Source organism: Streptococcus sp. HMSC076H09 (assembly GCF_001811765.1).
GTDB classification, from domain to species: Bacteria; Bacillota; Bacilli; order Lactobacillales; family Streptococcaceae; genus Streptococcus; species Streptococcus agalactiae.
This window is the reverse complement of the sequence record NZ_KV806594.1, coordinates 1-57,671: the sequence shown is the minus strand read 5'-3', so window position 1 is coordinate 57,671 and position 57,671 is coordinate 1. Positions and strand designations below refer to the sequence as shown.

Genomic DNA, 57,671 nt, shown 5'->3' with positions numbered 1-57,671 from the left:
TACTACAATATTTTCGTCACGTCTTAGACTATCAAAGAATGTTGCATTTCTTACCACTTCAGAATAGAGCCCTTCAGTTGGTAAGAACATGATACCAAAATTTGTCGTTTCAGGAGGATTTAAGTACTTATTGTTTATATCTTTTGCAAATTTACGAATACTTGCCAGTAAAGATTTACGATAGAGTTCTATTTGAACCTTGTCACCCAATTCATAAGCATCTTCCAATCGGTAATAATCTTCTAGAGGAAACTTAGAGTCAATAGGCAAATAGATATAATCTCCCTGACCATTTCCAGGTAATTTAATAGCATATTCAACACGCTCAGAAGAGCCAGACACCGTAGGAAATTCTCTCTCATATTGACTAACTGTCATAATATCTTCTATAATTTGGCCGAGTTGTAACTCCCCTAATATTCCCCTTGTCTTAGTATTTGACAAGACTTTGTTCAGCGTACCAACATCTTGGGCAACAGTTTTCATCTCCCCAAGACCTTGATTGACACTCTCTAGTTGACGCGATACAGTTTCAAAAGAAGTTTGCAAACGCGTTTGTAGCGTTTTTTCTAGCTTTTCCTCAACAGTTTGGCGCATTTGATCCAAGCGTTTTTCATTGGAATCTTGCATTTTCTGAACTGACTGAGATAAATTGGAGTTAATCAATTCCAAGCGTTTGTCTGATCGATCTCGACTCTCCGTTAAATGCTGATTTAATTCTGTACGCATATCGGTAAGCAACTGATAAATTTCCTGTTGCATACGGTTTAGCTGATTAGTCAACGTTAGAATTTGATCTTTTTGCGCCGCTTCTATCTGATATGTCAGTTGGTCTGATAGATTATCAGCATTATCTTCAAGTTGTTTTTCAACGGACTTTGTTAATTCCGTCATTTTTTGGTAAGAAATTATCGTCACTGTCAGACTAGCTAGTACAATGATCAAAATGATGACAAGCATATTAACCTCTATCCTTACTATAAATAATGATTAAGTAACCATCTTTGAGCTCTACTTCAATTGGCGAAGTCATAAATTCATTACTGGAATACATTTTTTTCTTAAAATAATTACTTTTGTTCAATTCATATTTAGCCCCAGAAATCTGCAAAGTAGACTCACTCTCAGGCATGAACGAGACATAGGACATCCCTTCAATCCTTGAGACTTGATTTTTCCCGGATGGTAGGTAAGTCACTATGTTTTGTTCATCTTTGAGTCTGATTTGTGACATAAATGGTTCTAGATCTGTGTCACTTGGTAAAAAGATATTAGACATCATATGGTCAATCCTGCCACCAAATGCTCCAAATACGGTCACCTGAGCTTCTGGAAATTCTTTGAAAATAGTTTTTAAAGCTAATTCTGTATCTGTATCATTTTTTTCTGCACTAGCAGAAACGATATTGCTACAATAGTGTTTGATATAAAGCAGTTCATCTTCTGTTATAGAATCAAAATCACCCACTGCCATGTCCAAAGAAAGCCCATTTTTTAATAAAAATAGGCTTCCACGGTCAATTCCGACAAAATAGTCAAAATCATATTCAAAATAAGTTAAGTCACCGCCAGCAAATAAAGCAATTTTAGTCATCGAGCGCCACCCTTAAGGTTTCTACTTGTGCAGGTAAATCACTTGCTTTAAAGAGATAAGAGCCTGCAACAAAGACATTTGCACCAGCCTCTGCTGCTGCCTTAATTGTAGTATTATCTATACCGCCATCAACTTCAATATCATAATGATGACCGTACTCTTTGCGCCATGCTGCAACTGTCTTTACTTTTGACATCATTTCTGGAATAAAGGCTTGTCCACCAAATCCAGGATTAACAGTCATAATTAAAATCTGGTCAACCAAATCTAAGATAGGAATAAGAGATTCTACGGGTGTTCCTGGGTTAATAACCACACCTGCTTTCATTCCTGCCTCTTTTATCTTTTGAAGCGCACCATGTATGTGTTTCGTTGCTTCAACATGAATGGTCATGATATCAGCACCAGCTTGAGCAAAATCCTCAATATAACGTTCTGGATCAACAACCATCAGATGACAATCAAAAACAAGTTTACTGTGTTTACGCATGCTGGATACAACATCCGCACCAAAACTAATATTAGGGACAAATTGACCATCCATGATATCAATATGAACGTATTCTGCTGTTGTCTCTTCAATACGTTTCAATTCGTTAGCAAAATTAGCATAGTCTGCTGCTAATATCGATGGGGCAATTTTATTGGTTGACATAGAAACCTACTTTCTTTTAATAACTTTCTTATATGTTTCACGACGGTTCTCAATTTCACTTAAAAATTGGAGGTAGTTATCATAGCGGACTTGCCATAACTGACCTTGAGTCAAGGCTTCTTTTACAGCACATTTAGGCTCATGTGTATGCGTACACGAGCGGAATTTACAAAAATGACTAAGTCTACGGAGCTCTGGAAAGGATTCGTTTAAGTCCTCTGCATTGTCCACTTCATAGTCCAAAGAAGAAAAACCAGGAGTGTCTGCAATTTTTCCTTTATGAACATTATAGAAACTAACTGCTCTTGTGGTGTGTCGGCCACGGCCTAAACTATCCGAAATTTCACCAGTTTCAAGTTTCAACTCAGGAGCAATTTTGTTGAGAAGCGTTGATTTTCCGACACCTGTCTGCCCCATAAAAACAGTCACTTTATCTGCTAACAGAGGCAAGAGTTCCTCTTGAGAATAACAGAAAACGTAGCCTATATTCTGATAATGTTCGCGAATATCATCAATAACAACCAAATCGTCTAACAAATCCAACTTGGAAATATAAATGATAGGCTGAATCATCTTATATTCTAGAAGTACTAAGAACCGGTCTAATAAGTTAGCGTTAAAATCAGGTTCTTTAGCAGACATGATAACGACAGCTTGGTCAATATTAACAATAGGTGGTCGTACGAGGCTATTTTTACGCTCTTCAATTGATAGAATATATCCTTCTGATTGATCTTGCGAAGAAAATTCCACCCAATCCCCAACGTAGGGAATTTGACCTTTTTTTCTAAAATTTCCACGCGCACGTGTCTGATAAACAACACCGTCAGATTCCACATAATAAAAACCTGCTAGCGACTTGACAATTCTACCTTGCAATTGTTCTCCTTAATTGTTTAGAATACCACTATTATATCATAAAATGAGAAATAAGCTCTACTCTCAGAGATAAGCTAAATAGAAACTATTTGCAGGTGTTCGATTTCTCTCAAATAACCTCAATTTTATGAATTCCCAACATAAAAGCAGTGATCTTATTTAGATACACTGCGCTTTTTTCCAATTACTATTAAGGCACCTACTGTAATTTCTGATATACTCGCCCAATCAATAGTCGTTTTATCTACGCTGAATAACAACGGTGTCATATCAATAAAAGCTTGACGTTCTTGTTGAGAACAGTTATAACTTTGAACAACTTTCTGCTCAGAAATAATTTCAAAATTTTCTCTAAAGTAATCTAGAATTTTTTGATTAGAGTAATCTTTCTGTTTCAAGTATTGACTAGCTTTTTCTCGCAATTCTTGGACATGTTCAGCTACAGGAACAACCTTTACAAGGATACCATCATCACTCAGTACCCGCCTAAATTCTTTATAATTTGCAGGAGAAAAAATGTCTAAAATGATATCAATTGATGAGTCTTGAATAGGAAGGTTAGCTAAATCAGAAACAAACCATTTCACAAGCCTAGATTGATCACTTTTAGCAGCTAATTGAATCGAATCTTTAGAAATATCAAAAGCCAAGAAAGTCTTCTCATACTTGTTAACTAATTGACGAGAATAAAAGCCCTCTCCACAACCAATATCTAAAACCGAATGAAACTGAGAATTATTTTCCAAAACCTTTGAAATAGCTTCTAAAATATGATTATAATACCCGTTTTCTAAGACAAGCTGCCGATTTTCAAATGATTTTTTATCATAATGTTCATCTATCTTCTTTCCTCCAAGAAGATTAACATATCCAAATTTGGATAAATCAAAACAATGATTATCAGAGCATTTGAGGCTGTTACTTTCTTTTATCAAGGGATTTTGACATTTAGGACAAGCGAAATAACTTGCACTATCTTCAAAACGCCACTTCTTGTCAACCAACATAGTTTATATCCCAACCTCTTTCAAGGCATCTGCTAAACTTGCAAAATCAGGGATAGATAAGGCTTCTCCGCGAATAGATGGCTTAATTTTTGCTATTTCTAATGCTTTTTCCAATTTTGCTTTAGTATCTTCTGATTTTCCAAAATGACTCGTTAGATTATTCCAAAGTGTTTTACGACGATGTACGAAGGCTACTTTTGACACTCTGAAAAAGAAATCCTCATCTTGAACACTCACTACTGGTTGATCTCTACGGACCATTTTCAAAATAGCTGAATCTACATTTGGAGCAGGAACAAAAACAGTTCTCGGAACGATAAATGATACTTTGGCAGTCATATAATACTGCACTGCGATTGACAAAGAACCGTATGCTTTAGTATTTGGCATAGCTGAAATACGATCTGCCACTTCTCTTTGCATCATGACTACAAACTCCGCAAAAGGAATCTTGCCCTCAATCAAGTGCATGAGGATTGGTGTTGTGATGTAGTAAGGTAAGTTTGCTACTACCTTGATAGGCAGGTCAGGATTCTTGAAAGCCTGAATCTGGGTCTGCAAATCAGCCTTGAGGATGTCCTGATTGACCACTTGGACATTGTCAAAACGCGCAAGCGTATCAGCAAGGATAGGAATGAGACGATCATCAATCTCAAAAGCCATCACCTCAGCTGCATTCTCAGCCAAAAACTCTGTCAAAGCCCCGATACCAGGACCAATCTCAATCACGTTGACACCCTTGTCAATCTCTGCCGTGTCAACAATCTTCTGTAAAATATTAGTATCAGTCAAAAAGTTCTGACCGAATGATTTCTTAAATGTAAACCCATGACGCTCCAAAATAGCGCGGGTAACGGTTTTATCTGCGATTCTCATTTGTTTCTTTCCTTATTGTCTCAAGTCTATCCTAAGACATCTAACAATTTCTCTTTTAATTTTTCTATTTCTGCACCAGTTGCTCTGACACTATCTGCATACATCTTCTCAAAAGGATACCACCAAACTGGACCTTTTCCATTATGCCCATAGTTCCTTAAATCACCTGTTTTTCTTGGAAAAAGATGAAAATGTAGATGAGCGTCTCCATTTCCCAAACTCTCAATATTCATCTTATCTGCTCTAAAAGCCTTAGCAACTATTTCAGAAGCATCTGCCATTTCGGAAAGATACTGATTTCGCCAATCTCTAGGCAATTCATGTAACTCTGTTACGTGTTTTTTAGAGAGAAAAAGGCAATAATCTTGAAAATATTGATGGTCTCCCAGAACAAGATAACCCGTTTCATATTCTTTCACAAAATAAGGATTCTCATTTCGTTCAATCATTTCAATACGTTGACAAATAAGACACATATTTTATCCCTCGTATTTCTCCATACACTCTTCAACTTCTGCCTTGGTCACTCCGAAGAGTCTGAGGCGTTTGAGGAGTTGTTTACCATTTGAGTAGCCGATGCGAAGTTGGCTACCCAGATACTCACGACGTTTGCGGCTATCACTAGCGGTAATGAACCCCCAGCGAATGAGGTCGGCTTGGGTGATGTCGAAATGATCTTCATCATCGAAATGCTGAGTCACTTTTGAGAGTGCCTTCTGCAAATCCTCAAAGCTGGCATGCTCGACACCCAGAGATCGTCCCTTGGTCTTTGAAACTGGCTTTGCCTCGTCTCGATTGAGGAAGGCATGGCGGACTGTCGGAATGGCCTTCATGATGATTTTACGGATACGTTCGCCATTGTAATCTGGGTCGGTAAAGATGATAACTCCCCGCAAATTGTGCAAACGTTCGATACGCTCTAAATCATCTTCATCAATTGCTGAACCTCTAGTTTCATAGGTATCAACATTGTAAAAGCGTCGCAGATTAGCAGTATCATCTTTCCCTTCGACAACAATCACTTCTTGAATATCAATTTTTTTCATCAAGTCTAAATATCCTTACTGCATTTTGGTATGTAGCCTCCGCTACCTCTTCCACAGTTATGCCTCGTAGCTCTGCTATTTTTTCAACGACATATCTCGTATAAGCAGTTTTGTTTTCTCGACCTCTTTTAGGTACAGGAGCCAAATAAGGAGCATCTGTTTCCACTAATATCTTATCTAATGGCAACTCTCGTGCAGCTTCTTGTACATCTAATGCCTTCTTAAAGGTCACAACACCAGAAAAGGAAATCATCATCCCTAAATCAATAAATTTCTGAGCCATTTCCAAAGAACCAGAAAAAGAGTGCATTATACCACCAAAAGGCCCAACTCCAGATTCCTTAATGACTTCATAAGTGTCTTCTAACGCATCACGTGTATGAACGACAAAAGGAAGGTTATACTCTTTTGAAAGTTCAATTTGACGCTTAAACACCTCGATCTGAATATCTTTGGGATCCTCCATCCAATAATAATCCAGACCAATTTCACCAAGTGCAATAACCTTGGGATTTTCTAAATGGCTGATAATCATTGACTCAATATTATCATCATAAGAACCAGCTTCAGTTGGATGCCATCCTATTGTGCTATATACCTGTGCATATTGGGAAGATAATTCCAAAGATTTTGAAATGGTATCTTGGTCAAAGCCGACAACATTCATTTTTGTAACACCGAGTTCGCTAGCTAAATTAATTTCCTCGTCTATCTTTCCTTCAAAATTTTCCACGTTAAGGTGGGTATGGGTATCAAATATTTTTATCATATCATTGTTCTTTCTTTGCTTATCGTAGCTACAAGCATTAATCTTTATTATTATAACATAAGACTGAAGCATTCTGATCAGAAAGAGTAAATCAAAAAAGTCAAAACATTTTTGCTCTGACTTTTGAATACTTGCTGTAAAAATCCTCTACAAGTGTCTAGCTAATGGTAGAGAAACTAGACTATAAATGATTATATTTTTGCTGATTGCTTTCAATAGACTCCTCAACCTTTGAACGAAATTCTCCTTTTATTGCCTCGTCCAATTGATTAGCAACTTTATGAATAGCTGTCTTTGTGTTGATGGCTACTTCGTCTATTTCTTTATGATGCGACGTAATAATATCGTGAAACTTAGATCTCTTGCGTGGCGCGTACACGCTATGTATCAGTTCTTTATCCAATTGTTTTTTTAAAGTCCTTACTGACTCCTTACCAGTCAGGACATCCCACATTAAACTCAATAATTTCTCCTACTTCATTAATTCTCTTTTCTTTTCCCTTTGCAACTCTTCAAAGGTTAGTTCATGTTCTGAACGTTGCCGAATATAGTTAGCTCTATATTCTTCTTCTTGAGCGGACAAGGCATAGTACTCTTTATGGTAAGCTTGCTCTAAGTCGTCATGATAAGAATCTAAAATACGATTGAGCGTCATCATATCTGAGCTATCATTACTATATCTCAAATCATATTCAACAGCGTCGTAAGTTTCTTGAAGCATATTAGTAATCTTATTTTTTCTTACTGAGAGATCGTCTAATTTTTCTTCAAACTGGCAACAACTATGGTGATAGGCATCATCTAAATCTGATATTTTTCTCTGAGTATCAGCTAATTGTTTTTCAATGATATCAATCAGTGCCATTGTTTAAACTCCCCTGACAAGTTACTATCTTGTTGCAACATAGCTTCAACCCCTTTATTAATTTGGTTTTCTAATTCAACGTAAGCGTGAGAAATGCTTTCTGCCGCTTGAATTTTATTTGAGAAAAAGGTTTGAGCTTCTCCGACAATGCTCGCATAGCTAACACCTGACTGAGCATACGCTTCTTCCAATTCTTGAGGACTTAGTTCAGTAACTCCTGTAGGAGCTACTTTTAAAGATTGATAAAGCTCTTCTGCTTTAGCAACTGCTTTTTGCTCAACTTTTTTAACTTCTTCAACTGCTTCTTTTGATATCGTTACCAAACCACTAGAAATCACTTTTGCTTGTTGACTATCTAGGAAAATAGCTTGATTCTTACTAACTTCTTTTCCCGTACTTTTAAAGCTACTAAGTTTCGCTTTAATAGCATGCATTCTTTGATTCACATTCGTATGAACTACTGAATAGTTTTCTTTGTAAGCAAATTTATCTTCTGCTAATTTTAAAGAACCATCTTGATTGTACTGGTAGCCTCCCCAAATGTGCTGATTGGTAAAATTAGCAACCCAGCTACCTCCTGAAACAGCTTTACTGTCAACTATTTTAACAATTCCGACAGCATTATCGCTTCCTTCTTTAGGATAACCTATTCCAATTTTATCCTTGGAATCAACGTAATTATTGACTACCCCTTTTATTTTATCAACCTGTTCTTTTTGTTTATCTGTCAAAATACTATAAAGGTTTGGACCGTTATATATCCAAGCTCCTTGAACTCGGTAAATTTGATTATCATCCAATTCTGCAATAGCATACTGTGCATTCATTGACCCTAACGAGTGTCCGTAGACCGAAATTTTTGCATTAGGATATTTATTCATAACTTCTTTTAGCAGATGAGCTGATTGTTCTAACTGCTTTGTACCTTGTTTATGAGATACACTTTGTGAACCAAATTTCTTTAATAATAGTTTACTAGCTATTGGAATATCATTTTTAAACCAGTCTGTTTTCCAATCATCTCCTCCAAACGGTGCTGTTGACCCCTTAAATAAAACCGTAACTTCCTTAACATCCTCTGGCTTGTCTAAAGTTCCATTTGGAGTGATGGTATAAATTTGTTCCCCAGTTTCTTTGCCTCCATCTTGAACGTGAGCAACTTTACCGATGGGAAGTACCTTATCTTGGCTCATTATTTTGACTAGTGTATCAAGTTGGCTACCTAATTCATACTCTTGCTTCGCTATATTTACCCTATCTAAATCAGTCAAGACTTTTTCCATTAATGACCTCTACTTTCCAATAAATGAGTTAACTGGGGAGATTGATGGCTACTTTGACTGACCAAACGCCCTTGATTATCCTTATCCAAATTACAAGTAATATATAAGTTAGGATCTTTATTAATGATTAACCTTACCGAAATCCCTCCCATAGGATTTTTTTTGATACTTTCTTTGTCAATATCATACGACTTAATAACAGCATTCTCTTTGAAAGCGTCTTTATCTTCTGCATAAATCCACTTTTGATAAGCATTTTTAGCGTCTTTGCTATTAGCTATTTCCCATAATTCTTGTTGTTTATTGTTTTCAGTCACTTTTAAACCTCCTACAGTGAAACCAAGCCCTAAAAGGATTATTACAATAAAACTAAGTAATTTTATTGACTTCATCTCTCCTCCTTTTATCATATAACACTCATTTGATATCTAGTTTATCATAAATTTATTCTCATTATAAACGAAAAACTATAAAACATGGATTAGTTATCTTAGGATTACCAAATACAAAGATATTAAAAAAGATGATTAATAGCTCTAATGCTATAAATCATCTGACTCTACTATTTACTTGTAATCACTTGGACGTCCTGTATATTTTGCCCAAGATCTCTTCAAAAATTTATTATTAATGTGATAATTTGGCTTGCTGTTTTCCTCTGTTAAAAATGGATTGATATGCTTATCTAGCTCTAACCAACCATTCCAACCTAAATGGATTGTATCTTGCATAAAGTATGGCTTACCTCCATCTCGAGAAAGGTCAGAGATATGATTGAAACCTTGACTTTGAAGTTGGTGTTTTATTTTTTCTACAGATTTTTGATACATTTTTTGATCAAGCCCTGTGTAGTCTGTCCACTTTTTATTTACTGGTGGTATGACAAAAAGGACATCTGTATTTTGTTTTGAGAATTCATTAAGAACCAACTGTAAATCATTAAATTCTGGTGACTTAGTATAATTGAAATGTCGTTGTGACCCTTTCAATTTTTTTAAGTGCTTTTTAATTCTTGTTTGGTAAAAGCGATCATCAATACCAAATTGATTTGATCTCGTTGCTACTTTAGCATCTTGTGATGCAATACGCGATAAATGATTATATGAGAATGCTTTCGGTAATTTACCAACATGAGGCATTATTACCTGATTATAAGTTTTTCCTAGTGGTAGATAGCTAAAAATAGCATCTGTCTTCTCAAATACCCAATCATTAAACTTTAGTCTTTGTTTGTCTTTATTTGATAGTTTTTGGCCATCTGCAACTTTTTCTATCAAATCTGACATAGAAGCTTCAGGATATAATTTTAACAATCGACGAGCAGCATACCTATCGTAGGTTGTCCCTGTTTGATTTTGCAAAAATCGAATGGTTTGATCGTTGCTGAAATAGTTTTGAAAAGCACCTTTGTTGGCTCCCTTGCGAACAAACCATTGCGGAGAAATAACATAGATAGCTTTTTTATTTTTGATTTGTCCTTTAATCTGTTGAATGCCATAGTATTGTGTCAGAGAAGCCGCCCCTTTTTGACCTAAAAGATATGGGATATAAGGCCTTTTGTAAGCCTCTGCTAAAACTGATGGATGCATTGCATCAAATCTTAACCACTCACTTGAACCAAAGAAAGGGACAAAATTGGCTTTAGGATCACTGAAAGCTCTAACTTTTTGAACTCTGCTTTTAAAACCTGCCTTTGTCAACGCTACTGCACTGTTTTTTTCCTTACCTAAATGATGAGGCTGAGAAACAGGAAAAACAAGATATAATCCTACCAACAATAGTAAAGCACAAACTAGAGGTCCAAATACTTTACCTAGACGTTTAAGCATTGCAGAGCTCCGTTACTCCAGCAACAATTTTATTAGCTGTGTTCCAGTCATTACGACCAAATTCCGCAATCGGAATATCAATATTAAAGTGGCTTTCCAACTCAACAATTAGTTCAACAGTACCCATGCTGTCTAGAACTCCTGCGTCAAATAAGTCTTCATCCATCATAGAAGAAACATCCTCCATAAATAGGTCATCAATAATTGCTAATACTTCTGATTTAATATCCATTATAATACTCCTTATTATTTGTTATGCGGTTGTGGGAACCACAAAAGATCTAAAAATCCTGAAAAAATCAAGAAAGAAAACATAACTACATTAAAGGTGATGAAGACACCCAAAGCATAAGTCCATTTGTTTTCTGGTAAAAGTGGTTTTTTAGCCAATCTTCTTTCTTTATTAATATTTTTCTTCTTACGTACCCAAGCGTCATTAATAACTAGGCCAATCCCATGAAAGAGACCATAGGCTATATAGTACCAAGTTAACCCATGCCAGAATCCCATAAGAAGCATATTGATAATATAAGCTACACTTGAAGTAACATTACGGTTTTTAAAAACTTTATTTTTAACTAAAAGCTTAACAAGCCTCATGAAAACAAAGTCTCTAAACCAGAAAGAAAGGCTCATATGCCATCTATTCCAAAATTCTTTTAGGTCGCGTGATTTGAAAGGTTTGTCAAAGTTAATCGGAGACTTAATCCCCATTAGGTTAGAAATAGCCAACGCAAACATTGTGTAACCTGCAAAATCAAAGAACAAATCAAAACCAAAGGCATACATAACCCCAAGTGTTGGCCAATTAAACACACCACCCTGTTCTAGTGCTAATTCTTTTAGAGGAGGCATAATCAGACTTCCAAAAATATAGGCTAAAATAAACTTATAGAGAAAACCTAACATCAAATAATGAATCGCTTGACCTAACATATCTAGGAGTTCATTTCGATCTGGGATATTAATGTAATCCTCATTGAATCGTTTAAAACGATCAATTGGTCCACTTGAGAAAGTTGGAAAGAAGAGTAAAAATCTTAAGAATTCCCATAAAGTAAATTCTTTCAAGACACCGTCTCTCATTTCAATAATCATAGCAACAGCTCTAAAAGTAAGGTAAGAAATTCCTAGAAACCCAAAAAGTGACTGATGCCCATCCTCAGATATAGCTGGAATTAATTTTACCAAAAATAGCGGAAAAATAGATAAACAAACCGTTACATAAAAGACCAAAGTATGATTAAATCGTTTCCGGTAAGCTTTATAGATAAAAACTAGCAGAGATTGTCCGACAACGTATGCCAATAGTGACTTCAATTGATTAAAAGTACTACCAGTCAACATCATTACAATAAAACTTAGACTAAAAATAATCTCATATAAGGCAAAACGCTTCTTAAAGAATAAGCCGATGTAAATTGGTAGAACAGCTAAGATAAGGTAGAAGAAATATTGTGGATTCCCATAAACATCCAAGTGAGGAAGTTTTTCTAAAAATGCCTGTATCACTTGTTTACCTCGCTCATAAGACCTTTGATATCAATTTTTCCATTTGGTGTCAAAGGTAAATCTTCTCGATAGATAAATTTAGATGGCATCATGTAATCCATCATAATGTCCTTTAAGTCTTCCTTAATTGCTTTTGTCAAATCCAAATCACGTTCAAAATCATCTCTTACACCTTCTTTTAAGACAATATAGGCTAATAAATTTTGAACTTTATGATCCTTGTTATAACGTGGCACTGCTACTGCTGATTTTACATACTGCGATTTATTTAAGTTTTGAGAAACATCTTCTAATTCAATACGATAGCCGTTAAATTTAATTTGGAAATCCATACGCCCACCGTAAAGCAGAAGACCTTCATCGGTCATACTTCCTAAGTCACCGGTATGGTAAGCAGGTAGACCTTCGAATTGGAAAAATGCCTCAGCTGTCTTTTCTGGATTGTTAAGATAGCCTTTTGATACTGCTGGTCCAGCAATAATGATTTCACCTTGCTCTCCGTTTGGTAATTTATGACCTTCTTCATCAATCACATACGTTGGTGAGTCATCTTTAGTGTAACCAATTGGAAGGCGTTTGCATGTTTCTAACATTTCATCAGTAATTGCTACTGCGGATAGAGCAACTGTTGCTTCTGTTGGCCCATATGCATTAACGATACGAGCTTTTGGAAAACGTTGACGAAGTTTTTGTGCAGTCTTGACAGTTAACTCTTCCCCATCAAAATAAAAATGTGTTAATTGTGGCAAGGTCTCTGAATTGAAATCGTTAGATAGTAGCGCCATATCAGCAAATGATGGTGTCGAAGTCCAAACCTGTATTGGCAATTCATTAATGGTAGCGAATAGTTTTTTGAAATCATTAACCACTGTTTTTGGTAGGGCGAACAGGGTGCCTCCCATAGCTAGTGTTGGTGCCCAATACATAACTGATAAGTCAAATGAATATGGCGGTTGAGCCAACATTTGCGGTCTTTCAGGAACTGAAAACTCATCATCAGAAATCATCCAATTTGTAAAGCTCAATAAATTGTCATGTGAAATTTGCACACCTTTTGGTAAACCAGTAGTCCCTGAAGTGAAAATAATATAGTAATTATCATCACCTTTAACAGAATGTGTTACCTCATAAGGAGTCTTTTCTTCAAAAATAGCTGAAACTTGAGAAACGTCTAGGATTGGGACATTATCAACTTCAAGAGGAAATTCACCAATTGAAATGATAAGGCTTGGTTGAGCAACTGTCATAATAGCCTGTATTCTATCCAAAGCAGAGTGTTGGTCAACCGGTATATAAGCATGCCCTGACTTTGTTAAAGCAACAAATGTCGCCAACATTTCATATTCTTGACCACCGAATACTAAGACAGGTGATTTTTCAACAAGACCTAGGCTATCAATATGAGCAGCTAGAGAGTCAGAGTCTACTTTAAGTTGTCCATAAGTATGGACTTCCCCTAAAATATCATACACTGGAAAATCAGCTTGTGTCTCAGCAAAATGCTCAATTGTTTTAATCATATCATGTATCATTTGTACCATCTCCTAGAATTCATTATAAATAAAACTGCCTTGTCCGCGACCAAGGTATGCAAAAAAGTAAATTAGTAACAATAAAATACCGAAGTATAATAACGTTCTACCAATAAAAGATAAATATGGTTTCATCATTCTTCCTTTAATTAATCATGGTATTGGTCCAAAATCCATCAATTGGTAACTGGACTTCAAGACGTAATTGGTCTTTTTCTTGATATGCTCTAATTCTCCCCTTATGGCGTTCCACGATTGCCTTAGCAATAGATAAGCCTAGACCAAAACTGAGAGAATCTGCATGATCATCTTTAGCTTGATAAAAACGCTCAAAGAGATTATCCATAACCTCTTTGGAATAGATAGCACTTGGATTTGATATTGTCAGAATAGCTTTTCTTCGAGCCTGTTTAAGACTAAACTGGATTTCTGATTTTGACAAAGAATGCCTAATAGCATTATCCAAAAGAATTATTAAAATTTGCTTAATCTGACTCTCTTCTCCAACAATCCAGACATCATCTTCAATCGTATCATTTAAACACTTTTCTTCTTCATATGCCAAACTTTCATATGTCAGAAGTACTTCTTGACATAAGACAGATAAGTTTAACTTTTTGAAATTTACCTTGGAGCGTTTTTCATCAAGTCTAGACAAATTAAGCAAATCTTCAATTAAAAACTCCATTCGCTTAGTCTCCGAAACAACATGATCCAGATAACGATTTCCTGGAATTTGCTGTTCCAGAACCTGAACGTTGGCTCGTATAGCTGCAATAGGGGTCTTCAGCTCATGACTCGCATCTGAAACGAACTGTTTTTCGCGAGTCATTTCTGTCTCTACAGGCCCTACGATAAATCGAGAAAGATAAAGACTTACAGCTGCTAATAAACAAAATCCAAAAATAGTAAAAACAAGAATTAGAAAACGCCTTGCATAAGGGACTTCATAACTAGCCAAATCCATAATAGCTATGGTGTAGGTTTTATCTTTATATTCTTTTATGGAATATATAAAAGACTTCCATTTTCGTGACTTCTTTCCTTGCTCAAGGAGCTTCAAACTAGATTTTTCGATAACATCATTTGTCAAATCAGTATTATTGCTTTGAATCTTAACCATCTTTTGGTTATCTATAGTCACCAAAGCAATCGGTTCATCGCCTGGTATTCCTAAATAATCATTTTTGGCAACTAATTTAACAATCCTATATGCATCATATTCATCCCAATATTGATTGTAGCGATTACTCACTGCAAAGAGAAAGAGAACAACGACAATAAGGATTGACATGGTCAAAAAGACAAATTTTTTGCGTAAATCACTAAACATTATGTCCTCTCCTCCAAGGAATATCCAAAGCCCTTAGTGGTTATTATTTCAATGTCTGCTTTTAAAAAGCGCAATTTTTTTCGCAAAAAAGAAATAAATACTTCTAACTGGTTATATTCTGAATTGTCTGAAGGTCCCCAAACCTTAGAAATCAACTGATTTTTAGGAATAATCTGCTTTGCATTTCGCATAAAAACTTCCATCAAGAGAAATTCTTTATTGGATAATTTTACACTACTTTCTTTAGATTCTAGCTCATGTGAATCTGTGTTAAGCCTTATATTTCCAAGCCGCAATTGATTTGCTCTGATTAGAGAAGATTGTCTGGTTCTCAGCCTAATTCTAGCTAGCAATTCATCTGCTTCAAAGGGTTTTGTGATATAATCATCTGCCCCTAAATCTAAACCATTAACTTTATCATAAGTCTGTGATTTTGCAGTTAAAAAGATTATTGGGGTTTCTAAACCAGCTTCCCTCACTCTTTTTAAAACAGATAATCCTGAGCGTTTGGGTAACATAATATCCAACAGGACTAAATCATAGAGACCTGTCAAAATGTATTCTAACCCATCATCTCCATCAAATGCTAAATCAACAGAATAACCTTTATCTGCCAATAAAGCCTGAATAGCCTCTGCTATACTTTTTTCATCCTCAACTACAAGAAGTCTCATTTTCTAGTCACCTTACCTTATATATTATAGTATAAACTAGCAAAATTGAAATAACCTTGAAAAAACGATATTAATAAAAGTATTTCCTAAGTCACTAAACTACTTCAATAATACAAGCGTCTAAAAAATAAAATATCACTCGCTATAAAGATATTTCTCAATAAGAAATCTCCTCATATTTTAACAAAAATAGGGGCTATTTGTCTACGAATTTCCGCATTATAAACTCACTTTTCATTAACTTTATCTATAATATACTCAAACTACTCTCACAAAAACCTTTATCGTTATGAAGGTACCAAAAAAGCCACCAGACTCGAGTACCTGTTGGCTTGATATTATTTTGCTATCTATATTAAGCTGATAACACTTTACGTCCTTTACGACGGCGGCTAGCAAGCACGCGACGTCCGTTTTTAGTTGACATACGGTGACGGAATCCGTGTTTACGTTGGCGACGGATTTTACTTGGTTGATAAGTACGTTTCACGTTGAATACCTCCTGATAGATTTTCGTATTCGTTTAGCCGGCTATTTTGATCAGTTACTAAACATACCATACTATTTTATAACAATTTTAGGCCTCTTGTCAAGAAATACTTTCAAGTTCATTTGTCTTTTTTCAGTAAATAGTTTCATTTGTTAGCAAGAAATGCTTCTCTATTTTCTCCAACTAAAAGAAAAGATGTGCCATCAAAACAATAATAGGTAATGAAATAATTGTTCTCTCTATAAAAATGATAAATAATTCTAGAATGTTGATAGGGATCTTGGAACCTAATATCACCGCACCAGTCTCAGACATATAAATTAATTGCACAATAGAAACTGTTGCGACAATAAACCTTGTCATCTCACTGTGAATTTCAGCCGCCATTATCGAAGGAACAACCATATCTGAAAAACCAACAATCATGGTTTGACTCGCAATATCTGCTTCTGGAATCCCTAAAAGTTCAAGGAATGGAAGGAATGGTGTACCTAAAATTTTAAAAATAGGTGTTGATACTGAAATAATCAAAGCTATTGTTCCGACAGTCATAATTGTTGGCATAACGCCAAACCATAAACTAAGTACTGTCTTAGAGGCATTATTGACAAAAGTCTTCATGTTTCCATTTGCTTTTGATTTATCGATGGCAAGCTTAAGTCCCCACTCTATCTTGTTATAACCATCCGGAATTACCTCAGATGTTTCTTTCTTTGGTTTAGTGTAATAACTATTTGATTGACGAGATAAGGGAGGGATATAAGGGATAATGGATGCACAGACAACACTGCTAATGATGACTGTTAGATAAAAATGGCCAAAATAATCAGTTAAGCCAACATTCTGCAAAACAACAAGACAAAAAGTGATTGATACTGCTGAAAAAGTAGTGGAAATCGTTGCAGCTTCTCTACTGGTATAATAACCCTCAACATACTGCTTATCGGTCAAAGCAATTCCAATAGTACCATCACCTACAAATGAGGCTACACAATTAACTGCTGACCGACCAGGTAGCTGAAAGAATGGACGCATAATGGGGGTTAAGAAGACACCAACAAACTCCAGTAGACCAAATTCTGTCAAAAATGGAAGAATAAAACCCGCAGCAAGGAAAATGGTAAACAAACCACCAATCAAATCAAAAAGGATAAGGCCGCCTGTCTCTTTCCCCCATACCATTTCAGGACCAATATGTAAAACCGTCATCAGACCAAGTGCCAAACCGATCAAACGAATAATCAGCCAGAAAATGGTAATGTCAGAAATTTCTTTTAGCAAGTCATTTTTTTCAATAAAGCTAGGTCTAAACAGACGATAACAAAGTGCTAACACACATGAAATAAAAATGATTAGTAAAATAATATAATGTATAGGAAAAACAGCGTTAATCCATTGATTAATTGTCTTAGAGATTACAGAGACAGCTACTGTTGTCATACCATTATATTTAAATGGAGTCATTAATAATAATACTCCAAATAACGACGGAATAATAAACCACAAGATATCTTTAATAGATATACTTTCTTTTTTCATACAATCCTCCTGGATAATATGGAATTGTTTCTAAATATACTCATAACTTCCATTGTAAAATTTTATAATAAAAAAAACAACCTTGAATTAAAGAAAATTTTACTTAGTAATACTTTATAACCTGCTATTTCTTCCATTCTCTCACTTTTGATGTATTAAAATAATATAAAACTTATATTAAATAGCTAAAACGACTTAAGTCACATTAAAAAACACGCTCTAAAAGAGACGTGTTTTTTTCTATACTATTTAGTCCACTCTGAAACTTCTTTTTTGTGGTTTTTAATCCATTTTTGAGCTGCTTTAGCAGGCTCCATACCTTTATCCATATCTAACATGATAGATTCCATATCTTCTTTAGTCCACTTGAACTTATCGATAATTTTATATACTTTTGGCATATCTTTTTTCAAATTCTTGCGTGCTATTGTATTGATATGTTCTTCACCACCAAATGATTTCTTAGGATCTTTAAGGTATTTTAAATCATACTTAGCAAACATCCAGTGAGGTGACCAACCTGTAATGACTACTTGATCTTTGTTTTTGATAGCCTTCCCTAAGGTTGTTGTCATAGCTCCTGTTGATGCTGATAACAACTTCCAACTTGAAAGGTTTGGATAATCTTTAAGGGATTGTTTAGCAGACTTCATAATACCTGCACCTGGTTCGATACCTGTAATTTGTTTATCTGCTTGATTTGATAATTCTTCAATACTATTTACGTTCATGTATTTAGGAACAACTAAACCTATTTTGACGTTCTCAACGTGAGGACCTAAGTCATCTAAACTATTTTTGTATTTATTAAAATATTGCCCGTGGGTCTTTGGCAACCAAGCACTTGTTGTAAAATCAGCATTCCCATTGGCGACTGTTTGCCACATGACCGCATTATCAAGTGGTGTCAATTCAACATCATATCCTTTAGATTTTAAAACTTCAGCAATAACGTTGGTTGAAGCAACTTCTGAATCCCATTGGACATAAGCTATTTTCACTTTTTGACCTTTGGCTTCATTTCCTGAAGTCATATTGACAACAATGCGACCAAGAGCTGCTAGAATGAAGAGAACCAAGGCCCCTAAACCTACCCATTTTTTAACTTTTGATGTTTTAGCTTGCTTCTCACCCGGTTTGGAATTAAAGAATTGACTAACACGGTCTAACACGATTGCTAAAATAACTAGCGATAGACCACTAACAAATCCTGTACCAATATCAGCATGTTGAAGCGCCGATAACACCTCACGACCAAGTCCAGGTGCACCGATCATAGATCCTGTAACCACCATAGAAAGAGCCAACATCATAGTTTGATTGATTCCTGCCATAATAGTGTTCTTAGCAAGTGGTAGTTCAACTTTGAATAATTTTTGCTTAGCTGTTGAACCAAATGAATCAGATGCTTCTATTAATTCAAGTGGGATTTCACGAATAGCCAAGTTAGTAAAGCGCACTGTTGGAGGCAAAGCAAATACAACAGAGGCAAAGACACCTGGTACCATACCGATACCAAAGAAGGCTACTGCAGGAATAAGGTAAACGAATGCTGGCATAGTTTGCATAAAGTCAAGAATTGGATTAACAACTTGTTTAACTTTATCACTTTTTGCCATCCAAATACCTAGTGGTACACCAATAATAATAGAAATTAAACTTGCTACTAAAACCAAGTTAAAAGTATTAATCAACTGCTCCCACAGCCCTTGGTTATAGATAAATAGCAAACCAATGAAAGTAAATGTCGGTAATTGCCATTTTTTCTTAGCTAAGAAAAATACAGCAACTGTAATTAGTACAATAAAAAGTAAAGGATTAATGAATAGTAATGTTTTTGTCATCCAATCCATCAATGCATTACCGATTGTCTGGATAAAGTCAAATAAACCAGAAAAAGTTTTCGTAATCCAATTGGTCGTTGACTCTACAAATGGTGCGACCGGTAACTTATGTTGTAATAAATTTTCCAAAATGATTTGTCCTCTCTATTAAGCTTCTACCGTTTCTTTTGGCGATTCTACTACTGTTTCATCTTGAACGTTAGCAAGTGCTTCGATCACACGTCCTCTAATGATAACCCCTAGGAGTCTATCATTATCATCAGTAACGGCTATCGGAGCAGATGAATCATAAATTAAAGGCATGATATCTGTAATAACTGTATCTTTTGAGACCGTTACAACATCTTTATCAATCACTTCAGAAAGCGGCAAACCTTTCTTACGAGCTTCAATTGCAGCATCTGCAGTTAGGGATCCCAGAAGTTGGCGACGACGATTCGTTGCCATTAACATTGAGACTTCCTCGCGATGCATTCTTGTTAAAGCAACTTGTGGGCCATCAATTTCTAAAACAGTTGTTAAAGGTTTTATCATAATATTTTGAGCAGTTAACACTTTTGAGCGATCAACGTCTTCAACAAACTCACGAACAAAATCATTAGCCGGATTAGTCAAAATCTCTTCTCCTGTACCAATCTGCATGATTTCCCCATCTTTCATCAGAGCAATACGATCACCAATACGTAACGCTTCATTCAAATCATGGCTGATAAAAATAATAGTTTGTTTATTCGTGTCTTGAAGATCAAGAAGCTCATCTTGCATTTCACGACGAATTAATGGGTCTAAAGCTGAGAAGGCCTCATCCATCAGAAGGATTTTAGGGCTGTTAGCAAGGGCACGTGCTAAACCAACACGCTGTTGCATTCCTCCTGATAATTGACTGGGGTATTGATCTTTAAACGGTAATAGACCTGCATTGTCCAAAGCTTTTTCAGCTAACATTGTACGTTCTTCCTTAGAAACACCACGCATCTCTAACCCAAACTCTGTATTTTCTAAAATTGTACGATGTGGGAAAAGACCAAAATTTTGGAAAACCATGTTGATATCGTGACGACGAATGTTACGTAAATCTTCTACATTCATCTTTGCAATATCTTTACCATCTAAATAGATATTTCCCGATGATGGGTCAATCAAACGGTTTAACATCCGAACTAAAGTTGATTTTCCTGAACCAGAAAGTCCCATGATAACGAAAATTTCGCCTTCTTTTATTTCAAAACTCGCATCATAGACACCTACAGTCGCTCCTGTTTTTTCAAGAATTTCTGTCTTACTTTTTCCTTGCTTAACCATTTCAAGAGCAGCTTTTTGCTTTTTCCCAAAAATTTTGGTTAAATTCTTCACTTCTAAAATATTTGTCATTCTTATCTCCTACTAAAAATTTCGTATCTTATTTTTAAGGTTATGTGTCTTATCTATAAAGTGACGTTAAAGTATCGTAAAAGGGTAGTCACTTTTTTACTCAAAAAAATAAACTGCCGAAACAGAACATAACTATAATATCATGTATGGTCTCTTTATGTCAACACCTTTGCTTAGAGATATTTTAATTAGCCCACACCATTATTGTTATGGCATTATTGAATTATTTAAAGACTTATTAGTATTAATATTACAACTTTAAAAGTGACCACTTAACGCTTTTGAAAAAGCGGTCATTCTTCTATAAAATAACAAAACACCCTTAGAAAAAATCTAAAAGTGTTTTTGTTTGTAAGTATAGGCCTGAAAAAAGTGACTACTTGATATTTTCCCATTTCCAATTTTGCACTTCTGGAATATCGTCTCCGTGTTCACGAATATAGTCTTTGTGATAAGCAACCATTTGATTCATTTCATCACTGAAGGCTTGTGCTTCATTTCCTAAAGAAGCAAGAGCTGCATCCTGTGCCAGATGGAATCGGTCCAATTCTGACATCACGCGCATATCAAATGGTGTTGTGATATCACCATTTTCACGGTAACCATGCGTATGCAAATTATGATTGTGACGACTAAAGAAAATATCTCGAATCATATCTTCATAACTATGGAAAGCAAAAATAACAGGTTTATCTGTGGTAAAGACTTTGTCAAACTCTTCATCTGATAAACCGCGAGCATCTTGTGAAGGATGACGAAGTTTTAGGATGTCTAATACATTAACAAATCTAATCTTAAGTTCTGGGAAAGCCTTATGAAGAATACTAATAGCTGCCAAAGCTTCTAAGTTAGGTTCTGTTCCCGCCGCAGCAAAGACAACATCTGGCTCTTGATTAAGCGACACATTTGAAGCCCAGTCAATCACCTTATATCCTTCTGCCACTAACTCTTCTGCTTCAGCAATAGAGTAAAATTGTGGACGAGGGTGCTTAGATGTCACAATTAAATTAATTTTATCTTCAGCTTTAAACGCTTTATCCATAACAGCTAGAAGTGAGTTAGTATCTGCTGGTAAATATTCACGAATGTATTCAGGTGTTTTTTCAGCTAAGTGAGTTAAGATACCTGGATCTTGGTGAGTGTAACCATTATGATCTTGTTGGAAAACAGTTGAAGCTGCAATTAAGTTAAGCGCTGGATAATTTTTACGCCATGTTGTGTGTGTTTTTGATTTACGTAACCATTTGAAATGTTGTGTTACCATTGAATCTACAACGCGAAGGAATGATTCGTATGAAGCAAAGAAGCCGTGACGACCAGTTAAAACATAACCTTCTAAGAAACCTTCTGCTTGATGTTCAGACAATTGGGAATCAATAACACGTCCAGCTGGACTTAAAGCTTCGTCATAATCTGGTTTACGACGACCAAGCCATTGACGGCTAGTACGTGTAAACACTTCTTGAAGACGATTTGATTTCGTTTCATCTGGACCAAAAATACGGAAATTATCTGGATTAGCATCTACCAAATCTGCTGCATATTTTCCAAATTCAATCATATCTTGTGCCATAATTTGACCTGGAACATTAATATCAAGAGCAAATTTCTTCCAATCTGCTGTATCCATTGCTTTAACAATACCAGCATTGGTTATTGGATTCATGGACATGCGACGATCACCTTTTGGTGAAATAGCAGCAATCTCATCAACGATTTTACCACTTTCATCAAATAATTCTTCTGGACGGTATGATTGAAGCCATGACAAAAGAGAATCGACATGTTCCATATGGTGGGCATCTACTGGAATTGGTACTTGGTGAGCGCGGAAGCCACCTTCAATTGGTGTTCCTTCCCAAGCTTTTGGACCAGTCCACCCCTTAGGAATACGTGCAACCAAGACAGGGAATTTTGCTTGGATAGCTTCTTCTGCTGGTTTTTGTCGTGCTTCTGATTGAATGGTTTTAATCTCTTGAATAGCTTGATCTAATTTTTCTGCAAACAAAGCATGAGCAGCCGCATGATCCTCAGAGAGTTCAACAACATCTGCAAAAATAGGTTTCCAACCTAATCCTTCAAAAAACTGAGATAATTCTTCATCTGTCTTACGTTCAAAGATAGTTGGGTTATGGATTTTACCACCATTTAAATAGAAGATTGGTAGAACAGCACCATCATTTACTGGATTGATAAAGGTATTAGATAGCCAACCAGCCATAAGTGGTCCTGTTTCACCTTCACCATCACCAATAACAGTCGCAGCAATAACATCTGGATTGTCTAGGATGGCACCTGTCGCATGAGAAAGTGCGTAACCAAGTTCACCACCTTCATGAATTGACCCTGGTGTTTCTGGTGCTGCATGGGATGCAATTCCACCTGGGAAAGAGAAGATTTTACATAACTGCTTAAAGCCATCCTCTGTTTGCTCAATATTTGGGTTTAATTCAGTATATGAACCATCTAAATATGAATTAGATACCATAACTTGACCACCATGACCTGGACCTTCAATATAGAACATGTCTAAATCGTATTTATTAATAGCGCGATTTAAGTGAGCATAGATAAAGTTTTGTCCAGGTACAGTGCCCCAGTGACCAATTGGATGAACCTTTAAGTCGTTTTCAACTAGCTCTCGTCTCAAGAGAGGATTATCCTTTAGATACATTTGTGCTGCAGAAATATAATTAGCTGCTCTCCACCATGCATCAAGTTTTTCTAAATATGATTTTGTATCAAATTCTGACATTATTTCTCCTAATCTTAATTGTGATTTTAGTAACATATTTTAAAATTGAAAAACTGCATATCATGCGACATACAGTCTCTCATTAGCCATTATAGAAGTGCTTTAAATTGAATATTTGATTCTTGTTCGAAGCAATCATCAAAACCACGTGGGTGATGGTATTCAATTCTATCTTTATCTTGTGGATAAGTGTATTTACCTCCAACTTCCCAAATAAATGGATGGAAGTCATATTGAAGGCGTTCTTTACGCATTTTCCACAATTGTAAGATTTCGTCTGTAGAAGCCATGAAGTTAGACCAGATATCGTAGTGTACAGGAATAATGACTTTGGCACGGAGATTTTCTGCCATACGAAGAAGATCGATTGAAGTCATTTTATCCTGAATACCAACTGGGTTATCACCATAGTTGTTAATAGCTACGTCAATCTTGTAGTCTTTACCATGTTTAGCAAAATAATTTGAAAAATGTGAGTCAGCTCCATGGTAGATTGTTCCACCTGGTGTTTCAAAAATATAGTTAACTGCTTTACGAGCCATTTCTTCATCAGTCACGGCTAAACCAGCAAGTTCTCCATCATGTTCTTCTGCACCATCTACTGGAAGTGTCACCAAGCAAGTACGGTCAAATGATTCAACAGCAGTAACTTTGATGTCTTTAAACTCAAATGATTCACCTGGTTTAATCACTATGATTCGTTCTTCTGGAACTCCCCATTTTTTCCAAATTTCACCACATTCATATGGCCCAACAAATTTAACATGGTCTAAGTTAGGATTATTAATAATGGCTGCCGCAGTGTTAATATCAATGTGGTCACTGTGGAAATGTGAAACAAGATAGTAATCCAATTCATTAATAGCAAATGGATCAATAACCATTGGTTGTGCGCGTAAGTTTGGTTGGAGTTTACGAACACCTGCCATATTAGCCATTTGGTGTCCACGAACCATATCTTTTACTTTTTTTGTTGATTTACCGCGGTTTGACCATAGGTCCATAACAACATTAGCACCACCTGGTGTTTTAATCCAAACACCACAGTTTCCTAACCACCACATTGCAAAGTTGCCATCAGCAACAACTTCTTCTTCAATTTCTTCGTTTAGCCATGTTCCCCATTCTGGGAATGTTGATAAAATCCATGATTCTCTAGTAATATCTTTAACGTTAGGCATTTTATTTCCTCCTGATTAATTGTTTCTTACATCTACTAGTATAAGTTCAAATACTTTTGAAAAAAAGACCAAGTGTCACACATTTATGTGTTCAAAACTGGGCTGTCTGTTCCAAATTAGACTCATAATTTTAATTAAAATAAGCACAAATAAAAAGTACTCCCATTAAAAGTACTAGCTTTCTCAACTTTAATTATCATGTCATAGAGGAACTCATTGCGATTAAATATCTAGCACATTGTTTAAAAGCACCAAAAAAGCCCCAGCTTCTTTTTCTGTCTTCAGAAAAGCTGAGAGGCTACCATAAAATTATATTTTAACAAACTGTACTTTGAAGGGGAAGGACGTCTTGGAGCAATTCTTGATGAATAAGTTTCTCAATCTTAGATTTCAGCACGTAGCGTTCACTATCTTCCTTGACATATTGAGCAATCGTTTTTTCAAGTTCATTGGTAAATTGATTACTATTTGCACAGTTACCTTTTTTTGAAAAGCGAATCAAGCGAATAATATCATCATCTGTCAAAACAGGGTGAACTACTAACATCGGAAAACGAGATTCTAAAGCGTCACTAGTAGAGACAACCATATCTACATGCATAAGATCACTCACACTTTGGTACTGTTCGGTTGTAAAAACAGCTTCTATATCACTGTTTGTTAAGTAGCGTTGACATTGCTTTAAAAGAAGTTTCTGAATCGCTATTCCTTCATCAGATACAATAACTAACTTAAGTTTATTAGGAGATTGTTGACTATTACGAAGTTCCCCTCCTAAATGAATCGTTAGATATGCTACATCATCATCGGTCAATTTGATTTGCCAAGCTTTCTCTAAAAGCTTTACAGAAGACGAGGTTATGGCAAAAAGTTCTTCATATTTGTCTTTAATATGCTCTGTTAAAGGATTAACAGAAAAAATACCATAACGTTTACGATATAAGAGTGCCTTGCAGTGAGTTAGAAGTTGTCTTAGTAAGTCCTTTTTATGAACAAAGTGAAGGTGATATCGTTCTTCCAATTCTTTCAAAAAACTGGTTAGAGTAGCTCGCATATCATCATAATCCTGGCTCTCTAAATGATTGTCACGGTCCTTGCGGAAACTAAGCATAAGCATGGCCACTAGTCCCACTTCAATCTCATCCAGTGATAACTGAAAATTTTCTTCCAGCTCATCAGCCAACTCTTTAGCAATCTCATATTCCTTACGTTGCCAAACCAAGCTAAAATCACTATTAAGAGAGGTCTGTACTTCAGGACTTAATCGCATCTTACGATAAGCCATTAGTATAAAAGGCAAAATCTGAATCATAAACTGACCATCTTGACTGTTGATTTTCTTACCTAGACTTCGTTGAGAAATGAAGAGATAATGGTGAAAATAATCAAGAACCTCTTTAGAAAAATATGTGCTGGCACCAAAAGCTTGAGACAGTTTATGATTAAAAAGGTCTATAAAACTACTACTTCCATTATGGTAGATATCATCTAAGAGCTTATATAAGTACTGGATAATGGACAATGGGTGACCATCTAAAAAATAACCGCGACATTTTGTTGATTGTAACTGTAAATTATATTCTTTCTCTGCTAACTCACTTCTTAATTCGTTTAAATCGTTTAAGATAGTATTTCGAGAAACATCGTTTAGTTGCATCAACCTATCAATCGTTATGCGGTCCTTAGCTACCACGATAGATACTAAAGACAGCTGCAACCTCTCACTACTTTTCATGACGTAACTATAATCAGTTACTTCATCTAATAAAAGACGACAGGCTGCTTTTTGTTTTTCGGTTAGCAAGATTCCTACACGTGGATAACTAACAATCTGAGGCACATCGCTAGGCAGTGCATCGTTTATCTTCTCTAAGTGATAATACACTTTACGCCTAGACTGATTAAGTGCGTTGGCAATTGCCATAACTGTTTCAGGTTCCTCTAATTTCAATAGGTAAAAGAGGAGGTCATAACTTTTTTTATCGAGAATAATCAAGAATATACCTCTTTTCTACTCGAATTCATACAGACTTATTATAACATCTTTTTAAAGCCTTTTCATTAAAAGTTTTGACTATTGCTGATAGAGATTAAACGTTGAACATCCCTTTTTAATACCTCCAATTCTGTGGGGTATTCTAGAGCTAGATACTCACAATTAGAGAAACTCTTTAACAAATCAGTCAGATCAATCTCTCCTTCGAAGAGGCTCTTCGAGAGGTGAGGCTTTCCAGCTACCTGTAAAAAATTTTTACAGTGAAGGTAGGTGGTATCACAAGCTAAGCTATTTACCGCTTGGTATAGATCTTGGTTGATAAAGGCCCAATTAGCAGTATCAAAAACAAAACTTATTGGTATTTGTAATTCTTTCACTAGAGTCATAAAATATTGGCAATTCTCCACTGTAGCTGCTTTAGGGTCTTGATTATTTTCCACCTTTATACCAATAGTTTGGCTTTTCAATATCTCTTTAAGAGGTTCTAACTCTTCTTTACTTAAGTTTCTGGTTTGTCCAACATTTAGCTTAATGAAAGGAGCTCCTAACTGTGATGCTTCTTTAAGGCCTTTATTAAGATAAGGATTAACTTTCCCTCCTTTGATAAGGTCTTCATTAGCACTATAGTAAAGATTGATATCATAAAAGTCAGCCTCTGCTTTTAAAGCGGGTAGCTCTCTATCTGGATCTTGAAGCAATTCTTGACGTATCTCAAATCGTGAAAATCCTAAATCCTTTACTAACTTAATGAGCTGAACTTGTGTAAAACCTTTGTCTAACTGTTTTTTGAATACAATACTATTGATAATAATATCTTCTTGTTTCATAACAACTCCTTTGATATCCCTACTTATTCAGATGACCGAGTTCCGACCAAATAGGATCCAGTGTTTCTAATAATTTTTGGTAAGCGTGATATTTTTTTTTGTACCCCTTTACTTCGGATAATTGAGGTTTATAAATAGCTTTTACACGAACCATATCTTGGACTGCTTCCTTTAACGAAATCTTATCTAAAGCATGACGTGCTAAAATAGCTCCTCCTAACCCTCCTAATTCTGTGCCTTCTACTGTTTCAATAGGAAAGTTTAAGATATCAGAAAACATTTGCATCCATGCTGGTGAGTTGGTAGCTCCGCCAGAGAAACGAATTATTTTTGGCACACTGCCCCTACTTTTTATTAAATCAGTGATATGCTGCTTATGTGCAAACGCAATACCTTCATATACCGCACGTATCATCTGAGATTTCGTCGATTTAGTTGTTAGCCCAAAAAAGCAAGCGCTAGCATCTTGTGATGTGTTACTACCGTAAAGAAACGGAAAGAAAATAAGTCCATGATGTGTAGCATCAGTATGAGTGAGAAATTCTTCTAAATTATCATAGATAGAACCTCCACTAGATTTAGCGTTATCAATTTCTTGATGCATGAGCATTTTTAACATAAAATTAAGATTCCCTGCAGAAGTAGGGCTACTTGCCTCTAAGAGATAACGACGATCTGGAAAATAGGAAGTCATAAGACCACTATCTTGCTTTGCTGGTTTTAAACTTGGATATGTATTAATATTCCAAGTTCCCGAAATAACACTAAAAGTATCTGACTCTAAAACACCTGATCCAAGAGCACAAGCATCGATGTCAAAGAGCCCTCCAACAACGGGGGTCCCTTCTACAAGACCAGTCTCTTTTGCTGCTTGAGAACTAATTCCCCCAGGAACTAAATCTGCACTATCTATAAGTTCAGGAAGTGAGTTTTCTATCTCTCTAATGCCAAAAAAATCTAAAATAGCTGGATCATAAGTTCCTGTTTGGAAATTTATCCAATGATTACCTGAAGCGTCACCATATTCTTGCTGTACTTTTCCTGTAAGCTTATACCGAATAAAGTCCTTTGCAGAAAGGACCGCCCCTATTGATTTATAGGTTTCGGGCTGATAATCTTTAAGCCAACGTAAAATAACTGGACTTTGTGAAGGGAAAATATGTTGCCGAGTCAACTCCCAAATATTATCAAGTTTAGATTCGAAATATTGCGCCAAATCTTTGGCACGATTATCTGTAGACAAAATTCCTTGTTCAAGTGGCTCCAACTTATTATCTAGCAGATAAAGACCTTTCCCATGTCCAATACATGCTACTGCACTAATCTGCTCAGGGCTGAGTTTTGAGATTTGAATAACCTCTCTAATAGCAGAAGTTATAGCATTCCACGTTTTAACAAGGTTTACTTGACGATGACCAGATTGAGTCTCATTTTTTAAAGTTTCAAAACTCGAAACAGCGATTTGGTGTCCTAATTTGTCAAAAATAAGCGCCTTGGTATTTGTACCGCCGTAGTCAATACTAAGGTAATAAGTCATAATTTGTCTCCTCATTGTTGATTTAAAAAGGAGGTACAAGAAACTCTTGTACCTTGAAAACTCTTCTAATAGAGATTGAGCTCTTTGGTTGTATCATCTATACCTGCTCTGTTAGCCTTTACATGTTCTTCTTTAAAGTAAACACGCTCAGCATTATTGTACATAACATCTTCTAGTTCCTCTTGACTGAAAATATCAACATTCTCTAGCCAAGTAGCTAATTCTTCGTAAGTATTGAAGGTCGCTGACCATGGAGAATCAGTTCCCCAAATGATACGCTTAGCCCCAAGAACTTCTTTAGCAATACGTACATTTTGTTCTGATTTTGGAAAAGGAAAACTATCTGGGGCATCAATATCTTGAATAGCTGAAATATCAGTATAGATATTGTTGAAGTTTTTCCACATATTAAGTTCAGCACGCAATCGATTTGAATGCTCAACATGTGGAAAAGAGAGGTGACAAACAACAAAATCGAGACTCGTATAAAGGCGAGCTAAATTAGCAATAGCATCAGGTTGGTGACTAATTTGATCCCAATTGCCATAATCAACTGTAACTACAAATCCTGGATAGTCTAACAGATAAGTCAAAATACGACTCACATGTGGGTCTGTATCAAGACGGAAAGGCGTTTTTTGTCCACGGTATCCATGGATACCCCCTCCTTGACTAATTTCAAATTTAATAGCTCGAAAACCAAGGACTTCAACATGACGTTTTACAATTTGCATTGCGTTATCTGCAAATGGATCAACAGAGAATGCGCCTGTAAAACGTTCTGGATAACGTTTAATAGCTAAATGCGTATAATAATTTTGATAACCATTAAGATGACCTTGCAAAATGACTGCTTTATCTACACCATTAGCATCCATATACTTCAAAAAAGCTTCAGCTGTAAATGCTTTGTCACCGTATTCGTCTGGGATGAGCTTAATTAAATCACCATCATCCCAAATAGCATAACCGTTTCCAAGGGCATTAAGACGTCCTTTACCATTAAATCCTGCAATTGTATCAACAATATGAGCATGTCCATCAATTTTTTTCATGAGTATTCCTCCAACAGATTTTTAATCTTCAGCAATAAAGATTTTTTCACAACTACCTTCATATCCGCTATTCTTATCAGCCATAGTTTTAAGGTATGCGTAAATAGATTCACGATGAGTACGAAGCAAGAACAAGAAAGCAAGATAGATAACAACTGTCACACCAATATAGAGTGGGTTCCCAGATATCCAAGCAAAGAAGACTAGAGCTGTCAAAGGATGAGCTAGGAGATTAAAGCTCATAATCAAAGTTACCCCTGCTGGTAAAGCAGTTCCAAAATGCTTAACAGCTTCTGTGTAGATTGGACCTAGGGCACTAGCAGCATAAAGACCTAGTGAAAACCATATGATTCCATTCAAAATAGCTTTAAGAATATTTCCTTTTGACACAGCTATCATAGCTTCAATCATAAAAGGGATAGCAATAAGGTCAACGACTGGTAAAGCTTCATTTCCAGGTAAAATCAAGGAAATAACAACCATTATTGGTACTAAAATGAGACCTGCGATAATAGTTGCTGGTTCACCAAAACCAACACCGTCATCAACTGCAATAAACCAACGTTTTTTATCCAGTGCTCCTTGCTCAGCTTGACTTTCTTTTTTCTTATTGCGTTCAACTGCTTCAGCAAGAGGAGCAAAAGCACTAGCAAATACCCCCGTAATCAAAGGAAAAATAGTCATAACCGCTGCAAGAGCAACTGCAAAACCAAGTATACCTCCCCAAGTATCAATACTTGCAAGGTTACGTAAACTACCTAATACACCAATAATCACACCAAGTATAAAACCAAGTGTCATTGGCTCACCAAATATCCCTAACTTAGTCTTTAATGATTCTGGGTTCAACTTTACCTTATTGACACCAAGTAGGTTCCAAAGAGGATCAAGAATAAGAGCTGGAATAAGGGTTTCAATATTATGAATCGAGTTGATCGTTGCATTTTTAACACCGTAATACTCCGACCATCGATCTGCCAATACTTCTGACATCACTAATGAATAGAGTAAGACAAAAACCATAAATGCGAAAGACAATATAAAATTACCTGTTGCTGCATAGGCCATTGTACCCCAAATCATATAGCCAAAGTTATTCCAAAGATTAGATGGGACAAATACTCGGGTAATCCCAAGCAAGAAAAGCCCCAATTCAATTAGCAAGCCAAAAACAAAGAAAGAGAGGCCAATCTCAGAAGAAAAGGCGGTGAGAGAACCAGCCTGCCAACCAATATCTACAATTGGTAAATGGAGACCAGTAGTTTTAACCATCTGCTGGATATACTTAGTCACCATAGGAGCAAAAGCTGATATAATCCAACCAAAGCCTGTGAGTCCAACACCAGCTCGTAAGGCGCTAAAGAAAGCTCGCCTTGGATTGACCTTTAGAAAAAGGCTGACAATAAAAATCATAGCGGGTACAACAGTTGCTGCACCAAAGACTTCAAAGAATTTATGTAAAGCTTCTAGCATAAGTTCACCTTTATTAAATTATTAAGCGCTTACATTTACCCGTAAAAAAATGGGAGGTCCCATTTTTTCAAAAGATGGCTCTGCGCTCACTAGCCAATTATTTATTGACAATATTTTGTGGCTTGCCATCAAAGAAGGCAATGATGTTGTCAGCTGCTTCTTCAGCCAAAGTTCTACGTCCCTCAATAGTACCTGTCCCAGCATGTGGACTCATGATAACATTATCAAGGCTTCTCAATCCTTCAGATACCTGTGGTTCATTCTCAAAAACATCTAATCCCGCACCCGCGATTTCACCTTCTTTCAGTGCTTCAATAAGTGCTTCTTCAGAAACGATTGGGCCTCTAGCAGCGTTGATTAAGTAGCTTCGATTTTTCATCTTAGCAAAAACATCTTTATTGAATTTGTGGATTGTTGATGGTAATGCTGGGGCGTGGATGGTTATGACATCAGCTGTTTTAATAAGCTGATCAAATTCGAGATAGGTTACACCAAGCTCTTTTTCCTTATCTTCAGGAAGTCGATAAACATCATTGTAAACAACAGTCATCCCAAATGCTTTAGCAAAATTTGCGACTGTCAAACCGATGCGTCCCATTCCGTAAATACCTAATGTTGAACCTTGCAAAGTCAAACCTTGATAACGTTGTTCGCTCGGATCAATCCACTCTCCACTTCTTACAATACTATCATAAAATGCAAGGCGCTTACTGGCAGCTAAAATTAAAGCAAAAGTCATTTCCGCTGTCGGAACTCGTACTGCTTGAGGGGAATTAGAGACTATAATTCCTTTTTCTTTAGCATACGCAGTATCTACATGATCAAAACCAACCGCATTTAAAGAAATAATTTGTAAGTTTTCACCTGCATCAATCATCTCTTTATCGCCTTTTTGTCCCATGAGTAACCATCCGTCATATTCAGATAAATGCTCTAACACATAGTCACGTGAAAATGGGCGATCTTCTGAATAAGTAACATCAAATCGGTCCATAAGCTTTCTTAGACCTTCTTTAGGCACAGTACCCGTTACTAAGATTTTTTTCTTGTCCATATTGTCTCCTTCTTAAATTTATTTTACTAATTGATAAAGAGCAACTTCGCCACGTCCGTTATTGGCTGAGAAAAGATAAGCTTTTCCATCTTTTTCAAAAGCTAAGACATTACTAGAAGCTGCTTTTGCATCTACTAATTCTGAAACCAAGTGCCCATCTACAAAGTGAAAAAGCCTTAATTCTGCTTTTTCTGATCGCCACCCGAATACAAAACAAGTCTGATTAAGTAAACGACCACTCCAAATAGCATGACCAAATGGTGTTTTTTCTGGATAATGGAATAATTCTCGACCGAAATCTTCAGTGAAGATGCGTAAACGATCTCCATGAAAACCTTGGATAATCACATACTCATCCTTGCCATCCTGATTAATATCCACTTTCACCACATCGCTTGTCTCCTCATCGAAAAGCCGTTCTAATTGCCAGTCGCCTGTAGTAGAAAATTCTGGATAAGTGAGTTTGAATACCCCTTCTACTGAAGTAATCAATGAATATCCTTCATCCTGAATGGCATAGTATCCATGATTTTTTAATAAAGTTTGAGGCAATTGTTGCAATCCTTCCAATGTATGGTTTTGAGTATTAAAACGAGCAACAAAAATTCGGCCTTTATCACTCCAATCCTCAGTGTGGGCTTTACTGTTAGCAATTGTACAACCTATAAAGTAAAGTTGATTTTCTTTACCTTTAATGAGATCAAAGCGATGTAAATACGGAAAATCAAATGCGTTACAAATGTCCCAATGATCTCCTTGAAAACTTGCATAAACAACCTGACAATCTTTGGCCTTAAACCCTGGGTAAAATTTCTGGGTTGCCAAAAAATCCATGGTTCCGGGAATTGGAATAATACTCATGGTACCTCCCACATCTTCCCAAACAACAATTTTTGCTAAATCGCTATTCAAATCATAAGCAAAGCAGGCTTGGTCAACCTCTGAAGCTACTAATAAAAAATCATAGTCTTGATTTTGCAAACGACAAACTGAATAACAAGCTTCAAGTCTGTCTGACAATAATTTATTAATCTTCATTCTATCCTCCTTTGGTGAAGATAAAACTTGAGTTAACCGTTTAACTAATGGTGCAAAAAAATAAAAACATTTGAGTTAAGAGAGTTAGAGATGGTTCGTTAAAAGCTTACCTATTCTTAAGTTAAACGGTTAACTCATTTATAATTCTATTATACTATCATTTTCTATAAAAGCAAGCGTTTACATAGTGTTTTTTGCTTTTTTATAAAAAAATGCTTGCTCTCGCAAACATTTTTAAAAAGATTGACGAATAACGATTTGATTTTTTACTTCTAGTAACCTTGCAGTAGTTGGTTCGTTTCCTTGACTAATTTTTTCAATTAAACATTGGGCAGCCAGGCAACCAATGCCATATGAATCCTGTTTTATACAGGAAACGTTTGGTGTAAGCACCTGCATCCATTCTAAATCTTCATAACTCCCAAGACCATAATCCTCAGGGTAGCTGACCGTTGATTGATTTAATTTTTTCATAAAATTCAAAAGAGTTGGACCGTTCATCATTAAGAACCCTGGTTTTTGCTCTGAATGTTCAATGATATCAAGAATTCTCTGTGTACTACCATCTTCAGTGATAATAATCAACTTATCAGGATTTGAACTGACCACTTCTTTAAAACCTTCGTAACGAAGCTCACGGGTTGAAATCCCTTCAATGGGATAAGTGACAAAATAGATGTCATGATACCCAGCTTCTTGCATTTTTTCAAGAAATATTTGAGTCGATTCTTTATTGTCGGATGCTACAGTATCTACTTTAATATCTTTAGCTTGTCTATCAACCATGACAAGACGATCATTACTCAAAGTTTCTATAAATGAATGATTAGGATCTACAGAATCTAAAATAATTCCTGAAACGTTTTGCTGATTTAAACGGTTTAAATTTTCCAACTCAATGTCAATATCATTATCCGAGTTAGTAAAGTTAACCGAGTAACCAAATTGTTGACAAGTATCATGTATTCCCTTCATCACAGACGAAATAAAGGGATTAGTAATATCAGCAATAACGACCCCAATAGTACGGGTATTTTTTGTAACTAAACTTTGAGCAATCTTACTTGGTTGATAACCAGTCTCCTTAATAGCTAAACGTATTTTTTCTTTCGTTTGCAGAGACATTTTCTTATAGTTCCCATTGAGATAATAGGAAACTGTAGCTTTTGACACACCTACTAAATTTGCAATATCACTAATGGTTACCTTCTCAAACATCTCTATTTCCTTATTCTAATTAGACTTAATTTATCCGTATTATATCATTTAATAAGAAAAATGAAAATAAGTGTTCTTATTGGAGAAGATTATAAAAAAAGACAAACCCATTATCAAAGTTTGTCTTGCACTAGTATAATTAAGAGTTTGCTTTATCGTAACACTACTTCTTCTTGAAACTATCCCAATCTTTTAAGAAAGTTTCAATCCCTTTATCAGTAAGCGGGTGAGTAAATAGTGATGCAAATGTTTTATCTGGAATAGTGGCAATGTGCGCACCGCATTTAGCGACGCCCTCCACATGCGCCAATCCACGAATGCTAGCAGCAATAATCTCAGATTGGAAACCATAAAAATCAATAATGTGACGAAGGTCACGAATCAAAGCATAAGCATCTGTTCCAATATCTTCAAGACGACCCACAAAAGGACTAATAAATGTTGCACCAGCTTTCATTGCCGAAAGACCTTGAGCCACAGTAAATATTAATGTCACATTTGTCTTTATACCTTCTTTTGATAATTGTGAAACTGCTGCTAAACCTTCTTCAGTCATTGGAATTTTAACAACAACATTTGGTGACCACTTAGCGATTTCTCTAGCTTCGGTAACCATTTCATCACAAGTTAAACCTGTCACTTCTGCACTAACTGGGCCATCAACGATTTGGCAAATTTCGTTAATAACTTCTTTAAAGTCACGCCCCTCACGTGAAATAATAGTCGGATTGGTAGTAACACCATCAACGATTCCTAAACGATTAAGACGACGAATTTCAGAAACATCGGCAGTATCTAAAAAGTATTTCATATTATTCTCCTTAATGTTCTTGTCCTTTTTGACCATAATAAGCATTTGGTCCATGCTTACGTAAATAGTGTTTATCCATAATATATTTTGGAGCTGGTTCAACACGTGGATTAATTTGTTCAGTGAAACGATTCATCTTAGCAACTTCTTCAAGAACGACTGAGTGATAAACTGCTTGTGCTGGATCTTTCCCCCAAGTAAATGGTCCATGATTACGTACAACAATACCAGGAACAGCCATTGGATCTAAATCCCGACGTTCAAATTCCTCTATAATAACGCTACCTGTTTCTTTTTCATAAGCAGTGTTAACTTCATCTTCACTAAGTGACCTAGCACATGGTACTGGCCCATAAAAATAATCTGCATGTGTTGTTCCATAAAATGGAATATCGCGACCCGCTTGTGCCCAACCAACTGCTTCTGTTGAATGAGTATGAACAATACCACCGACTTCTGGCCATGCTTTATAAAGTTGAACATGAGTTGGAAGATCAGATGATGGATTCAAATCCCCCTCCACTATATTTCCCTCTAAGTCTGTGACAACCATATTTTCAGGTGTCAATTGGTCATAGTCAACTCCTGAAGGTTTGATAACAATCAATCCTGCTTCGCGGTCAACTTCAGAAACGTTACCCCAAGTAAATTTAACTAAACTATGAACTGGTAGTGATTTATTAGCTTCACACACACGTTCACGCATTTCTTGCAATGATTTTGCCATATTATTTCACTCCTGTTTTCTCCATTAATGGGTAAAGAAAATCTTGCGCCTCTTTAATGGCTGCACGTGTTTCCTCTACAGTCTCACAGTTCTCCGACCACATTTCAATCAAGAATGGACCATTATAATTTGTTTTCTTAATGACAGCAAACATTTCTTCCCAATCAACACACCCTTGACCAAATGGAACATCACGGAATTGACCTTTAGACGTTTCGGTAACAGCATAAGTATCTTTAATATGAAGCGCTGCAATTGAGCGATGTCCATTATAAAATTCACTCCAAAGATCATTATGCCATGCTGATACATTTCCAGTATCTGGGTAGACAAAGAGATAAGGAGAATCAATCTCTTTTTCCACAGCCAAATATTTCTCAATGGAATTCATAAATGGATCATCCATAATCTCAATAGATAGAATAACTTGTGCTTCTTCGGCCCAAGTACAAGCTTGACGAAGATTCTTAATAAAGCGTGCACGTGTCTCTGGAGATTTTTCTTCATAGTACACATCATATCCTGCTAATTGAATATTACGAATACCAATATCTTGAGCAAAGACGATACATTTTTTCATCATATCCATCGCACGCGCTTCTTTCTCAGGATTATTAGATCCCATTGGGAAACGACGATGACCACTAAATGTAATTGTTGGAACACGAACTCCTGTCTCAAAAATAGCTTTGACCAACTCAAGTCGTTCTTCTTTTGACCACTCCAAACGTGCCAAACGTTCATCTGACTCATCAATGGATAATTCTACAAAATCAAATCCCAATTCTTTAGCAAATTGTAGGCGTTCTAACCAGTTAAAATGTTTTGGTGTTGCCTTCTCGTAAATTCCTATTGGACGTGTCATATATTACCCCCAAATACGTTTAATTTCATCCTTAAATGCACGTGCTGCTGCGGCTGGATCATCTGCCTCTGTAATACCACGACCCGCAATAAAAGTAAAGACATCAACACCTTCAAATAATTGAAGAGTATCAGTTGATAAACCACCAGTTACAGAAACTCGGAAGCCCATATCAATCAATTTTTTAACCTTATTAAGGTCTTTCTCTCCCCATGTTTCGCCAGCAAGAAGCGCATCACGAGATTGGTGATAAATGGCTTGTGAAATACCTGCATCCAACCATTGTTGCGCTTGCTCATAAGTCCAATCACCATATAGTTCGATTTGAATTTCTCCACGATCGCCGCGTTCTTCTTTGATAGCTTTTAAGGCTGCTTCCATTGTTGGAATAGTAGCACAACAGATACAAGTCATCCAGTCTGCACCGCGAACAGCATTATTTTTAGCAACAGTCCCACCAGCATCAGCACATTTTGTATCAGCAACAATTATTTTGTCAGGGAAGAGACTGCGAAGGACCTCAACTAATTCACTACCTACTTGAAGAAGGCAAACAGTTCCAGCTTCAATAACATCAACTTCATGTCCTACTGATACGGCAGCTTTGATAGCTCCTTGTAAATCTGAGTGGTCAAGTGCAACTTGTAAATTTGGTAAACGTTTTGTCATGTTGTTTATTCTAAGGACCTGATAAAAATACTCATTTTATTTGTGGCAAAGAGTTTCTTATCACAGAGATTTTTTATAGGTCCTATCCTTTCTATTAATATCAGTTTATTGATTAGCTTTCTAAATCTAAACCTTCTAAATATGGGCTGTTTTTTGATTCCTCTACCATTGCAAGGACTTCTTTTGCTTCTTGGCATTCCGTCAAGCGCTGAATTGAATTTTCCAATTCAAAAAGGGCAATAATTTGAGGGATAGCAACAGAAGTATGAATAGCTGAACTTGTTGCAGCAAGTGCTAACAATACTGAGACTTCTTTGCCATCTGGAAAAACTACTGGCTCTGTTAATGTAATTAATGAAAATGCATCACGTTTTACGCCTGCTTCTGGACGAGCATGAGGCATCGCCATACCCGGCATAAGAATGTAGTACGGACCAAATTCCTCTGTAGATTCAATAATGGCATCGTAATATTCTGCATCAACAGCACCACTTTCAATCAATGGATCAATTGATAATTTGATTGCTTCTTTCCAATCGCTTGCAGATAATTTAAGACGAATTGAGTCATTTTCGATAAAGGCTTGTTTTAAATTCATGATTTCTCCTTAAAAGTCTAAAGATATGGGAGAGAAACTTTTGTCTCACTCCCTTTGTCTATTAACTTACAAAATTTCTTGTAGTTTTGTTTTTATTTCATTGTCATCCATAAGGTTATCAAGACCTACTAAATGACCTTTTGTACGTCCGTCTAATTCATGGATAAGGTGGTTTGAAGCAACCACGATATCGTAGTTTGCAGCTAAACCTTTTGCTTCTCCGACTGAGCAAGATGCTGACTCAAAGTTGCTAACGCCTAATTGACGAAGCGCATTTTCGACTTTCATTTTGATAACCATTGATGATCCCATGCCGTTTCCGCATGCTGTAAGAACTTTAACCATTTTTATTTCCTCCGTTATAAATTTCTATTATTCTGCAGGCGCATCACCACGATAGTATGCTTCTTTATCTTTAGATTTCATAAATTGAAGTTGTGGAATAGCTAAGAAGAAGAGACATACAATCACGTAACCAGCGATACCTAAATACTTGAAGATGTAACCAAATGCTAACCATGGGAATTCAAAGTCGATATTTCCATGATAACCACCTGCAAGTCCTAAAAGACCTACAGCAACAGCACCAAGTGCCACCTGAATAATACCTGAGATAAATGATAGAGCTACTGCTGCTTTCCAGCCACCACGTTTATCTGCATAAACAGCGATTGCCGCATTATCAAAGAATACTGGAACGAATCCTGTGATAATCAAGATTGGATTTTTGAAGACAACAAGTAGAGCGATTGTAATTAATTGACCAATCAAACCAAAAGCAAATCCTGAAAGAACTGCATTTGAAGAACCAAAACCATATGAAGCTGCAACGTCAACTGCTGGGAATGATCCTGGAAGAAGTTTGTTTGAGATACCTTGGAAGGCATTTGTCAATTCTGTAACGAACATGCGTACACCTTGCATCAAAATGAAAAGGTAAACTGAGAATGTCAATGATGTTTGAAGGATGTACATGAAGAAAGCTTGCTTAGTTGGTACAAATGCACCAGGTCCGATTAATTTAACATTAGACATAATGTCTGGACCAAGGACAGCTAAGATTCCTCCAAAGAAAACTAGCATCAATGTTGCTGATGCAACAACTGTATCATGGAAAATATTTAAGAATGTTGGTAATTTTAAGTTATCAAGGTTTTCTTCTTTTTTACCGAAGAATGGCGCAACTTTATCAACAAACCAAATTGCAAATTGTTGTTGGTGTCCGATGGCAAATCCGCCACCACCTGTAAGGCGTTGAGTTGCTTCAACGGTCATATTAGAACTTACCGCCCAATATAGACCACAAATGATACCAACAGCCCATGCACCAAAACCATTACGAAGTTGTGGAATCAAGAGCAGTACAAATACTGAAATTGTTGCAGCTTGTTGTACCATGATATGACCAGTAATAAAAAGAGTACGGACTTTAGTTACTTTACGAAGAGCAACCAAGAGAATGTTAATCCCAAAACCAATCAAGAGTGCTGTTGTTGCAACACTGATAAAGCCCATTGTTTCTAACTTAGCATTTGCTGATGCTAAACCAAAGTAAGGGTCAATAACAGCAGCTTCTAAATTAAATTTTTTAGCAAGAGCAACTAAGATTGGACGGAATGTATTAACCAATCCTCCTGCACCTACGTTCAAAATCAAATATCCAACGGTCGCTTTGATAAAACCAGCAAAGACATCATGAAGTGGTTTCTTCAATAAAAGATACCCAATGAGTACCAATAGACCTACGAAGAAGGCTGGATTCTGCAAGATATTTTGCGAGAACCAATTAAGGGGAGCTAGGAAGTTTTCCATAACTAAAGACCTCTCTTTATTTAAGTAATGTTTTTTTGTATCTTTATTATATTTTTTGTAAGCGTTTTAAAAAAGACCAAGAAGTACACACTTAAGTGTGCAAAATTGTGCTGAACCTAATTTACAAAAAAATCATGTATCTTAGGATACATGATTTTTTATATTTTTTAATGTAGACTCCTAATGATTTCTACACGCGTCACAAGACCATCGTGCATACTATCAACACGCAATGCAACGTTATTAATATAGACTACTGAACCAATAGCAACGTCCTTTTCCTCATCATTTAAATGACGAACAAGTAAGTCTCCTAAAGTTTCATTGGGTTGACAAGGTAGTTGAACCCTAGCTAAAATATTAGCTTTTTTGACTTTGTTATTAGCACGTAAAACAATGTTGCTTGACCCATCAAAATGGGTGAAAAGATATTTACGAACAGCAAACAAAATAGCAACTGAAGCAATCCCCATAAGGTAATCTGAAACACTACCATGTTCAATTACAAGTTGACGAGCTAAGGCAAACAATAACACTTCAATTAAAGTATCTGGGGAAGGTTTTGAAAACATTTTGATCAACTCAATCCCGACTGCTATTGTCATGGCGCGAGCAAGGAAAGTCTGGAACAACTTATCAACATTTTGATCAACAGACAACATGCTAAACAAATCATGAAAGAGTGCTAAACTAAAAAAAATAATAGCTGTTGCCAGAATAACTGACAAAGCAATCTCTAAATAATAAGCCACCTCTACAATAACATCTTGGAAAAATTTACGCATACAATCTCCTCTTTTATAAACTAATAACATTATAACATTTCGTCGTTAAAGTTACTAATTCAATGAAACAATAGTGACCACCCCTTCATTAACCTTTTAATCAGTACTAACGAATGTTTGATTACACATTATGATATAATAAGCTTATTGGTAAATAAGTGGGAGGAAATGAAATATTAATTAATAAACGGTTAAGAACAATCTCCTTACTACATTATCTGTTAGCGCTACTACTTCTTATAGACATTATCTTTACGATTGATTTTATAATTCACACGTCAACAATTTCCAAAAATAGTCTATCATATATAAGTTATGGTCAAGGATTTGGTTGGTCTATGATTCTTATTAATTTGATAGCTCTACCTATTTGTTTCCTAGTAGAATTGTCAGCTGGTCTACTATTAAAATTAGAAATGCATAAGCAACATGGCTACTATCCTCTGGAACGCTTATTGATGACTGGTAATATTCTAACAGTTGTATCGCTAGTATTATTACATACTTTGATTCACAATATCAATTCACTTCTTTTTTTATCAATTACAGTAGTTTTATTGATTTCTGGGAAGTCCTTAAGTCTTATTAGTATCTATCTATTAAAAAGAAAAAGTAAACATCAAAAAGTCTGACTGTACAGTCAGACTTTTAATATTAAATATTTGACCAAACAGACTCAAGAATGTTTGTTTGTTCACGACCAGGCCCTACTGAGAAAGTAGAAATACGAACACCAACCAATTCGCCAACACGGCGAACGTAATTACGTGCATTTTCTGGAAGATCATCTAAGCTACGGCAAGCTGTAATATCTTCAGACCAGCCCGGTAATTCTTCATAGATTGGTTTACAACGTTTTAGCTGTTCAAGGCTTGCTGGATAATAGTCAATACGTTTCCCATCAAGGTCATAAGCCACACAAATTTTCACCGTATCAAGCCCTGAAAGAACATCAATTGAATTCAGAGAGAGATTAGTAATACCTGATACTCGACGGCTGTGACGCATAACAACAGAATCAAACCATCCAACGCGACGAGGACGACCAGTCGTTGTACCATACTCTTTACCAATCTCACGAATACGGTCACCAACCTCATCAAAAAGTTCTGTTGGGAATGGTCCATCACCGACACGGCTAGTGTAAGCTTTACATACACCTACTACTTTATTAATTTTACTTGGTCCAACTCCCGAACCAATTGTGACACCACCTGCTACTGGATTGGAAGATGTTACAAATGGGTATGTTCCTTGATCAATGTCGAGCATAACTCCTTGTGCTCCTTCAAAAAGAACACGTTTACCGGCATCAAGAGCATCATTTAAGATAACGGATGTATCAGTCACATATTGCTTAATTTGTTGACCATATTCATAATATTCTTCGAAAATATCATCAAATTCAAGAGGTGTACTGTCATACATTTTTTCAAATAAACGATTTTTCTCAGCTAAATTAATTTTCAAACGCTCAGCAAAAACTTCTCTATCAAGAAGGTCAGCAATACGGATACCGACACGCGCAGCCTTGTCCATGTAAGCTGGCCCAATTCCTTTGATGGTTGTTCCAATTTTATTATCACCTTTAGCATCTTCTTGTAGTTGGTCAAGCTTGATGTGGTATGGCAAGATAACATGCGCACGGTCTGAAATACGAAGGTTATCCGTTGTTACACCTTCTCCGTGAAGATAAGCTAACTCTTTAACTAATGATTTCGGATTAACGACAACACCATTACCAATGACAGAAATTTTTTCTTTGAAGAAAATTCCTGAAGGAATTAAATGAAGTTTAAATTTTTTGTTATCAATAACGATAGTATGCCCAGCGTTATCACCACCTTGATAACGTGCAATTACTTCTGCGTCAGCAGATAAAAAATCTGTAATTTTACCTTTACCTTCGTCACCCCATTGGGTACCTACTACAACAACTGAAGTCATATTTATTTAACACTGAGTGAGCCTTTTTGGGACTCCCCAATCCTTTCTGGAAAAACATGGCAGGAATTTCACCTGCGAGTTTGTCTGACACCTTATTATAGCAAAAAATGTTTTTTTTTGCCAAATTCCTCAAATATTATCGGAAAAAAAGAAAAAAATAATTATTAGAAGTGTAAAAAAAACGGTAAAAAACTAACATTATAGTTGATAAAGAAATCTTGAAATTTACTGATACCAGCATTCTTAACAATAAAAAAATTCAACGATCTTTTTATTAGAGTCGTTGAATTTTAAATTATCAAGAACAGTTATCACAAGTCAGATATCATATCTATATTAATGATATTTACTATTAGCTTTTCATGAAGTAACTAGTTATCTCTAGCCTGTAGCTCTTCTTTTGTAACTAATTTATAATCTTTAAAAACAATGCCTCCAAAATAGCCTGCTAGTAAAGATAGGATAATACAACCTAGAGCGGTTATTAGTACTTTTATCATTGGGTTATAGGCAAACATGACAGCAAATCCTGCAATTGGTGTCGCTGTTCCAGGAGTATCATTAACTAATTTCATCAAGGCAATTAAAATACCACAAGCTGCACCACCAACAAAATTAGTGACATAGATTGGAATAGGGTTAGCTGAAGTCACGTCAGCTTGAGTTAGAGGCTCAACAGCAAAAGCTATATTATCTTTACGACTTCCAAGTTTTAATTTATGGAAAAGTACACCATTCATAAATGACGAACCAAAGACAGACAAGGCTCCTATAGCCATAGGCATTCCGGTTAATCCTAGCATAGCTGTCAATGCCATAGAAGAAAGTGGTGCTGTCGCCACTACTACAATTGTCCCGCCAAGTATAATCCCCATTAAAATAGGGTTGCTATGAGCACCTGATGTTAAGATATCTCCAATGGTGAGCAAAGTGCTATTAATAAGCGGCGTCAACAGTTTGGCCACAAGACGTGTTAATGGTGCACCAATAATAATAATTGAAATAAGATCTAAACCACCAGGAATATTTCTTTCCATCCACTTAACAAGAAATCCCACTAAATATCCTGCAAGGAAACCAGGAATAATACCTGTTCCAGAAACAGATAAACCAATTAAAACTGCGTATCCTGGGGTTACACCAATAGCAATAGCAACCAATATAGCTGCAGCTACACCAGAAAGTGAACCATTAGCACCACCCACTTCACTTAAAAATTGAAATCCCAAAACTTTACCAAAGAAAGAATCTTGAAAAGCTTCTACAAGGAAGGATGCACAAGCCGCAGATGCCAATGCTCCCATTGCTTTTGTTCCGTAGGGTGCTTTATAATTAAATAAAGTGAAAATCGCTAATACAAGTATTAAAAGACTGGTCCCAATAATGATATTCATAAATATACTCCCGCTAAAAATAGTTAAGTTTTTTATTCTCAGTGTCTGTGTACTACTGCTTCAATTTCAATAAAGGCGCCTTTAGGTAATACTGAAACTTAATTGTACTACGAACTGGATAAGGTGCAACAAAGAAGTCCGACATAATTATTAGGCTTATCTCATGGATTACTCCTTAGTTGCTAATATAATCACATTTTACCTAAAAGCATAACCATAGTCAATAATAATTTTTTATTTTCTTAACTTTTTTTTATTACGATAATTTTTTATTACATTAATCTTTTAAAATAGTCTGATATTGTCTTTTAACCATAAATATATTACTATAATAGTAAGATTAGCATAGAGGAACTACGATATGGATAAAGAAAAATTAGACTATTGGAAAACGATAATAACGTTTCTCCATAATGTTTTAGGTGATAATTACGAAATTGTTTTGCATGTAGTAGATGAAAATGATATCTATATTGGTGAGTTGGTTAATAGTCACATTAGTGGACGAACCATAAGTTCACCTCTAACGACTTTCGCCCTTGATTTAATCAAGAATAAAGTTTATAAGGAAAAAGATTTTGTTACTAACTATAAGGCGATTGTCAGCCCTCTCAATAAAGAAGTTCGTGGATCTACTTTCTTCATCAAGAATGCTCAAAATGAACTTGAAGGGATGTTATGTATCAACCTTGATATTTCTGCATACCAAAATATTGCTTTGGATATTCTAGACTTAGTTAATTTAAATGTTAACAAAATACTACCTAAGTCCCCTCAAAAAATTTCTCTCCCTCAACAGGAGGAACCTGTAGAAGTTCTATCAGGCAATATTCAGGATATTATTAGTGAGATTGTTGATCCTAGTCTTTTAAATCAGAATATTCATTTAAGTCAAGAAGTTAAGGTAGAAATTGTTTCTAAACTTCACGAAAAAGGTGTATTCCAATTAAAAGGTGCCGTTTCAAAGGTCGCTGAAGTTCTCAACATCTCCGAACCAAGCGTCTATCGTTATCTTAAAAAAATTGAAACTCATTAACTCTAAAACTCTTTTTAACTTATAGATTAATAAGATTGGACTCAAAAGTTCAATCTTTTATTTTTTATGACACCGGTATAAGATTATTTTAGTTTTCTGTGCCGTAAAACTTAGTTTTTATTATTTTTTTGATAAACTAGTATCATCTGTTACTAGGAGGAATGTTGTCGTGATTATCGATCGACTGTTACAAAGAAGCCACTCTCATCTACCGATTCTACAAGCTACATTTGGCTTAGAGAGAGAAAGCCTTCGTATTCACCAACCCACTCAAAGGGTTGCTCAAACACCCCATCCCAAAACATTAGGGAGTCGTAACTATCATCCTTATATCCAAACGGATTATAGTGAACCTCAATTAGAACTCATTACACCTATTGCAAAGGATAGCCAAGAAGCCATTCGATTTTTGAAAGCTATAAGTGATGTTGCTGGACGCTCTATCAACCACGATGAATACTTATGGCCGCTTTCTATGCCACCCAAAGTGAGGGAAGAAGACATACAGATTGCCCAATTAGAGGATGCTTTTGAATATGATTATCGCAAATATTTGGAGAAGACTTATGGAAAACTAATACAATCCATCTCTGGAATTCACTATAATCTCGGTTTAGGTCAAGAGTTATTAACTTCTCTCTTTGAATTGAGTCAAGCAGATAATGCTATTGATTTTCAGAACCAGCTTTACATGAAATTGTCTCAAAATTTTTTACGTTACCGTTGGTTACTAACTTATCTATACGGAGCGAGCCCAGTAGCTGAAGAAGACTTTTTAGATCAGAAACTGAATAACCCTGTCCGGTCACTTAGAAATAGTCACTTAGGTTATGTGAATCATAAAGATATTCGTATTTCTTATACTAGCTTGAAGGATTATGTCAACGATCTAGAAAATGCTGTAAAAAGTGGGCAATTGATTGCTGAGAAAGAATTTTATTCACCTGTTCGTCTCCGTGGTAGTAAGGCCTGTCGTAATTATTTAGAAAAAGGAATTACATATTTAGAGTTTCGCACTTTTGATCTCAACCCATTTAGCCCAATCGGTATAACGCAGGAAACTGTTGATACTGTTCACCTTTTCTTATTGGCGCTTTTGTGGATAGATTCTAGTAGTCATATTGACCAAGATATCAAGGAAGCCAATAGATTAAATGACCTTATAGCACTTAGTCATCCATTAGAAAAATTACCTAATCAAGCACCAGTTTCTGACTTAGTGGATGCTATGCAATCTGTTATCCAACATTTTAACTTATCACCTTACTATCAAGACCTATTGGAATCTGTAAAAAGGCAAATTCAGTCACCTGAATTAACGGTAGCTGGTCAACTTTTAGAAATGATTGAAGGACTTTCCTTAGAAACATTTGGACAAAGACAAGGACAAATTTATCACGATTATGCTTGGGAAGCTCCCTACGCCTTAAAGGGATATGAAACGATGGAACTTTCTACCCAATTGCTACTATTTGACGTTATCCAAAAAGGAGTCAACTTCGAAGTGCTGGATGAACAAGATCAATTCCTAAAATTATGGCACAATAGTCATATTGAGTACGTTAAAAATGGTAATATGACCTCAAAAGATAACTATATTGTACCGCTCGCTATGGCTAACAAAGTTGTTACAAAAAAAATCCTAGATGAAAAGCATTTCCCAACTCCTTTTGGAGATGAATTTACTGACCGTAAAGAGGCACTTAACTATTTTTCACAAATCCAAGATAAACCAATCGTCGTTAAGCCAAAATCTACAAACTTTGGTTTAGGCATTTCTATTTTTAAAACATCAGCTAACTTAGCTTCTTATGAAAAAGCAATTGACATCGCTTTTACCGAAGATAGTGCTATTCTTGTGGAAGAATATATTGAGGGTACCGAATACCGTTTCTTCGTCCTTGAGGGGGACTGTATTGCTGTATTGCTTAGGGTAGCAGCTAATGTCGTTGGAGATGGTATTCATACTATTAGTCAGCTAGTTAAACTTAAAAACCAAAACCCTCTCAGAGGCTATGATCATCGCTCTCCTCTAGAAGTTATTGAGCTCGGAGAAGTAGAACAGTTAATGTTGGAACAACAAGGATACACTGTTAACAGTATCCCTCCAGAAGGAACAAAAATAGAACTTCGCCGTAATTCTAATATTTCCACTGGCGGTGACTCTATAGATGTAACAAATACAATGGATCCTACATATAAACAACTAGCAGCTGAGATGGCAGAGGCTATGGGGGCTTGGGTTTGTGGAGTTGATTTAATTATTCCTAATGCCACTCAAGCATACTCAAAAGATAAGAAAAATGCTACTTGCATTGAACTAAACTTTAACCCATTGATGTATATGCACACCTACTGTCAAGAGGGGCCTGGTCAATCTATTACACCTCGAATTTTGGCTAAACTGTTCCCAGAATTATAACTAAAAAGAGTTCCTTAGGCTAAGCTTAAGGAATTTTTGGTTAAAATAAAGTTATCCCTTGTCATCACTAGTTCATTTAAGATAAAATATTAACAACTACAGAAAGTTAGGTTAAATATTATTATGGTTAAAAAACGCTATTCCAAAAATTCTCATAATCTAATAACATTACTTGGTATTGTTGTTCTTGCTTCCCTGATTTCAGACTTTTGGAGTGAGGTGATTGCTACTCTGTTAATTATTGGTGGTGGTTATTGTGCCTATTACGTTTATGATAAAAAGCGTCTTAAACGTTTTACATCAAACCAACGTATTGAAGCTTTAAAATCCGATATTAAAGAGACTGACCAAGACATTAGACACTTGGAAATTTTAAAAAAAGACAATCGTTCTAAGGAATATATCAAATTAGCACATCAAATATTACCTCAATTGGACCTAATTCGTAATGAAGCAAACCAACTACAAAAAGCCATTGAGCCTAATATCTATAAACGTATCACCAAAAAAGCAAATACATTTAGTAATGAGATTAACGAACAACTAATAAAGCTACATGCCTCTCCAGAACTAGAACCTATTTCTGATCAGGAAGATGAAATGATACGCATTGCTCCGGAATTAAAACCGTTCTATCACAATATTCAAGATGACCACTTTGCTATCTTAAAAAAGATTGAAGAGGCAGATAACAAAGCTGAATTAGCAGCAATTCATCAAGCCAATATGAAACGTTTTACAGATGTTCTGGCTGGCTACATCAGAATCAAACAATCTCCTAAAAATTTTAACAATGCTAAGGAACGCCTAGAACAAGCATTACAAGCAATTAAAAAATTTAATTTAGATTTAGATGAAACGCTGCGCCAATTGAATGAAAGTGATATGAAAGATTTTGACGTTAGCCTAAGAATGATGCAAGACGAAAGGAACAGTAAATGAGCGATACCTTTAATTTTGATATTGACCAAATTGCAGACAATGCTATCACTAAAACAGATAAAACAACAGAAATTATTTCCAACCAGACAACAAGCCAAACTGGGCAAATTGCCTTTTTTGAAAAACTAACACCAGCACAAAAGTCTGCTATCTCTGAAAAAACACCAGCTTTGGTAGATACTTTTGTCGGCGATCAAAATGCGCTCCTTGATTTTGGACAATCCGCAGTAGAAGGCGTTAATACCACTGTTAATCATATCTTGTCTGAGCAGAAAAAAATTCAAATTCCTCAAGTTGATGATTTACTAAAAAATGCTAATCGCGAACTAAATGGATTTATTGCCAAATATAAAGATGCTACTCCGGCAGAATTAGAGAAAAAACCAAACTTGATTCAAAAATTATTCAAACAAAGCAAGACCTCGCTACAGGAATTTTATTTTGACTCACAAAACATCGAGCAAAAAATGGATATGATGGCAGCGAATGTTGTCAAACAAGAAGATACTTTGGCAAGAAATATCGTCTCTGCTGAAATGCTCATTGAAGATAATACTAAATCTATTGAAAATTTGGTTGGAGTTATTGCTTTTATTGAATCGAGTCAAGCCGAGGCTGCTAATCGTGCAAGCCACTTACAACAAGAAATTCTAGCATTAGATAGCCAAACGTCCGAGTATCAAATTAAAAGTAACCAATTAGCTCGAATGACTGAAGTTATCAATACCCTCGAACAGCAACATACTGAATATGTCAGCCGTCTCTACGTTGCATGGGCAACAACACCACAGATGCGAAACTTGGTCAAAGTATCGTCAGATATGCGTCAGAAACTTGGCATGTTACGTCGAAATACCATTCCAACAATGAAACTCTCAATCGCTCAGTTAGGCATGATGCAACAATCTGTCAAATCCGGTGTCACTGCTGATGCTATTGTCAACGCTAATAATGCAGCATTGCAGATGCTGGCTGAAACTAGTAAAGAAGCGATTCCGATGTTAGAGAAGACCGCACAAAGCCCCACTGTTTCTATTAAATCTGTCACTGCATTAGCTGAAAGCTTAGTGGCTCAAAATAATGGTATTATCGCTGCCATAGACAAAGGACGTAAGGAACGTGCCCAATTGGAATCTGCTGTTATTAAATCGGCTGAAACAATCAATGATTCTGTCAAAATTCGTGATAAAAAAATAGTTGAAGCCTTACTCAACGAAGGTAAATCTACCCAAGAAAAAGTTGATGAGTCTTAACTTACTATCATATCCACTAAATAAAAACGATACTGTAAAACACAGTATCGTTTTTATATCATTAATTTATACCGTTTTCATCTATATTTTCCTGACTATCTCCAATGCAAAATAAGCCTTTTATGCTATAATATGACTTATGGATAAAATTATAAAATCAATTTCAACTTCCGGTTCTTTCCGGGCTTATGTCCTTGATTGTACAGAAACTGTAAGAACAGCTCAAGAAAAACATCAGACACTTTCAAGTTCTACTGTAGCTCTTGGGAGAACATTAATTGCAAATCAAATTTTAGCAGCAAATCAAAAAGGAAATAGTAAAGTAACTGTCAAGGTTATTGGAGATAGCTCTTTTGGTCATATTATTTCTGTAGCTGATACTAAAGGAAATGTTAAAGGTTACATCCAAAATACGGGTGTTGATATCAAGAAAACAGCTACTGGAGAGGTCTTAGTTGGACCTTTCATGGGTAATGGACACTTTGTCGTTATTACCGATTACGCAACTGGGCAACCTTACACTTCAACAACTCCACTAATTACAGGAGAAATTGGAGAAGATTTTGCTTATTATTTAACCGAAAGTGAGCAAACACCTTCTGCCGTCGGTTTAAATGTCCTCTTAGATGACGAGGATAAGGTTAAAGTTGCAGGTGGATTCATGCTTCAGGTGCTCCCAGGTGCTTCTGACGAAGAAATTTCTCGCTATGAAAAACGCATTCAGGAGATGCCTTCTATTTCAAGTCTGCTAGAGTCTGAAAATCATATAGAATCTCTCCTTTCAGCTATTTACGGAGAAGACGACTACAAGCGCTTATCGGAAGACTCTTTAGCCTTCTACTGTGACTGTTCAAAAGAACGTTTTGAAGCCGCTCTATTGACTTTAGGAACTAAAGAATTGCAAGCCATGAAGGATGAAGATAAAGGTGTTGAAATTACTTGTCAAATTTGCAACCAGACTTACTATTTCACAGAAGAAGATTTGGAGAAGATAATTAATGACTCAATTAAATAGTTCATTTATGATTGGGAAGGTTGAAATTCCTCATCGTACCGTACTAGCACCGATGGCAGGTATTACCAATTCTGCTTTTCGTACTATCGCTAAAGAATTTGGTGCTGGTCTCGTTGTTATGGAAATGATTTCTGAGAAAGGGTTACTTTATAACAACGAAAAGACCTTACATATGCTCCATATCGATGAAAATGAACATCCTATGTCAATTCAACTATTTGGTGGCGATGCAGAAGGCTTAAAACGTGCAGCTGACTTTATCCAAAGTAATACGAAAGCAGATATCGTAGACATCAATATGGGATGTCCAGTTAACAAAGTTGTTAAAAACGAAGCTGGAGCTAAATGGTTACGTGACCCTGAAAAAATTTATCATATTGTTAAAGAGGTAACGTCTGTACTTGACATTCCATTAACAGTAAAAATGCGTACAGGATGGTCTGACTCATCTAATGCTATAGAAAATGCACTCGCTGCCGAATCTGCTGGTGTATCTGCACTTGCTATGCACGGTCGAACGCGTGAACAAATGTATACTGGCACGTGTGACCATGAAACACTTGGCAAGGTCGCTAAAGCTGTTACTAGTATTCCTTTTATTGCTAATGGTGACATTCGTACTGTTCACGATGCCAAATTTATGATTGAAGAGATTGGAGCTGACGCTATAATGGTTGGACGTGGTGCTCGTAGCAATCCTTACATCTTTACACAAATTAATCATTTCTTTGAAACAGGCGAAATCCTTCCTGACCTACCATTTGAGAAGATGTTAGATGTTGCCGAGGATCATCTCACTCGACTAGTTAATTTAAAAGGTGAAACTATTGCCGTTCGTGAATTTCGAGGGTTAGCACCTCATTATCTGCGTGGAAAATCAGGCGCAGCAAAAATTAGAGGAGCTGTTTCACGTGCAGAAACACTAGCAGAAGTTCAAGAACTTTTTGCAGGTTTACGCTAAATCAAAAACAGTCCTTTGACTGTTTTTTCCTATCTCTGTACAAATTTAGCATAAATCATTGTGTAATGAAAACTCAAAAGTATAACAAATTATTTTAGCATAACAGAATTAAGGAGAATTATGTTGATTGTTTTAGCTGGAACCATTGGAGCAGGTAAAAGCTCCCTTGCAGCTGCTCTAGGACAACACCTAGGGACAGATGTTTTCTATGAGGCGGTTGATAATAACCCAGTTTTAGATCTTTACTATCAAGATCCCCAAAAATATGCTTTTTTACTACAAATATTCTTTTTAAATAAACGATTCCAATCTATAAAAGAAGCCTATAAGGCTAACAACAATGTTTTGGATCGTTCTATTTTTGAAGATGAACTATTCCTCACTCTAAATTATAAGAATGGAAATGTGACTAAAACAGAGCTAGATATCTATAAAGAACTTCTTGCAAATATGTTGGAAGAATTAGAAGGTATGCCTAAGAAGAGACCTGATTTGCTAGTCTACATTGATGTTTCATTTGATAAAATGTTAGAACGTATTGACAAACGAGGACGCAGCTTTGAGCAAGTTGATTCTAACCCAGAGTTATACGACTACTACAAACAAGTCCATTCTGAATATCCAGAATGGTATGAAAATTACGACGTTTCACCTAAAATTCGGATCGATGGTAACAAACTTGATTTCGTCAAAAATCCAGAGGATCTTCAACACGTCCTTGACACTATTGATTCCGAATTGCAAAAACTTGATTTACTATAATTAGGTGATATCTATGATTATAAGACCTGTCCTACCCTCAGATGCTAAAGAATTACTTGCTATCTATGCTCCCTACGTTGCTGACACTACAATAACGTTTGAATACGATATTCCTAGTATATCGGAATTCACTAATCGTATCAAAAATATCAGCAAATCTTTCCCATATTTAGTTGCTGAAGAAAATGGGAAAATATTAGGTTATGCATATGCTTCAACTTACTACGCTAGAGCTGCCTATGACTGGACTTGCGAGCTTTCTATTTACCTTGATAAAGATGCACGTAGCAAAAAAATTGGTAGCCAACTATATGATACATTGGAGAAAGAATTAGTTAACCAAGGGTATGTTAATCTACTCGCTTGTATCAGTTTACCAAATGATATAAGCATTGCATTCCACAAAAAAAGAGGATTTAATCAAGTCGCACATTTCCCAAAAATCGGATTTAAATTTGAACAATGGCATGACATTGTGTGGTTACAAAAGCGATTGAAATCTTAAGGTAATCTTTAGATTTATTTTAAGTTAGCAAAAGATTAGGATATTATAATATATTTATCCTAAAATTTTTCAACGACTTTCAGTCGTACCTATATCTACAAGTGCAATTGTTAGATATAGATCCTTTTACTTTTCATAAATCTATAAGAAAATGTCCAAAATATTTTGGACGTTTTCTTTTTATATTAAAATTCCAGTACCCATCGGTACTGGAATGTTTTATGATTTTGCAATATCAAATTTCAATTTGCCTTTGGATACGCCAATCTTAATTACTTGCCCCTCTTTCACTTGATTTGCCAATAGTAGTTCTGATAAATGATCCTCTACTTGCGTTTGAATAGTTCTACGCAGTGGACGAGCACCCATTTCTATATCATAGCCATCCTCTGCCAAGTGTTTCAAGGCTGAAGGCTGGAATTTCAGATCCATACCTTTATCTTTAAGCGCTAAAATTAAAGGTTTAACCATAATTTTCACAACTTCACGCATATTATCTTGACTGAGACTATGGAATACAACTTTCTCATCAATACGATTGATAAACTCTGGTCGATAAGCTTTTTTAAGCTCCTCCATAATACGTTTTTGCATAGCAGTATAATCATGGCTGATATCCTTAGCTCCAAAACCAACTGTTTTATCGTCACGTAATGCAGTTGCTCCTAAATTAGAAGTCATAATGATTATAGTATTTGAAAAATCAACTTTTCGTCCTCGACTATCTGTTAAAACGCCATCATCAAGCACTTGTAATAATACATTAAAAATATCTGGATGAGCTTTTTCAACTTCATCAAAAAGTAAAACTGAATATGGTTTATTGCGTACTTTTTCAGTCAACTCTCCTCCTTCATCATAACCAACATAACCTGGAGGTGCCCCATTCAGGTGAGAAGCTGCGAATTTTTCCATATATTCCGACATATCAAAACGAATTAGGGCTGATTCATCATCAAACAACACTTCTGCCAAGGCTTTTGCTAACTCTGTCTTACCAACACCAGTTGGTCCCAAGAACATAAAGGAACCAATAGGACGCTTACCAGTACGAATGCCAGATTGATTGCGACGGATAGCACGACTAATGGCAGTAACTGCATCATCTTGACCGATAACACGTTTATGCAATTCTTTTTCTAAATTGAGGTATTTTTTACTATCAGCTTGTGTCAATTTTTCAACAGGAATACCAGATAGACGACTGAGAGTTGCCATAATATGATCTTCTGTTACGGCAATAGGCTTACGCTTTTTACCCTTATAACTTGCTTTTAGAGCTTTAGAAGCAGATTTCATATCATCATCTAAAATAGCTTGGTCAACTTCTGTTAAAAGCGAAGGAGCATTTTTCTTAATCATCATTTGCACAGTGGCAGAAGCTTCATCAAGTAAGTCTATAGCTGAGTCTGGTAAATTCTTACTTGTCAAATAACGATGAGCCACTTTTACAGCAGTCATAACTGCTTCATCTGAAATAGTAACATTATGAAAGGCTTCATACGCTGGCTTCAATCCAAGTAGAATTTCATATGCGTCTTCAAGATTTGGTTCTTCTACTAAAACTTTTGCAAAGCGACGAGATAAAGCAGCATCTTTTTCAATATGCTTTTGATATTCCTCTTGAGTTGTTGCTCCAACAGTGCGTAAAGTGCCTCGGGCCAAAGCTGGTTTTAAAATATTAGCAGCATCAAGTGTGCTATCAATACCAGAGCCAGAACCCATAATAGTATGCAGTTCATCAATGAAAAGAATAATATGACCGTCTTCTTCAATATCTGCAATGATTTGATTCATACGTTCCTCAAAATCACCACGAAAACGAGTTCCAGCAACAACGCTCATCATATCTAACTCTAGAACACGCATATCTCTAAGCTCATAAGGAATATTTCCATTAGCAATACGTTGTGCTAGACCGTACGCCAAAGCTGTTTTACCGACACCCGCATCTCCAACTAAGACAGGATTATTCTTTGTTTTACGACTTAAGACTTGGACCATACGTGAAATTTCTTTATCACGCCCAATAACAGGTTCAATTTCCCCATCAACCGCCATCTGTGATAAATCACGTGTGAAATCAGCTAAATCACCAGCAGTACTCGGTGGTTTCATCATATCAGAAAAAGAAGCACCCGACTTTGCTTTTTTAGGATTACGTAATTCATAAATTGCTTTGATATCATCTTTTGTAAAACCGGCATGACGTTCTAGAGCCTTACGTAAATCAACCATACGAACTGATTCACCATCGTCTTGACCTCTAAAGCCAACTAACTCTAAGATACGTGTGGCTAATAAATCTTTATTAACCAACATAGCAAGCAAGACATGTTCAGTACCCACATCTTCAGCTCCTACTACGATACTAATATTTTCTGCTAACTTTAAGATCTTTTTCAAAGCTGGTGATTGCTCTAAAAATTGATAATTGGTAATCTCTTCTTTCGGTGCTCTACCTAAAGCTAAAATTGTTGCTGCTTCGTACTCTTCAATTGCAACTTCAGACTCATATTCAGCAAATGTCAAACCAGCTACTGAATCATGAACTAAAACCATTGCTAAAAGAAGATGCCAGCTTTCTAAATAGTGACTTTCATAGCGTGCTGCTTGAAATTGCGCCAATCTGAATACTTCTTGTAATTTTATGGAATAATGACTCATAAATGGAATCCTTTTCTATCTAATCGTTGTAATAATTTACGGAGCATACGAGCTCTAATAACAGAGGCTTGCTCTCCTAAGACGTCATCACCTGATGTCGCCAGAATCAAATTTCCTTCACGTTCTGTAATTATCTCTTCATCGAATAATAATTGAATCAAATCATCAAAAACTTGTTCACTGATACGCTCGCCAATCGTTGATAACATATTTCCAAATAATTGGTGTTGATCAGAAAAATGAACCTTAGCAATGCGGATGTAACCTCCACCACCTCGTTTACTCTCAACCACATAACCACGGCTTTCAGTAAACCGTGTCTTAATGACATAATTAATCTGACTAGGAACAACTTGAAAAGTATCAGCTAAATTGGAACGCTTTATTTCAGCAATTCCTGATTGTTCTAATAATGATTTTATATATTCTTCAATATTATCGGAAGTATTTTTTATGGCCACAAATTCACTCCTTCCTCTTTGACTATAACTGACTATTATTATATCAAATTTTTAAAAGATACGGAAATGAAATCTATCTAAGGACAGTAAAACTAGAATGACCGCGGATTTTAGTTGTCATTACTAGAAAGATAAGATAAAATGGAATAATACCATAGAAAGGTTTTATTTAATGAATTACATTATTACATTTTTGATTTCAATGATTCCCTTAGTGGAACTACGAGGAGCTGTGCCATTTGCAATCGCTAATGGAATACCTTTGTGGGAAGCGCTAGCTATCGGTGTTGTTGGAAACATGCTACCTGTACCTATCATCTTCTTCTTTGCTCGCAAAGTTCTAGAATGGGGAGCAGATAAACCTTATACTGGTAAGTTTTTCACATGGTGCCTTAAAAAAGGACATAGCGGTGGTCAAAAACTTGAAAAAGTAGCTGGAGAAAAAGGATTGTTTATTGCCTTGCTATTGTTTGTAGGCATTCCCTTACCCGGAACAGGAGCCTGGACTGGCACGCTTGCAGCTAGCCTCCTAGATTGGGAATTTAAACATAGTGTTATTGCTGTTATGCTAGGTGTTATACTAGCTGGATGCATCATGGGAACATTATCCATTATCGGCTTCAACCTATTCTAGAAAAGTTAAGGTGAGATGACTGTCTCTCCTTTTTAATATTTGCCAATCCACCAATTCGATAGCAAAATAAGACACTTGACTTAAGCCAAGTGTCTTATTTTAAAATATATTTACTGACAACATTTTGCTGTCAAATTATAATAGACTTCCTGCGAAACTAAAATCCTAGTTCA

Annotated in this window: 56 protein-coding genes (1 of these 56 running past the window's edge); 10 read left to right on the top strand and 46 right to left on the bottom strand. The window is 36.0% G+C overall.

Going from position 1 to position 57,671, the window contains the following annotated elements; genetic code table 11:
• The 42 genes from rmuC to HMPREF2818_RS02045 all read right to left on the bottom strand — a co-directional run.
• Positions 1–960, bottom strand: the 5' portion of a protein-coding gene (gene rmuC / locus HMPREF2818_RS02250; RefSeq protein ID WP_000960185.1) for a DNA recombination protein RmuC. It extends 315 nt beyond the left edge of the window; 960 of the gene's 1,275 nt are visible here — the first part of the coding sequence; the start codon lies at positions 958–960; its stop codon lies off the left edge, out of view.
• Position 961: 1 nt separating this feature from the next.
• Positions 962–1,594 carry a thiamine diphosphokinase gene (locus HMPREF2818_RS02245; RefSeq protein WP_000160923.1) on the bottom strand — a complete coding sequence of 211 codons (633 nt, stop codon included), beginning with the start codon at positions 1,592–1,594 and terminating at the stop codon, positions 962–964.
• Entirely contained in the window at positions 1,587–2,249 is a 663-nt protein-coding gene (gene rpe, locus HMPREF2818_RS02240; RefSeq protein WP_000106179.1) for a ribulose-phosphate 3-epimerase, read from the bottom strand. Before rpe ends, HMPREF2818_RS02245 begins: the two co-directional genes overlap by 8 nt.
• Before the next feature lie 6 nt (positions 2,250–2,255).
• A complete protein-coding gene (rsgA, locus tag HMPREF2818_RS02235; protein WP_001162033.1) occupies positions 2,256–3,128 on the bottom strand; it encodes a ribosome small subunit-dependent GTPase A in 873 nt (290 codons plus the stop codon).
• A 155-nt stretch (positions 3,129–3,283) separates the two neighbouring features.
• Positions 3,284–4,135 (bottom strand): putative RNA methyltransferase, encoded by an 852-nt coding sequence (locus HMPREF2818_RS02230; protein ID WP_000959495.1) that lies wholly within the window; start codon positions 4,133–4,135, stop codon positions 3,284–3,286.
• A gap of 3 nt (positions 4,136–4,138) precedes the next feature.
• Entirely contained in the window at positions 4,139–5,011 is an 873-nt protein-coding gene (gene rsmA / locus HMPREF2818_RS02225) for a 16S rRNA (adenine(1518)-N(6)/adenine(1519)-N(6))-dimethyltransferase RsmA (RefSeq protein ID WP_001216815.1), read from the bottom strand.
• A 26-nt stretch (positions 5,012–5,037) separates the two neighbouring features.
• Positions 5,038–5,487, bottom strand: coding sequence for an HIT family protein (locus tag HMPREF2818_RS02220; protein ID WP_000335626.1), 450 nt, complete (start codon positions 5,485–5,487; stop codon positions 5,038–5,040).
• Between the two features lie 3 nt (positions 5,488–5,490).
• A complete protein-coding gene (gene rnmV / locus HMPREF2818_RS02215; protein WP_000717741.1) occupies positions 5,491–6,057 on the bottom strand; it encodes a ribonuclease M5 in 567 nt (188 codons plus the stop codon).
• Positions 6,044–6,826, bottom strand: a complete 783-nt coding sequence (locus tag HMPREF2818_RS02210; protein ID WP_000590336.1) for a TatD family hydrolase — start codon at positions 6,824–6,826, stop codon at positions 6,044–6,046. The genes rnmV and HMPREF2818_RS02210 overlap by 14 nt, the downstream gene beginning before the upstream one ends.
• 181 nt (positions 6,827–7,007) lie before the next feature.
• A complete protein-coding gene (locus HMPREF2818_RS02205) occupies positions 7,008–7,289 on the bottom strand; it encodes a hypothetical protein (RefSeq protein WP_000055644.1) in 282 nt (93 codons plus the stop codon).
• Between the two features lie 9 nt (positions 7,290–7,298).
• The gene (locus tag HMPREF2818_RS02200) at positions 7,299–7,691 is read right to left on the bottom strand and encodes a hypothetical protein (protein WP_001173857.1); all 393 of its coding nucleotides are present in this window, start codon (positions 7,689–7,691) and stop codon (positions 7,299–7,301) included.
• Entirely contained in the window at positions 7,682–8,974 is a 1,293-nt protein-coding gene (locus tag HMPREF2818_RS02195) for an Mbeg1-like protein (RefSeq protein ID WP_000416817.1), read from the bottom strand. The genes HMPREF2818_RS02200 and HMPREF2818_RS02195 overlap by 10 nt, the downstream gene beginning before the upstream one ends.
• Positions 8,974–9,366, bottom strand: coding sequence for a DUF1310 domain-containing protein (locus HMPREF2818_RS02190; protein ID WP_000835882.1), 393 nt, complete (start codon positions 9,364–9,366; stop codon positions 8,974–8,976). Before HMPREF2818_RS02190 ends, HMPREF2818_RS02195 begins: the two co-directional genes overlap by 1 nt.
• A gap of 174 nt (positions 9,367–9,540) precedes the next feature.
• Positions 9,541–10,803: a D-alanyl-lipoteichoic acid biosynthesis protein DltD gene (gene dltD / locus HMPREF2818_RS02185; RefSeq protein WP_000919744.1), complete on the bottom strand. Its 1,263-nt coding sequence runs from the start codon at positions 10,801–10,803 to the stop codon at positions 9,541–9,543.
• Positions 10,796–11,035, bottom strand: a complete 240-nt coding sequence (dltC, locus tag HMPREF2818_RS02180; RefSeq protein ID WP_000351975.1) for a D-alanine--poly(phosphoribitol) ligase subunit DltC — start codon at positions 11,033–11,035, stop codon at positions 10,796–10,798. Before dltC ends, dltD begins: the two co-directional genes overlap by 8 nt.
• Before the next feature lie 14 nt (positions 11,036–11,049).
• Positions 11,050–12,315 carry a D-alanyl-lipoteichoic acid biosynthesis protein DltB gene (gene dltB, locus HMPREF2818_RS02175; protein ID WP_000613595.1) on the bottom strand — a complete coding sequence of 422 codons (1,266 nt, stop codon included), beginning with the start codon at positions 12,313–12,315 and terminating at the stop codon, positions 11,050–11,052.
• Positions 12,312–13,847 (bottom strand): D-alanine--poly(phosphoribitol) ligase subunit DltA, encoded by a 1,536-nt coding sequence (gene dltA / locus HMPREF2818_RS02170; protein ID WP_000581010.1) that lies wholly within the window; start codon positions 13,845–13,847, stop codon positions 12,312–12,314. The genes dltB and dltA overlap by 4 nt, the downstream gene beginning before the upstream one ends.
• A 12-nt stretch (positions 13,848–13,859) precedes the next feature.
• The gene (locus HMPREF2818_RS02165) at positions 13,860–13,982 is read right to left on the bottom strand and encodes a teichoic acid D-Ala incorporation-associated protein DltX (protein WP_000806141.1); all 123 of its coding nucleotides are present in this window, start codon (positions 13,980–13,982) and stop codon (positions 13,860–13,862) included.
• 10 nt (positions 13,983–13,992) lie between these two features.
• The gene (gene dltS, locus HMPREF2818_RS02160) at positions 13,993–15,180 is read right to left on the bottom strand and encodes a two-component system sensor histidine kinase DltS (protein ID WP_000490537.1); all 1,188 of its coding nucleotides are present in this window, start codon (positions 15,178–15,180) and stop codon (positions 13,993–13,995) included.
• Positions 15,180–15,854 (bottom strand): two-component system response regulator DltR, encoded by a 675-nt coding sequence (dltR, locus tag HMPREF2818_RS02155; protein ID WP_001238594.1) that lies wholly within the window; start codon positions 15,852–15,854, stop codon positions 15,180–15,182. The genes dltS and dltR overlap by 1 nt, the downstream gene beginning before the upstream one ends.
• A 355-nt stretch (positions 15,855–16,209) precedes the next feature.
• A complete protein-coding gene (gene rpmH / locus HMPREF2818_RS02150) occupies positions 16,210–16,344 on the bottom strand; it encodes a 50S ribosomal protein L34 (RefSeq protein ID WP_000831903.1) in 135 nt (44 codons plus the stop codon).
• A 183-nt stretch (positions 16,345–16,527) separates the two neighbouring features.
• The gene (locus tag HMPREF2818_RS02145; RefSeq protein WP_000712235.1) at positions 16,528–17,883 is read right to left on the bottom strand and encodes a YjiH family protein; all 1,356 of its coding nucleotides are present in this window, start codon (positions 17,881–17,883) and stop codon (positions 16,528–16,530) included.
• A 245-nt stretch (positions 17,884–18,128) separates the two neighbouring features.
• On the bottom strand, positions 18,129–19,856 hold the full coding sequence (locus HMPREF2818_RS02140) for an ABC transporter permease/substrate binding protein (RefSeq protein ID WP_000429367.1): 1,728 nt from the start codon (positions 19,854–19,856) through the stop codon (positions 18,129–18,131).
• Positions 19,857–19,874: 18 nt separating this feature from the next.
• Positions 19,875–21,098 carry a quaternary amine ABC transporter ATP-binding protein gene (locus HMPREF2818_RS02135; RefSeq protein ID WP_000181801.1) on the bottom strand — a complete coding sequence of 408 codons (1,224 nt, stop codon included), beginning with the start codon at positions 21,096–21,098 and terminating at the stop codon, positions 19,875–19,877.
• Positions 21,099–21,474: 376 nt separating this feature from the next.
• Entirely contained in the window at positions 21,475–23,853 is a 2,379-nt protein-coding gene (locus HMPREF2818_RS02130; RefSeq protein ID WP_001288409.1) for a phosphoketolase family protein, read from the bottom strand.
• Between the two features lie 89 nt (positions 23,854–23,942).
• On the bottom strand, positions 23,943–25,034 hold the full coding sequence (gene ulaG, locus HMPREF2818_RS02125; RefSeq protein ID WP_001134211.1) for an L-ascorbate 6-phosphate lactonase: 1,092 nt from the start codon (positions 25,032–25,034) through the stop codon (positions 23,943–23,945).
• Between the two features lie 316 nt (positions 25,035–25,350).
• The gene (locus HMPREF2818_RS02120) at positions 25,351–27,030 is read right to left on the bottom strand and encodes a BglG family transcription antiterminator (protein ID WP_000584678.1); all 1,680 of its coding nucleotides are present in this window, start codon (positions 27,028–27,030) and stop codon (positions 25,351–25,353) included.
• 65 nt (positions 27,031–27,095) lie between these two features.
• Entirely contained in the window at positions 27,096–27,857 is a 762-nt protein-coding gene (locus HMPREF2818_RS02115) for a sugar phosphate isomerase/epimerase family protein (protein WP_000806824.1), read from the bottom strand.
• A 19-nt stretch (positions 27,858–27,876) separates the two neighbouring features.
• Positions 27,877–29,394: an FGGY-family carbohydrate kinase gene (locus HMPREF2818_RS02110; protein WP_000222918.1), complete on the bottom strand. Its 1,518-nt coding sequence runs from the start codon at positions 29,392–29,394 to the stop codon at positions 27,877–27,879.
• A 65-nt stretch (positions 29,395–29,459) separates the two neighbouring features.
• Positions 29,460–30,449, bottom strand: coding sequence for an amidohydrolase family protein (locus HMPREF2818_RS02105; protein ID WP_000717730.1), 990 nt, complete (start codon positions 30,447–30,449; stop codon positions 29,460–29,462).
• Positions 30,450–30,470: 21 nt separating this feature from the next.
• Entirely contained in the window at positions 30,471–31,922 is a 1,452-nt protein-coding gene (locus HMPREF2818_RS02100) for a PTS galactitol transporter subunit IIC (protein ID WP_000888344.1), read from the bottom strand.
• A 97-nt stretch (positions 31,923–32,019) separates the two neighbouring features.
• Positions 32,020–32,976 (bottom strand): NAD(P)-dependent oxidoreductase, encoded by a 957-nt coding sequence (locus HMPREF2818_RS02095; protein WP_000358407.1) that lies wholly within the window; start codon positions 32,974–32,976, stop codon positions 32,020–32,022.
• Between the two features lie 18 nt (positions 32,977–32,994).
• Positions 32,995–34,014 (bottom strand): hypothetical protein, encoded by a 1,020-nt coding sequence (locus HMPREF2818_RS02090; RefSeq protein WP_000700534.1) that lies wholly within the window; start codon positions 34,012–34,014, stop codon positions 32,995–32,997.
• Positions 34,015–34,248: 234 nt separating this feature from the next.
• Positions 34,249–35,232, bottom strand: coding sequence for a LacI family DNA-binding transcriptional regulator (locus tag HMPREF2818_RS02085; protein ID WP_000462134.1), 984 nt, complete (start codon positions 35,230–35,232; stop codon positions 34,249–34,251).
• A 163-nt stretch (positions 35,233–35,395) separates the two neighbouring features.
• The gene (gene fsa, locus HMPREF2818_RS02080) at positions 35,396–36,043 is read right to left on the bottom strand and encodes a fructose-6-phosphate aldolase (protein ID WP_000873297.1); all 648 of its coding nucleotides are present in this window, start codon (positions 36,041–36,043) and stop codon (positions 35,396–35,398) included.
• A 10-nt stretch (positions 36,044–36,053) separates the two neighbouring features.
• Entirely contained in the window at positions 36,054–36,770 is a 717-nt protein-coding gene (locus HMPREF2818_RS02075) for an L-ribulose-5-phosphate 4-epimerase (protein ID WP_001129982.1), read from the bottom strand.
• A 1-nt stretch (position 36,771) separates the two neighbouring features.
• Positions 36,772–37,635: an L-ribulose-5-phosphate 3-epimerase gene (locus HMPREF2818_RS02070; protein ID WP_000197821.1), complete on the bottom strand. Its 864-nt coding sequence runs from the start codon at positions 37,633–37,635 to the stop codon at positions 36,772–36,774.
• Positions 37,636–37,638: 3 nt separating this feature from the next.
• The gene (locus HMPREF2818_RS02065) at positions 37,639–38,304 is read right to left on the bottom strand and encodes a 3-keto-L-gulonate-6-phosphate decarboxylase UlaD (protein WP_000166859.1); all 666 of its coding nucleotides are present in this window, start codon (positions 38,302–38,304) and stop codon (positions 37,639–37,641) included.
• 112 nt (positions 38,305–38,416) lie between these two features.
• On the bottom strand, positions 38,417–38,902 hold the full coding sequence (locus HMPREF2818_RS02060; RefSeq protein WP_001049921.1) for a PTS sugar transporter subunit IIA: 486 nt from the start codon (positions 38,900–38,902) through the stop codon (positions 38,417–38,419).
• A gap of 66 nt (positions 38,903–38,968) precedes the next feature.
• A complete protein-coding gene (locus tag HMPREF2818_RS02055) occupies positions 38,969–39,247 on the bottom strand; it encodes a PTS sugar transporter subunit IIB (protein WP_000241475.1) in 279 nt (92 codons plus the stop codon).
• Between the two features lie 27 nt (positions 39,248–39,274).
• Positions 39,275–40,714 (bottom strand): PTS sugar transporter subunit IIC, encoded by a 1,440-nt coding sequence (locus tag HMPREF2818_RS02050; protein WP_000427087.1) that lies wholly within the window; start codon positions 40,712–40,714, stop codon positions 39,275–39,277.
• A gap of 167 nt (positions 40,715–40,881) precedes the next feature.
• On the bottom strand, positions 40,882–41,499 hold the full coding sequence (locus tag HMPREF2818_RS02045; RefSeq protein WP_001224528.1) for a hypothetical protein: 618 nt from the start codon (positions 41,497–41,499) through the stop codon (positions 40,882–40,884).
• Positions 41,500–41,837: 338 nt separating this feature from the next.
• Between HMPREF2818_RS02045 and HMPREF2818_RS10215 the strand changes: the two genes are divergently transcribed.
• Positions 41,838–42,131: a hypothetical protein gene (locus HMPREF2818_RS10215; protein ID WP_000600819.1), complete on the top strand. Its 294-nt coding sequence runs from the start codon at positions 41,838–41,840 to the stop codon at positions 42,129–42,131.
• 22 nt (positions 42,132–42,153) lie between these two features.
• Here the strand turns inward: HMPREF2818_RS10215 and HMPREF2818_RS02035 are convergent, their stop codons facing one another.
• Both HMPREF2818_RS02035 and HMPREF2818_RS02030 read right to left on the bottom strand, forming a co-directional pair.
• Positions 42,154–43,446, bottom strand: a complete 1,293-nt coding sequence (locus HMPREF2818_RS02035) for an adenylosuccinate synthase (RefSeq protein ID WP_000205037.1) — start codon at positions 43,444–43,446, stop codon at positions 42,154–42,156.
• Between the two features lie 371 nt (positions 43,447–43,817).
• A complete protein-coding gene (locus HMPREF2818_RS02030) occupies positions 43,818–44,840 on the bottom strand; it encodes a PTS sugar transporter subunit IIC (protein WP_001021300.1) in 1,023 nt (340 codons plus the stop codon).
• A 361-nt stretch (positions 44,841–45,201) separates the two neighbouring features.
• Here HMPREF2818_RS02030 and HMPREF2818_RS02025 point away from each other — a divergent pair, with 361 nt between their 5' ends.
• The 8 genes from HMPREF2818_RS02025 to HMPREF2818_RS01990 all read left to right on the top strand — a co-directional run bounded on the left by HMPREF2818_RS02025 (position 45,202) and on the right by HMPREF2818_RS01990 (position 53,736).
• Positions 45,202–45,876, top strand: coding sequence for a helix-turn-helix transcriptional regulator (locus tag HMPREF2818_RS02025; RefSeq protein ID WP_000356661.1), 675 nt, complete (start codon positions 45,202–45,204; stop codon positions 45,874–45,876).
• A 169-nt stretch (positions 45,877–46,045) separates the two neighbouring features.
• Entirely contained in the window at positions 46,046–48,298 is a 2,253-nt protein-coding gene (gene gshAB / locus HMPREF2818_RS02020) for a bifunctional glutamate--cysteine ligase GshA/glutathione synthetase GshB (protein WP_000582678.1), read from the top strand.
• A gap of 123 nt (positions 48,299–48,421) precedes the next feature.
• Positions 48,422–49,240 (top strand): hypothetical protein, encoded by an 819-nt coding sequence (locus HMPREF2818_RS02015; protein WP_000239572.1) that lies wholly within the window; start codon positions 48,422–48,424, stop codon positions 49,238–49,240.
• Complete coding sequence (locus tag HMPREF2818_RS02010; protein WP_001285395.1) at positions 49,237–50,493, top strand: toxic anion resistance protein; 1,257 nt, start codon at positions 49,237–49,239, stop codon at positions 50,491–50,493. The genes HMPREF2818_RS02015 and HMPREF2818_RS02010 overlap by 4 nt, the downstream gene beginning before the upstream one ends.
• Positions 50,494–50,632: 139 nt before the next feature.
• Positions 50,633–51,508 (top strand): Hsp33 family molecular chaperone HslO, encoded by an 876-nt coding sequence (hslO, locus tag HMPREF2818_RS02005; protein ID WP_000357825.1) that lies wholly within the window; start codon positions 50,633–50,635, stop codon positions 51,506–51,508.
• On the top strand, positions 51,492–52,469 hold the full coding sequence (gene dusB / locus HMPREF2818_RS02000) for a tRNA dihydrouridine synthase DusB (protein WP_000192730.1): 978 nt from the start codon (positions 51,492–51,494) through the stop codon (positions 52,467–52,469). Before hslO ends, dusB begins: the two co-directional genes overlap by 17 nt.
• A gap of 120 nt (positions 52,470–52,589) precedes the next feature.
• Positions 52,590–53,231 carry a deoxynucleoside kinase gene (locus tag HMPREF2818_RS01995; protein ID WP_000909526.1) on the top strand — a complete coding sequence of 214 codons (642 nt, stop codon included), beginning with the start codon at positions 52,590–52,592 and terminating at the stop codon, positions 53,229–53,231.
• A 13-nt stretch (positions 53,232–53,244) separates the two neighbouring features.
• Positions 53,245–53,736, top strand: a complete 492-nt coding sequence (locus tag HMPREF2818_RS01990; protein WP_000586895.1) for a GNAT family N-acetyltransferase — start codon at positions 53,245–53,247, stop codon at positions 53,734–53,736.
• Positions 53,737–53,955: 219 nt separating this feature from the next.
• Here HMPREF2818_RS01990 and HMPREF2818_RS01985 read toward each other — a convergent pair whose 3' ends face one another.
• Positions 53,956–56,403 (bottom strand): ATP-dependent Clp protease ATP-binding subunit, encoded by a 2,448-nt coding sequence (locus tag HMPREF2818_RS01985; protein ID WP_000020289.1) that lies wholly within the window; start codon positions 56,401–56,403, stop codon positions 53,956–53,958.
• Positions 56,400–56,864, bottom strand: a complete 465-nt coding sequence (locus tag HMPREF2818_RS01980; protein ID WP_000985641.1) for a CtsR family transcriptional regulator — start codon at positions 56,862–56,864, stop codon at positions 56,400–56,402. Before HMPREF2818_RS01980 ends, HMPREF2818_RS01985 begins: the two co-directional genes overlap by 4 nt.
• Positions 56,865–57,036: 172 nt before the next feature.
• On the opposite strand from HMPREF2818_RS01980, the gene HMPREF2818_RS01975 reads away from it, so the two are divergent.
• The gene (locus tag HMPREF2818_RS01975) at positions 57,037–57,498 is read left to right on the top strand and encodes a COG2426 family protein (RefSeq protein WP_001106578.1); all 462 of its coding nucleotides are present in this window, start codon (positions 57,037–57,039) and stop codon (positions 57,496–57,498) included.
• The last annotated feature ends 173 nt before the right edge of the window (positions 57,499–57,671 follow it).

What these genes read in the sequence shown, in the direction of transcription:
- HMPREF2818_RS02030 (WP_001021300.1), bottom strand. Translation starts at nt 44,840, where the DNA reads ATGAATATCATTATTGGGACCAGTCTTTTAATACTTGTATTAGCGATT.
- HMPREF2818_RS02220 (WP_000335626.1), bottom strand. Translation starts at nt 5,487, where the DNA reads ATGTGTCTTATTTGTCAACGTATTGAAATGATTGAACGAAATGAGAAT.
- HMPREF2818_RS02190 (WP_000835882.1), bottom strand. Translation starts at nt 9,366, where the DNA reads ATGAAGTCAATAAAATTACTTAGTTTTATTGTAATAATCCTTTTAGGG.
- HMPREF2818_RS02010 (WP_001285395.1), top strand. Translation starts at nt 49,237, where the DNA reads ATGAGCGATACCTTTAATTTTGATATTGACCAAATTGCAGACAATGCT.
- HMPREF2818_RS02090 (WP_000700534.1), bottom strand. Translation starts at nt 34,014, where the DNA reads ATGAAGATTAATAAATTATTGTCAGACAGACTTGAAGCTTGTTATTCA.
- rsmA (WP_001216815.1), bottom strand. Translation starts at nt 5,011, where the DNA reads ATGAGAATCGCAGATAAAACCGTTACCCGCGCTATTTTGGAGCGTCAT.
- HMPREF2818_RS02085 (WP_000462134.1), bottom strand. Translation starts at nt 35,232, where the DNA reads ATGTTTGAGAAGGTAACCATTAGTGATATTGCAAATTTAGTAGGTGTG.
- HMPREF2818_RS02025 (WP_000356661.1), top strand. Translation starts at nt 45,202, where the DNA reads ATGGATAAAGAAAAATTAGACTATTGGAAAACGATAATAACGTTTCTC.
- dltD (WP_000919744.1), bottom strand. Translation starts at nt 10,803, where the DNA reads ATGCTTAAACGTCTAGGTAAAGTATTTGGACCTCTAGTTTGTGCTTTA.
- fsa (WP_000873297.1), bottom strand. Translation starts at nt 36,043, where the DNA reads ATGAAATACTTTTTAGATACTGCCGATGTTTCTGAAATTCGTCGTCTT.
- HMPREF2818_RS01990 (WP_000586895.1), top strand. Translation starts at nt 53,245, where the DNA reads ATGATTATAAGACCTGTCCTACCCTCAGATGCTAAAGAATTACTTGCT.
- ulaG (WP_001134211.1), bottom strand. Translation starts at nt 25,034, where the DNA reads ATGCCTAACGTTAAAGATATTACTAGAGAATCATGGATTTTATCAACA.
- HMPREF2818_RS02060 (WP_001049921.1), bottom strand. Translation starts at nt 38,902, where the DNA reads ATGAATTTAAAACAAGCCTTTATCGAAAATGACTCAATTCGTCTTAAA.
- HMPREF2818_RS01975 (WP_001106578.1), top strand. Translation starts at nt 57,037, where the DNA reads ATGAATTACATTATTACATTTTTGATTTCAATGATTCCCTTAGTGGAA.
- HMPREF2818_RS02015 (WP_000239572.1), top strand. Translation starts at nt 48,422, where the DNA reads ATGGTTAAAAAACGCTATTCCAAAAATTCTCATAATCTAATAACATTA.
- HMPREF2818_RS02115 (WP_000806824.1), bottom strand. Translation starts at nt 27,857, where the DNA reads ATGAAACAAGAAGATATTATTATCAATAGTATTGTATTCAAAAAACAG.
- HMPREF2818_RS02105 (WP_000717730.1), bottom strand. Translation starts at nt 30,449, where the DNA reads ATGAAAAAAATTGATGGACATGCTCATATTGTTGATACAATTGCAGGA.
- HMPREF2818_RS02035 (WP_000205037.1), bottom strand. Translation starts at nt 43,446, where the DNA reads ATGACTTCAGTTGTTGTAGTAGGTACCCAATGGGGTGACGAAGGTAAA.
- HMPREF2818_RS02165 (WP_000806141.1), bottom strand. Translation starts at nt 13,982, where the DNA reads ATGAAACCATATTTATCTTTTATTGGTAGAACGTTATTATACTTCGGT.
- HMPREF2818_RS02130 (WP_001288409.1), bottom strand. Translation starts at nt 23,853, where the DNA reads ATGTCAGAATTTGATACAAAATCATATTTAGAAAAACTTGATGCATGG.
- dltC (WP_000351975.1), bottom strand. Translation starts at nt 11,035, where the DNA reads ATGGATATTAAATCAGAAGTATTAGCAATTATTGATGACCTATTTATG.
- HMPREF2818_RS02045 (WP_001224528.1), bottom strand. Translation starts at nt 41,499, where the DNA reads ATGCGTAAATTTTTCCAAGATGTTATTGTAGAGGTGGCTTATTATTTA.
- HMPREF2818_RS02135 (WP_000181801.1), bottom strand. Translation starts at nt 21,098, where the DNA reads ATGACAAATATTTTAGAAGTGAAGAATTTAACCAAAATTTTTGGGAAA.
- HMPREF2818_RS02075 (WP_001129982.1), bottom strand. Translation starts at nt 36,770, where the DNA reads ATGGCAAAATCATTGCAAGAAATGCGTGAACGTGTGTGTGAAGCTAAT.
- dltR (WP_001238594.1), bottom strand. Translation starts at nt 15,854, where the DNA reads ATGAGACTTCTTGTAGTTGAGGATGAAAAAAGTATAGCAGAGGCTATT.
- HMPREF2818_RS02145 (WP_000712235.1), bottom strand. Translation starts at nt 17,883, where the DNA reads ATGAAAAAAGAAAGTATATCTATTAAAGATATCTTGTGGTTTATTATT.
- HMPREF2818_RS02100 (WP_000888344.1), bottom strand. Translation starts at nt 31,922, where the DNA reads ATGCTAGAAGCTTTACATAAATTCTTTGAAGTCTTTGGTGCAGCAACT.
- HMPREF2818_RS02210 (WP_000590336.1), bottom strand. Translation starts at nt 6,826, where the DNA reads ATGATAAAAATATTTGATACCCATACCCACCTTAACGTGGAAAATTTT.
- HMPREF2818_RS02070 (WP_000197821.1), bottom strand. Translation starts at nt 37,635, where the DNA reads ATGACACGTCCAATAGGAATTTACGAGAAGGCAACACCAAAACATTTT.
- rpe (WP_000106179.1), bottom strand. Translation starts at nt 2,249, where the DNA reads ATGTCAACCAATAAAATTGCCCCATCGATATTAGCAGCAGACTATGCT.
- HMPREF2818_RS02065 (WP_000166859.1), bottom strand. Translation starts at nt 38,304, where the DNA reads ATGACAAAACGTTTACCAAATTTACAAGTTGCACTTGACCACTCAGAT.
- HMPREF2818_RS02200 (WP_001173857.1), bottom strand. Translation starts at nt 7,691, where the DNA reads ATGGCACTGATTGATATCATTGAAAAACAATTAGCTGATACTCAGAGA.
- HMPREF2818_RS02245 (WP_000160923.1), bottom strand. Translation starts at nt 1,594, where the DNA reads ATGACTAAAATTGCTTTATTTGCTGGCGGTGACTTAACTTATTTTGAA.
- hslO (WP_000357825.1), top strand. Translation starts at nt 50,633, where the DNA reads ATGGATAAAATTATAAAATCAATTTCAACTTCCGGTTCTTTCCGGGCT.
- dltA (WP_000581010.1), bottom strand. Translation starts at nt 13,847, where the DNA reads ATGATACATGATATGATTAAAACAATTGAGCATTTTGCTGAGACACAA.
- HMPREF2818_RS02230 (WP_000959495.1), bottom strand. Translation starts at nt 4,135, where the DNA reads ATGTTGGTTGACAAGAAGTGGCGTTTTGAAGATAGTGCAAGTTATTTC.
- HMPREF2818_RS02050 (WP_000427087.1), bottom strand. Translation starts at nt 40,714, where the DNA reads ATGGAAAACTTCCTAGCTCCCCTTAATTGGTTCTCGCAAAATATCTTG.
- dltS (WP_000490537.1), bottom strand. Translation starts at nt 15,180, where the DNA reads ATGTTTAGTGATTTACGCAAAAAATTTGTCTTTTTGACCATGTCAATC.
- HMPREF2818_RS02055 (WP_000241475.1), bottom strand. Translation starts at nt 39,247, where the DNA reads ATGGTTAAAGTTCTTACAGCATGCGGAAACGGCATGGGATCATCAATG.
- rnmV (WP_000717741.1), bottom strand. Translation starts at nt 6,057, where the DNA reads ATGAAAAAAATTGATATTCAAGAAGTGATTGTTGTCGAAGGGAAAGAT.
- HMPREF2818_RS02195 (WP_000416817.1), bottom strand. Translation starts at nt 8,974, where the DNA reads ATGGAAAAAGTCTTGACTGATTTAGATAGGGTAAATATAGCGAAGCAA.
- dusB (WP_000192730.1), top strand. Translation starts at nt 51,492, where the DNA reads ATGACTCAATTAAATAGTTCATTTATGATTGGGAAGGTTGAAATTCCT.
- HMPREF2818_RS01985 (WP_000020289.1), bottom strand. Translation starts at nt 56,403, where the DNA reads ATGAGTCATTATTCCATAAAATTACAAGAAGTATTCAGATTGGCGCAA.
- HMPREF2818_RS02095 (WP_000358407.1), bottom strand. Translation starts at nt 32,976, where the DNA reads ATGGACAAGAAAAAAATCTTAGTAACGGGTACTGTGCCTAAAGAAGGT.
- HMPREF2818_RS10215 (WP_000600819.1), top strand. Translation starts at nt 41,838, where the DNA reads ATGATTCTTATTAATTTGATAGCTCTACCTATTTGTTTCCTAGTAGAA.
- HMPREF2818_RS01995 (WP_000909526.1), top strand. Translation starts at nt 52,590, where the DNA reads ATGTTGATTGTTTTAGCTGGAACCATTGGAGCAGGTAAAAGCTCCCTT.
- HMPREF2818_RS02110 (WP_000222918.1), bottom strand. Translation starts at nt 29,394, where the DNA reads ATGACTTATTACCTTAGTATTGACTACGGCGGTACAAATACCAAGGCG.